Source organism: Gimesia benthica, from assembly GCF_009720525.1.
GTDB classification, from domain to species: Bacteria; Planctomycetota; Planctomycetia; order Planctomycetales; family Planctomycetaceae; genus Gimesia; species Gimesia benthica.
Window position 1 is genome coordinate 1,820,515 of sequence record NZ_CP043930.1, and the last position, 57,671, is coordinate 1,878,185.

The window sequence follows — 57,671 nt, forward strand, 5'->3', positions numbered from 1 at the left end:
TGTCGGCATTAAAGAGATTTCTGTACCGTTCCCGATTGAGGGTTTCGTAGATTGTCCCGGACTGCTCCGCCTTTATTGCGACCGCATCCTGGCAAGAAACGATGTCTCACGCCTGGCTGATCCTCGCGTGAGAACACTTGTCGAGGCATCCTGGGGAATGTATTCTGAACTTGCGCCCAATATCCACAATCACATCCAACATGAAATAAAACAGCAAGATGGACCAGACAATTGAGCCGCAGTCTGAAGAGTTGGCACTCAGCCAAAAGCTGAAAGATACGATTCTATCACCCATGAAACAGACATTTGTGGGTAAGGATGAAATCATTGATCTGCTCGGCATCTGCCTGGTAGCACGTGAGAACCTCTTTTTGCTGGGCCCCCCGGAACTGCCAAAAGTGCGCTGGTGCAGGATTTGTCTCGACGGATTGAAGGCAATATCTTTGACTATCTCCTCACTCGATTTACCGAACCCAACGAGATTTTCGGACCTTTTGATATTCGCAAACTCCGTGAAGGTGAACTGATCACGAATACTGAGGGGATGTTGCCGGAGGCCACTTTTGTATTCCTGGATGAGCTGCTCAATGCCAATAGCGCAATTCTGAACAGCCTGTTGATGGTACTCAATGAACGTATCTTCCGAAGGGGACGTGAGACGAGGGCACTGCCGACCCTGATGGTAGTCGGAGCCAGTAATCACCTGCCCGAGGATAGTGCACTGGGCGCGTTGTTTGACCGCTTTCTGGTCCGTGTGCGTTGTGATAATGTCGAACCTGATCAGTTGTCACAGGTATTGACGGCTGGCTGGAAAATGGACGTAAAGCGTGAACAGACACAGGGCACCATGTCTATTGATGAGATTCGCAGCTTGCAAAACACCCTCGCGCAGGCAGACTTCAGTCAGGTCCAGTCTGATTATGTCGCGTTGATTCATCGCATGCGAAAAGCAGGAATTGATGTCTCGGACCGCCGCGCTGTTAAACTGCAGCGTCTGCTGGCTGCCAGTGCGATTCTGTCCGGAAGACTCAAAGTTAACCGTACTGATTTCTGGATTCTCCGTTCCATCTGGCACACGGAAGAGCAGATTGAAATCCTGGCCTCGCTGGTAAATGATGCCCTTGAGAAGGCAGATGAAACGGAAAAACAGTCAGGACATCCCCGTTCACGTTCCACAGACGTTCCCGACCCCGAATTACTGGTTCGTGATATCGAGCAACTGGAACAACGCTGTGATGACGAAAGTCTCACAGAGATCGAACGAGCTCAGTTACAGGATCAGGTTACCCTACTTGCGTCGCGTTGTCAGTGGGTAGAATCGGATCAACAGAAAACGTTTCTTACTGAAAAAATCGATAAACTGCGTGAACGACTGCATTCGCTCTCAGATTAAGTCGGCGATTCGATCAAAATAGTTCATTCCGGACAGATCAATGACAACACAGTGGGTACTGCGCCTCCCTGCAGAGCAATCGAAATCGCTGAGCTCACTCCGCCTGGAGAAACAGATTCAGGCTAGCACCCTGGACCAGGAAATCTGGCTCCGTGGTTCAATGCTGGATGAGAATCTCACACGAACACTGCGATCAATTCCCGACAGTGAACTTTTTGATCTGCAAAAAGACGCGCAACTCATTCCCGCCGGTCGCCATGTCCCCCTGGGCTATCTGCCAGACACGGAATGGCTGCCACTTCCGGAATGGTTAACCGTACAACTGCAGGCTCCCGCCCTGGCTGGAAAGACAGACGACCGTATCTCGTTTGAGCTGGTGCGCAGTCAACAGAATCTGAAGGCGAACGTATTGCTGACAACGCTTGTCAATTTAAAAAAACTCGTTGATTGCGATTCCCAGATCCGTTTGAAACCATTGCAATACGCGGTCGACAGTCAGCAACGGACCATTATTCGGGGTGCTCCCCTGCCCTCAATTGAAGGATCTTTTTTCTGTGAACAAAAGGGGATCGCTGTCGCAGCGGGCTGGGTATGGTCTCCTCAGGTAGATGTAGATGTTCTACATTCACTGTTCAAGCTTAATCCGGGTGATGTTGTATTACTTCACGCGGATCAATCACGCGAGTTTATTGGCGCGGACCAGTTCACTCCATTAACACGCTCCTCTGTCAGATTGACACTTCAGCGGTTTGATAACACTTCGTCCTCTGATCCAGTATGAGAGGGAATAATTATCTTCATGAGTGACCTCAGCAAAGATATTCGCAAATACCTGATCCCTTCCCGGGACGCATTCTGGAAGTGGACTGATGCAGGAGAAGTGATTGCCTGGCAGGATGGAAGTACAATCCTGTTTCGACAGGAACTGGAGGAAATTCTTTCGCACCTTGCTCCGCAGGGACTGCCTCCATTAGACCTGTTATTAATTCTGTTGGCGGGGATGCGAGATCCGATTCATGACCTGGAACGGCTTGAAGCACAGGTCAAAGATTTCGCCTCGCTTTCCCCTGTCGTTTCCAAAACGGAAGCTCTCTCATCCACACAGGGAATCCTGGAATCAGGTCTGAAAAAAGTTCAGCAATTGCCTGGTGAACTACGTTCCCGGGCACAGGGTAAAGCACTGGTTGCAGAATGCGTATTTGATTTCTCAAGCCAAAGGACGTCTCCTGAACTGGCACGAGCTATCGTCGAAGAAGTCTCCTCAGGACTGGAGGAGATAATCTTTGACCCGATATTTGAGAGCATTCAAGGCAAACTCTCCCAGCGATTGACGCTCAAGGAAGTCAGTCATTTCCTCAATGGACTGGAACAGCTTGATGCAGAAAAATTAAGGCTGCGCGAGACTACCGGGCTGGATGAATTGCCTCTCCCAGATGCTCTGGACATCCCCTTTGCGGATCAGGTTCGACAACTCATCGCGGAATTGAAAGAAGATCGGGAACACAGTGGCCTGGCCAGGCTGGCTCAGAACCTCTTGGCGGCAGTATCCATTCCGCGACCAGTTGCAGAGCCGGAAGACCTGGCACATGGTGGTGTTTCTGATATCTGTAATCGTGGTCCACTTGATCGCTTACTGCTCAGTGAACTTGCCAATGATGACTTAACTTTAACTGTGCGCATCGCAGTGAATGAAGCCCTCTATCTGCGCAGGGAAGCATCACCGCATCCACCGCAACGGTGCAGGACTTTACTCATCGACTGCGGAATTCGTACCTGGGGCATTCCGCGTGTCTATCTGGCTGCAGTCGCGATGGCCCTGGCTGCTTCTACCGATCAACAGACTGAATTCAGAGCGTTTCGGGCATTTCAAAAACAACTCGAAACTGTAGATCTGGCATCTCGCGAAGGTCTTGAAGAGCTCCTGCAGGCCCTGGACAGTCATCTGCATCCGGCGTTTGCTTTACCTGATTTTCTCAAACAGCTCGAAGAAGTAGAATCCGATCCGGAACCGGTGCTCTTAATCACTGAGGACGTCTGGCATGACCCGGAATTCCAGACTGCGCTACGGACAGTCGATCTGGATATTCTGCACATCGCCACTGTCAAACGCGATGGTCACTTCCAGTTGATCGAGAAAAGCTTACGGGGTAATAAAATCGTATGTAATCTGGAACTGGATCTGGAAAGCCTGTTTGATACAGCTTCTACAACGATTGCCCCCCTCGTAAGACAGGAGGGTTTTGAAGGTTTACCGGCCATTTTTGCCACTCATCCTTTTCCTTTGAATCTCGCGTACTCATTCCAGCAGAACAAACAGGTCACCTGGTGGGTTCCCGGTTATGGACAGATTGGTGTTACAGATTCCGGTCTTCTGTTGTACTGGCCCAAATCACATACGGGAGCTCAGTTGCTGGCATTCGGAATTCCCCAGTTAAAAGGCAGGAATATCTGCTGGAAAACAGGGATTCCTGATCAGGGAAGAATATCGCTGCTCACAGGCGACCTTCAGAATTCAGAACTTCAACTGGTACACATAGACCTGGAACAGAAAAGTGTCACACATACTCCCATTGAGCTGAAGCAGATGGAATTCACCGCGATCTGCGCCCATCATGGCTTCCTGTTTCTGATCAATGAAACATTCAACACCATTATCGCCATCGATCCTGCTACGGGCGAACGCGTTGGTTCCTCACATTATTCTTCTGACTTGATTCTGGCCTGTGACCGTTTTTTCCACACACTGGATCGGAGCCAGTGGCTCGCACTCTCCTTTGATATATCTCGGGGACAGCCCGTGATGACCGAATTCAGCCTGGGAACAGTCAATCCCAACGATGTCGTCACCATTTTCGAACGTGACCCTGATATTGGACCAGTCTGTATCCTGTGGAAGGGAGGTAAAATCTATTTTCCCGCCAGAGAAGAACTGAAAACCATTCCGGTCATGGATTCTGTAAAAGTTGAATCAATCTCAAGCGAGGATATCTCCACCGATGGACAAATTGTTGCGATCAAACTGGACAATACTTTCAGCTGGGACAGATGTGTCCTCAATCTATATAGCATGCAGGCTGAATTGAAACCTGCGCGGCCAGACATTCAGAAATGGATAGATCAGCCGGCCCACTGGAAAAATTCCGGCCGAAACATCCGCAAAAAGTTTATGGGAATCCTGGTGACGGAATCAGGTGAGCTGGTTTTGAAGACGACAAAACAGTCAACATTACGAATTTTGTATCAACCGGAATTGAAGTATATCATGCTGCAGGGTTCCCGAATCTCATCCAGTGATCAACGACGACTGAAAACCTTTAAACAGGTCAAACATAACCGGGATCTGGGATGTCATTTATCTGTCGCTACCTGGGATGATGGTTCACAGGCTTTCCTGGATTCTCGAGGCATGCTGCATCTCAAAAGTGCAGACATCAATATTCCTGAAGTATCTCTCTGTCTGGTAGAGGGTAAAACGTCAGGCTGGTGCAATGATGGACGTTTCTGGGGCGATGCATATTTCTGTGGTGAAAACGAGTGTATCAGTCCCCAACCGATCTTTGATACAGCGATCAAGAAATTCGGGGAGCACCTGACATGAAAACGGCTACCGTCCAGTTACAATATCATCCAAAACCTGTTAGAGACACGACAGCCTGGTTTCTGCCGGGTAACCGTCCCGAAGTATGGATCGATGAGATCAGCCAATGGGAAGTCGCCCAGATGTCGCTCAAGCTGTATTTGATTCCTGAGTCGAATCAGAGCCGGAGGCCATGTGGTCTGCTGGCCGTTTCGGATCAGCAGATTCGGTCACGACAGGGAGTACCCTATGGGCAGATCGCTTCACGTCTTTATCTACCGGTTGAAGCTTCGCTTCGACCAGTAGTTTCGCTACAGGAACTGGAAAACCTGCTGAGCCCCCCTTATACCTGGATCTGGCATCCGGCAGCGGGCCTCGTCGCTTGTGAGCAGCAGGATGAATTAACGGTTGCGGATTTTTTTCAGCCCTGTATTTCCCGGGATTCCGACTGGGATTGTGCAGTTCCTGGAATAGCAATCTCATCTCAGCTGCATACCATCTCCCTGATTCAGTTTCCCAGTCTGGATACGTTATTTGAAGAGGAAGAAAAAGAGATTGGTTCGGACCAGGATTCCCTGAAGAAGCTCCCTAGAAATCCAGATGAATCTGTATTCAACAATCTTCCGAATCCACTCAAGCTTCCGCATGCTCTGTTTGCCAAGGCGATCCTTTCATTTACGAGCAAGGTACCTACCCGCAATCAGGGTGCGCCTAACTGGATTAATCATCTGGAAAACTGGGCTGGAAAACAGCTGTTCTCTGCGTTCAGGCCGGATCAGTCTAAACGCAATAGAGAGATTAAACGCCTGCTAAATCTGCTGGGTAATAATCCGGATGAAGGTCTTAAATATGCACTACCTATGGGCGGCGATCCCGGTCACCGGGGTGTTGCCCCGCCCGGAGACACCCTCTCCAGGCGTGACATGAATGTCGATTTCACCAGTATGGGATCGGGAGGAGCCGCTGATTTCTGGGATATTCCTTATGAAACTCAACTGGAATTAATGAACCGCTATCGGGAATTAGCAACCCGGGAAGTCCAACTTGGACGATACAGACGGGCAGCTTATATCTATGCCCACTTGCTGGGGGATTATAGTGCTGCCGCACAAACACTCAAATCTGGTCGCCAGTGGCGCGAGGCTGCTGTTCTTTACAAAGACAAGCTTAACCAACCTCGCTCTGCCGCCGAATGTCTCGTTGAAGGTGGTCTCTGGGCTGAAGCAATCGCCGAGTATGAGGAACTCAAAGAATTTGAAACCGTAGGCGATTTGCATCGAAAATTAGACCAGGAAGAGGAAGCGATTGAAGCATATCGCCGGGCAGCAAATCAACTGCATCAGCAGCAACTCCCGACTCAGGCTGCTCGTATTTTAGAAGATAAAATCAAAGCCACTGATGAGGCAATCGCAGAACTGGAATCGGGCTGGCCCCATTCATCGCAGGCTAGACTCTGCCTCGATCATTTATTTGAAATTTATTCCAGACATGGCTTACATCAGGAGGCTCAAGAGAAAATCAATGAACTATCGGAAACCAATCTGCCCCTCAGTGGTCGACTCCCGCTGATTGAATTTCTGGCGCAAACGCGTTCCACGTATCCTGATCGAGTTGTGACTGGACATGCTGAAGAAAAAGCGAGAATCCTGATCTCACGAAGCCTGAATCATGCCGACCTGACTCAACGAAAGGCTCTGGTTACGGAACTTGGTAAACTGGTTCCCTCAGATAAACTCCTGCAGCGGGATACCGGGCGATATCTTCAACAGAAAAATACCGCACGTAAACCTGTTAAACGTAAAAGCCCCAAAAAATCAATCCAGTTGGTTAGAACGATTGAACTTTCCAGTGACGTTGAATGGCAGACTGCAATTACCATTGGTGAAACAATCTACGCAGCAGGAGTCAATCCTCAGACCTCTCGACTGGTTCTGGAACGCTGTTTGTGGGACGCTTCTCACGTCCCCTCCCGCCTGAGTTGGTCACTGAATCCAGGTAAAACTCACGATTTCCCCATCCTCTTGATTCCTAAAACCACTTCACCGGAACATCAACTTTATGTAAGAGTCCTCACAGCCCGCGATCAGTTTCAATCCCAGGTTTTATCTGAGTCGGACCACTTTCCCTGCAGATTGACTGTGGGTGATTTCAACGGATTGCCGCATATTATACTGGGGGCAACTGCGGGTTCACTCGATGGAATCTCCTGGAACCTGGCCATTCAAAGAGATCTCCTGCTGACGAGTACTTATAATAGAGAAAATCATCTGATCTCCAGTCATTCAATCCCGCTTCCCCGGGACCTTGAGCTTGAGGAAGGCGCAATTCAATTTCCGATCCCCTGTCTTGAACGACGAAACAAGCTGTATATCGGGGTAGGCCCATATCTGGGAATTGTTGATCCTCAGGGGGCAGAATTTGATAATTATCATCGACGAATACGCTCGATGACCGCGTCTTATCCAAATGCTCAAATTCGAATCGCGCTGGCATTTGACCAGGGAGGAACCGTAATCTGGGACGGATTTGGCTCAGATACGACATTCAACTTCGGAGAAGGACTGGATAATCCCTGTACTGCGTTTCAACGAAATGGAAACCTGATCGTTGCAGGCAGTAATGCTCTGGAGATCTACCAAACTCAGCAAAGACAATTGCAGCTCATTAACGATGTAACTCTTAATAATACGGATCCCATTGCCGTTCTCCCGGGAAATCACAATCAGGAATTTGCACTTCTACATCAATCAGGCCTGCTTGCTATTTACCAGGCTGATTAATTATCTGAAGCGGACCTTCTATCGAAAACTTATGAGACAACGGCTTCCTGCTCCTCTGATCGTTTCTGGTCATCCACGGCTTTATGGTGTTCCCAGTTCCCGGCAGCACCGCGCCGACGCTCATCCAGGTTTTTCAAGACGCTGGCCTTGCCATACAACAACACCCGATCGTTGACCTCCAGTCGCGTATCGCCGCGCGGTGCACCGATATAAGTTTCATCTTCTTTTTCAATTCCAAGTACGAGTACACCTTCATCATTGAGCTTCAACTCGTTTAAACTCGACTCGGCCAGCCAGTCGTTCGCGTTCACATTCAACTCGACCACGACGTAATCTCCGGTCAGATGTAGGAGCCCGGCATAGTCTCGAATTTCCAGATCAGTCCAACGCTGTAGAGCACTCTGAATGAATTCAGACATGCGACGATCGACCCAGTCGCTATAGGACAATAACCAAAGTAATGACAACCCGGCAGCCAGCAGGGCAATTCTGAGCCATAAGCCACCGCTGGATTCAGCACCAACAAAGGAGACGATCAATGAAGAAATTGCTGTAACGATTCCCGCGTTTCCCAAAATCATTAATGTCATAATGATTTTTCGGCGAACCGGGTGTCGCATTACTTTTTCAGTTTCACTGCTCGTAAAACCGGTACTGGTAAATGCAGATCTGGCCTGGAAGCGAGCCAACTGGTTTGAGAGCCCGGTCAGTGATAACGCAACCGTTGCCACTCTGACAACGATGATTGAAACCACCACGATTACGATCAGTGAAACAATGGCAAACATAATTCCTCATCAAATTAGCGAAATTGAAGCTGCTGATTGAGTATGTGAAGTTATTTACGGGCGATGACCCAGATTGCGTGAACGAGCCCGGGAATGTAGCCACATAATGTGAGAACGATATTCAACCAAAAATGCATTCCCAACCCGACCTGCAATAATACGCCGACCGGCGGCAGAAGAACTGCGAGTACAATTCGGAGAATATCCGCAACGACTGATTGATTAGGTGCAACCTGGTGTTCGACATGAGTAGACATTGATTTGATCCTTTCTAAATGGGGCCTGAAAATCAGGTTATCTATTTCAGGATCTAATATGCACTTCTCATACCAAAACAGATCAAAGGGTCTCTACCTGTTGCACAGCAGGGACTTACAACAAATGGAGAATCTCGGCGTGGAAGATCAGCGAACAAGATGCCAGCTCAGCGATCAATGAGGGAGAGAGTTTACTCGTAAAACTGACAAGTGAGATCAGAGTTCTGATCGCCATTTCGTCAATTCGCTGGTGAGACGTTCAATTTCTAATTCCAAGGCAGGAATTGCATCGGGAACCCCCTGCAAATCTCCTTGAAGTCCCATCTCTTCGATCACCTTCGCAGCCCCTACTGCCGAATCTGCGTTGAAGTTGGCGCAGAGCCCTTTGAGACTATGTGCTGCGCGCGCAACTTCATCTGCATCTCCTGACTGATTCTGCTTAGAAATCTCTTGAACCAAGCCAGGTGCATCCTCAAAAAAATATCCGACCATCGAGTTGAGCAAATCGGAATCATTCCCCACACGGTCTAGTGCAGCCTTCATATCCATTACAGGCTGAGTTGAAACTATACCTGCGGAGTCAGCTAGAGTCTGTTCCGATGTCTTGCCTGCTGGATCAGCGGAGGAACTTGATTCTTCTCTGGTAATCGCCGAGTTTAAATTAGACTGGCGCGGGTATTTTGATGCCAGACGTTCCAGCAGCCTGATGAGCTTGGGGGCATCGATTGGCTTCGAGATATAATTATCCATCCCCGCAGAGATGCACTTATCACGATCACCCCGCATGGCATAAGCAGTCATTGCGATAATGGGGATATGCTCATCGGCATCCTCTTCATATTCGCGAATCATTCTTGTCGCCTGCAGACCATCCATGGTTGGCATCTGCACATCCATTAATACGACGTCGAAGGTATCATTGCGCACCCATTCCACAGCCTCGCGACCGTTATTGGCGATGACACACTGGTGCCCCCTCTTCTTCAGTATTGCTGTAATTACTTTCTGATTTGCAGGTGTATCTTCCGCTACCAGGATTCGCAGTGACTGTTTGGTCTCGTTAATCTGCACAACACCATTTCTCTCGAGCTGTGGTCCTTTTAATGCGGTCATAATGGCATCGAGTAAATCAGACTGGGAAATTGGTTTCTCCAGAAATGCCGAGATATCGAGCCCCTGACACCGCTCTCCGAAAATCTGATGATCTGCTGATGAAAGCATCAAAATGGTGGCCGTATCAAGCAGCCCCTCTTCTCGGGCTTGCTCAAGAAGCATAAAGCCATCGGTTTCAGGCATCAGCGCATCAACGATTACCAGAGGATACTCTGTCTCAGTTTCCTGGATTGAGTTGAGATGCTGTAATGCTTCTTTCGCGGATTCTACTGGCGTGGGAGACATTGACCAGTTCGACAACATTTCCTCTAAAATCACACGATTCGTCTGGTTGTCGTCTACCACCAGTACGGGAAGATCTTTTAACTCAGACACTCGCGACTTCTCTCCTGGGAAATCTATTTCTTCCGGATCAGCAACCGGGAATACAACCTGAAATGAAAACCGGCTACCTTGTCCAAGATCACTTTTCAAATTCATCTGGCCTTTCATGAGGCTGATTAGTTCGTGACAAATTGCCAGTCCCAAGCCAGTTCCTGAATAATGCCTGGTTGTAGAAGCATCCGCTTGAGCAAATGGAGCAAAGATCCGCTCCTGATCTTCCGGTGCAATACCGATGCCGGTATCCGACACACTGAATTCCAGAAGTACTTGTTTTTCAGTATGTTTGCCGATGATCGGTTCAATAGCAGATCGACCATCTGCAGGAGAATAGACTGATTCTTCGATAAACTTGACATTAACAACGACTTCACCCTGTTCGGTAAATTTTATCGCGTTACCTGCCAGGTTGGTTAAAATCTGTCTCAACCTGACCGGATCTCCAATGACGCGCCCCGGCACACGCCGATCAATACGACAGATTACTTCCAGCCCTTTTTCACAGGCGCGGAGAGAGAGCGTTTTGATTGCCTCATCAATAAGTTCTCTCAAATTGAAGGCAACGGGCTCCAGCTCAAAGCGCCCCGCCTCAAGTCGTGAGAAATCCAGAATGTCATTTACCAGAAGCAACAGTGAATCGGCGGAGTCTTTTGCTGTCTGCAGGTAGTCCCGTTTCAACGGAGTTAAGTCTTCCTGAAGAGTCAGTTCAAGCATTCCCAGAATCGCGTTCATGGGTGTCCTCAGCTCGTGACTGACGTTTGCCAGAAACTCACTTTGTGTGCGGGTTGCCTGCTCTGCTTCATCGCGTGCTTTGCTGAGCTCCTCTTCGCGACGTCGGCGTGCAGTAATATCTCGCTCAATGGTCGAAGTTCCTACAATCTGGTTATCCATCCCACGGATTGGTGAAACGGAAATGGAAACATCGATGATCGAACCATCTTTTCTCACCCGCCGTGTCTGAAATTGATCGAGGCGACGTCCCGTCTTCATTGCTTCCAGAATCTCTGATTCCTCACGAGCCATCCCTGGTGGCAGTAAGACCGATACCGTCTCGCCGATAACTTCATCCGCTATCCAGCCATAGATTTCTTCAGCACCTTTATTCCAGGAAGTGATTGTGCCATCGGGCGCCTTGCCGATGATGGCGTCCCCTGAAGACTCCACAATCGCGGCCAGTCGAGTTCGTTCTTCCTGCCATTGCACACGTTCAATAACATGGCGGATCAGGTTTCCCACCCCACGTGCCAGTGCCAGCAGATTTAGATCAGGTGTTGTCAGCCGCGTATTAAAGAATTCTACGACTGCGATAACCTCGCCATCGAGTTTCACGGGAAATCCAAATGCAGAGCGAACCCCCAGTGACGAAAAGTCGCGGGGAGACTGGAGTGATTGATCATGCTCAATATCTGTAATCCAGACCGGTTCGCCGCGTTGCCAGACTTGTCCGGGCAAATCCTCACCACGGGAAATACTGAGTTGCTGGGAAGCCTCATCCAGTGCTCTAAAATTATCTCGATTGGAAAAATGCCAGATCCGCGAAGAGACCAGACGGGTTCCATTTTGATTCATGAGGAATGCATGCCCGACAGGCCAGCCGGAAATTTCGCCGAGATTAGCGACACAGATTCTTAAAGCATCTTCCAGAGCATCAATGGTCGATGAAGCAAAACTGGCCTGTTGGAGAAGCGCAGCCTCAAGCTTTTCCCGTGCAATTAACTGTTCCGCTTCTTTGCGATCCGAAACATCACGAACGAAAGCATTAAATATCGTCTCCTCTTTCCAGTCGACTTTGGTAACCATCAGTTCCACAGGAAACTCGTGACCATTCCGCCTGAGAGCGGTTAGCTCCAGCTTCTGGTTGATGACTCGCCCCTTACCTGTCGATTTAAAAAGTCTCATACCGTCGAGGTGTTGCAGACGATACTGCTCCGGAATGATCAGATCAACCAGAGGATTCCCAACTGCTTCATCGTAAGACCAGCCAAAGATCTCTTCCGCACGTCGATTCCAGTCTACTACCAGCCCTTCCATATCCATCGTAATGACAGCATCCAAAGCAGAATCAATAATCTTCTGCAATTGTTCATCAGAAGCCCAGAGTGCTGAATTGGGGATATTCTCATTCGGCGAGGAAGGAACCATGCGTAGCTTATACTTTCATAGCATTTTTCGATTGATTCAAAACGATAAACCAGGGAAGTGGACTTCAAATGAAGTTATCAAATTCCAGACTCTTATTCTACTAAATTGGTGAGGTGAAATTGAAATGGATCATCTTCAGACATTTATCAGTCGAGAAGCCTGCTCAGATTCTAAAAGATGAAAGTGCGACTTGAAGACTTTGAAGTCTTATGCTGAAATTTCAAGGGGAGTCAGCAGGCTCAGTCTCCTCTATGTCAGTTGCATTTTCACTTGCTGGCTCGCCCTGAGTCTCCTGATCAATCAACTCTTTGCTTTTACTTGTCGCCTTATTCACAAGCTTTTCTCCCTGCTCTACTGCAGATTCTGTATCCTGCTTAATTTTTTCCTTGTGAATCGTGACGCTGGCTTTCTCCCCGCTATCGTTAAATGAAATCCAGCCCCCAAAGGCCATCGCAACTACAGCTACGATGATCAAAATAATTACAGTTGAATTTCGCACAGCTCTTCTCTCCTAGAGTCTTACTACAATCGGGAACTACTATAGCGCACGAACCGACGACACATTCGTAAACATGCCGTCGGTTGAGTGCTCCAGCAGATTATTAATCGACTGTTTTAAATACCTGTTCAGGAATTAGTCAGTAGGAACCCGTCGACCGGTCAACAGACTGAAAATCGCCAGCACGAGGAAGATGAAGAAGCAGATTTTAGCTGCACCATAGGCCATGCCACCAACCAGTCCAAACCCAAACAGTCCCGCAATCAGTGCAATAATCAGAAACATCAATGCCCAACTTAACATGTTGATACCCTTTCAGAATCCAGGCCAATTTTCGAAATCAGAATTTTGCTTCTAATCCGGTTGGGCTCTCCGCTTGATCTGCCGGTGCCAACCGACCAGGTAAAATTCCTGGCTCAGATAATTTACTTTTCACATTTTCAATCGCGTTATTGCGACAAATGTCGAATCAGCAAGTGCTATGCCAGAGTTGGTCCACAAAAATGATTATCAACATAAATCCTTAAAAAGCAGTCGGTTAACCGCCTGCAATTTTAGACTGTCTGTAAAAATAGACTATGTGGAGAGCGAGAAAGCGGTCGATAATCGATCTGTTCAATGAATATCGTGATTGGTCAGCGACCACCGCCTTAGAAAGGGGAGTAATCAGGCGGCTTGAGAAGTTAACAGCCTTCTCAGAGCCTGACCCAGGTCTCATTGAGGTCAATCTGCTTATGGCAGGAGTCAACTGCCATTCTCATCAATGCTGACTGTCTTCTCGAGGGAAATTCCAAATTGCGCAATACGATCACGAATTTTGCCTCGCGTGATCCCCAGGATCTCTGCAGCGCGGGTCTGATTTCCCCCTGTTTCATTTAGAACACGGGTTAAGAGATAACGCTCCATCGTTTCCAGAGTCTCGCTGTACAAGTCTTTGGTTTGCGCTGCAAGCCTCTGATCGACAAATAGTTGAAGATCTGAGAGCGGCAATGCCGGATCTTCGTCCAGAGGATCTTCTGACTGGAAGACTTCGGGAGTTGATTTAAATTGACTGGAAACGTCATCAGGAAGAAAAGAAGGAACGATTACCGGGCTGGTACTGTTCAATAGAGATTGACGGACTACACTCTGCAATTCACGCACATTCCCTGGCCAGCGATATTGTAACAACTGATCCAGGGCTTCAGAGGAAATTCCCTCGATCTCGGTACGCCCCATTTCGTAACATGCTTCGTTGAGATAGTGCTCAACCAGCAGAGCGATGTCGTTTCCTCGTTCCCGGAGGGGAGGTAGCGAGATAGTCATTCCATTCAGACGATAAAAGAGGTCTTCTCGAAACGTGCCGTCTTTCACCATCTGTTCCAGGTTTCGATTAGTAGCAGCAATAATACGTACGTCTGTTTCAATTGTCTTATTGCCACCTACGCGTTCGAACTTCTGTTCCTGCAACAGCCGCAGTACTTTCCCCTGAGTGAGCTGTGACATGTCCCCCACTTCATCCAAAAAGATTGTACCGCCATTGCATTGCTCAAATTTACCGATTCGCTGTCGGTCAGCGCCTGTAAAAGCTCCTTTTTCATAGCCAAAAAGTTCGCTTTCCAGCAGAGTCTCTGTCAGTGCTGCACAGTTTACCGCCATAAAGCATTCTTCAGAGCGAGGGCTATGCTGGTAAATGGCTCTGGCGACGAGCTCTTTCCCGGTTCCACTTTCACCACGAATCAGTACATTAACATTTTCCGAGGCGACACGTCCGATAGACTTGAAGACTTCCAGCATCTGTGGACTGCGACCGACAAACTGATCTCCGCTACTCCGTTTCTTTCCTCCCACAGGCAGGGCCACAGGAATATTCATCAATCGCCTGTTCTCGATAGCTTTCGAAACCAGATCGTTCAGTTTGGGAAGATCCAATGGCTTAGCCAGATAGTCAAACGCTCCCAGCTGCATTGCTTCAATTGCAACATTGCTTTCACTGGAAGAGGTAATGAAGAGCACTGGCAGCCTGCGATCCAATTCACGAATTTCTCGAAACACATCCAGTCCGGACACGACCGGCAGCATGATATCGAGCAAAACCACCTCTGGTGAACCAGTCTTGATTGCCTCAAGCGCTTCCTGAGCAGTACCTGCCTGGATGATATCAACGTTAATTTTACTCAGAGAACTTCTTACCATCTCACGGATAGTACGATCATCATCAACCACTAGTGCTTCTGGCATCTTTTATTATTCCATTGTCAGCAAGAATGATGGGGATCGATTTGAACAAAATACGGATGGACTCAGTATTTATTAAATCCAGTCGGTCCTAGCCCTGCTTTTCTAACGACTAAAGTGTTGTCTGGCCCGTATTTCAGCGAATGAATTCCCAACTCTCGAGACCAGAAAGCCTCACCGGAGATCTATTTCGGCTGAAATTTAAAACCATTATAGCACTCTTTTGTCCGAATCAAATAGTTGGGCTCGTACTTGAGTAGTAGGAATTTCCTTTCAGTCCTGTCCTGCAGCATGAGGTGGGCCTAGAGCAAGACAATCCAATTTGAGATCTGTCTAATACTAAACTTTAGTGGATTGACTCACGACTTAGTCTTGTTAGACTGGAAATAGAGAAGATTTGTCCAAAAGACACATCAGAAGCAGGCCTATGACAGCCCTGCAGCGCATAACATTACTGCGCTGCAGGGCTTTTTTTATCGCTCGACCGGGTCCATCTCAAATCTGGCTGTTCTTCAAGCAGTCCGGTTTGCCAGCAGTCGATAGAACAGAATTTAGATAGTTTAGCGCAGGCAAACGGAACACATCAGGAATTATTTTTAAATCCTGATATCTCTAAAATACAGCGAGAATCCTTTATGGAATCCAAACATACTCATGTGCCACCCAATGATTTGACCAGATTTGGCACGCCATCTGCTTTCCGACTACAGGTAGAGTCAGGAAAGGAGACACAAATGTTTCGCAGTACTAATGAACTTAATGGATATCACGTGCTGGCCACAGATGGCGAGTGCGGTACCGTTAAAGATTTTCTTTTTGATGATGAGTCTAATATCGTTCGTTATCTGATAGTCGACACGGGAAACTGGCTGCCGGGGCGAAAAGTCCTGGTTTCTCCAGTAGCCATTGATCAGCCAAATCTTGATACACGTGAATTACCGACAGTCTTATCCAGGGAGAATATCGAGACTTCTCCGTCACTGGAGGACAGCCTTCCCGTGTCCCGGCAAAAGGAAGTAGCACTCTCATCTCACTTCAACTGGCCTATGTATTGGGGACATTCCGATTCGAGTCTGGATCATCACTCATCTCAAACGCAGGTAGTGGAGTTGGACGGAAATCCTCACCTACGTAGCGTAAAAGAGGTTATTGGTTATCACATTCAGTGTATGGAAGGAACGTTAGGCCATATAGATGACCTGATTGTAGATACCGAAAGCTGGTCCATGCGGTATCTGGTGATCGATACTCAAAACTGGTTACCTGGCAAAAAAGTAATAATCGCATTCGACTGGATCACGCATTTTACGTGGGAAGATAAAAAAGCTCACGTCGATCTGACTGAAGAACAGGTAAGAGACGCGCCGGTTTATGATCCGCGACTACCTGTCAACCGCGCTTATGAAGTTCAGCTTTATGACTTTTATGGAAGACCCACATACTGGTGATTCTAACTGCGTCTGAATGCTTGTAACCAACTTTTGCTTAACCCCTGTGTGCCCGAGCGGCTACCGCTGCGCGCACAGAAACTGAGGCATCTACTTTTAGAAGGATAAATCTCATGAAACGTTCAATTTTTAAATTCGGATTAAGTATATTGGCTCTAATGTTGATGTCTTTCTCAACTTTCACCCTCACGGGGTGTGAACAAAAAGAAAAAGTTCTGGATGTGGAAACCCCATCCGGCGAGCTCGAAATCGAGCGAGATAAAAGTGATGGCTCGGTTGGTGTCGAGCTCAATAAAAAAGAATAGGATGAATACTCGTTCTTGATCGGCGAAGTATGCATTTCGCCAGACATTTCCATAACCAGAAATTGGAGGATAGTTTGATGAAAAGCGACATTATTCAAGGAAAATGGAAACAGATCAAAGGTCAGGCCAAACAGAAATGGGGGGAACTGACTGATGATGATTTGGACCAGATCGATGGAAAACGAGATGAACTGGTCGGCAAAATCCAGGAGCACTACGGCATCGCAAAAGATGAAGCCGAAGAGCAGGTAAACCAATTTGAATCGTCATGTCACTGCTGATGCATGGCGGGCCAATTCAGGAACAGCAGTGATCCTGTCGGGGTACACTTTCCATCTGGTTGATATTAAATACAGACCATGTCCTGAAAGCTGTTCTCCGACAGCAGGGCCTATTTATCTGAATTCCTTTCAGAGATTTCGAGCACTCCGAGATCAGCTCTGTACCAGGTTAATCCAGGGAGAAATATCATGAAGCCCGTCACCGTGATCACTGGAGCGATCGCCATCAGTATCGGATCAGTTTTATTGACCGGAAGTGGCCACGCTCAGAATAAACCCAATATTTCAAAAGAGAATCATTCGGACTTTCAAGAAAAGATCAGTAAACCACCTGCTAAAGACTGCACATTCCTCAGAGCGGCAGCAGTTTTGACCAAACGGGTTACGAATCTGAAACAACAGAATGTAGGAGAGATCAATGATTTCGTTCTTGATTCAAATAACGGCAAAATCCGTTACGCTGCGGTAACCTATGGTGGTTTTCCAGGGTTTGGAAATAAAATGTTTGCTGTCCCCTTCGAGGCTTTGACTGTATTGCCAAATAACAATCACGAACATGACCATCGATTTCTACTGAAAGTGGATCAGGAACAACTTGACGGAGCAACAGGATTTGAGCAGGATCACTGGCCAGATTTTGCTGACCAGGAATTACTCAATAAACCTGATCGTCGCTACAACGTCCGCCAGGATCCGGATGCCCCACCATCAAATGCAGTCATCCGGGCCAACCAACTTTTAAACTTAAAAGTTCTGAACATAGAAGATGATCAAATTGGTAAAGTGGAAGAGATCATTCTAGATACGGCTCATCGCAAAGCACGTTATATCATTGTCTCTCTAAATCATCATACCACCAATGGAAACAAGCTTTTTGCTGTTCCTTTTCAGGCATTCCAGGTGAAGTCCGACTTGATGAATGACAATCAGCAGAACCTGGTATTGAAGATGTCTAATCACCAGATCACAAAGATCCAGGGATTTGACCGGGATCACTGGCCGGATTTTACAGATCCAGTTTACCGGAAATCACTCATCGAACAGTTTCTGTTTGTTAAAAAACACAAAGACCAGGGTGTGAAAGTGGGCATTGATAGCTGAATCAAGCCCACAACTGAACCAGTCAATCTGGTTTAGAACCTGACGCTGCAGCCGTCTATTTGTCGACTGCAGCGTTTTTTACTGTCACATTTCCAAACCAATATCTTAAAATATATTTTACCGAAATTGACGCTAAACCGATCTGCCAGTTAATGAAATATGGACTGGGCAGGCTAATCAACCTGAGGAGTTCTTCCAACTTATGAGAGCACGTCTGGCAAATTTATGGGATTCCTTTCGCAGCAGTTTCTGGTTTGTCCCTTCAATTATGTCATTATTTGCAATTGCACTTGCAATGGGGACATGTCAACTGGATGAGCTGATCGCCAGCTCCAACAGGGAACTGAGTTGGTTTTCAACCACAGCAGAAGCAGCTCGGTCTACTCTTTCCTCAGTGGCAGGTGCCACGATTGCACTGGCCGGCGTAGTCTTTTCTATCACGGTTTTAACTCTGTCGATTGCTTCCTCACAGTTCGGCTCAAGACTCGTGCGTAACGTCATGAGCGACAGCATTGCAGACCTTGTCATCGGTCAGTACGTGGGAACGAGCCTGTACTGCATGCTTGTGCTTCAGACCGTTCGCGAAGGTAAAAATGGTACGGATGTATTCACTCCACAGCTGGGTACGGCAGTTGGATTGATTCTGGGATTAATCTGTATGGGGATGTTAATCCTGTTTATTCACCATGTCGCAACAGCCATGCAGGCCCCCACAATCATCACTGCGGTGGCACGCGACCTGGACCTCGCCGTAGATCGACTGTTTCCGGAACGGATCGGTGAACGTCCCGATGAAGAAGAATCCAGACTCAGCATTGAGGACCTTCGTGCAGAGTTAAGCGATAACAACATTACGGTCGCATCTCAAGCAGAAGGTTATATTGAGGGAATTGATGGCGAAAGCCTGGTTTCCCTGGCATGTGAAGCTAAAGGCGTCGTTGAGCTTCTATGCAAACCGGGAGACTTCGTGACTCGGGAAAAACTGCTGGCTCGGATCTGGTTGCCACGGGACACCGAAAAGACGGAGGACATGACGACATCTTATATCAATTCGGTGAATCGCGTCATTATTGTCGGCCCTCGACGAACCCCGCGTCAGGATGTCGGATACGCCGCTCGCGAACTGGTTGAGATAGCACTGCGAGCCCTGTCACCAGGCATTAATGATCCTTTCACAGCGATGAGCTGTGTCGATAGACTTGGAGGGGCATTGGGACGTCTAGTTGAACGGTCGGTACCGGTGCGGATTCGTCGCGATGGTGAATCAGTCGCGAGGGTTCTGATCACTGAGGCAGATGGTTTTCCGGATGTATTGATTCAGTCATTTGGACAAATTCGTGAATATGGTGCCAGCAGCACTGCCGTCTCTCTGACCATACTGAAAGCACTGACTGAAATCGCCAATCATGCCAGTCGTCCTGACGATATTCATGCCATCCGTGGTGAAGCTGAAGCTCTCCAGACCGCGTACGTCGACCAGCATATTGTAAAACAAGATCTTGAAACCTTCCGTTCAAAGTATCGGCAGTTATCGGAAATCCTGGACCAGCAATCATGAAACTTGAAGATGCCAGCACTCTTTGACTTAAGCATTTAAAAGGAAACAACACTATGGGAATCTTTGAACTGCTCATATTGCTGATTGTAGCTGCCATTTGTGGTGGTATAGGACAATCTCTGGCAGGTTATTCTCGCGGGGGTTGCCTGACATCGATTGCACTCGGTTTCATCGGCGCATTACTGGGAAGCTGGATGTCCAGAGGGCTGGGACTACCGGAATTACTGACAGTTCAATTTGGCGATCAACCGTTTCCGATTCTATGGTCAATTATCGGGGCCTCGCTTTTTGTAGCCGTGCTCAGCCTGATCTCATTTCGAGGCAAATGAGAATCCAGAAAACAACTTACTTAAGATCGATGGCATCTTCTGCATGGATGACAGCCTGCGCCATTTCAATCAAGCGGATTCGTTTGCGCGATGCCATTTTCTGCAACCTTTTGAAGGCTTCTCCTTCATCCAGACCTGCAGATTTCATCAGAATTCCCTTAGCCTGTTCGATAGTTTTCCGATCTACCAGGGCCGTACGTAAATCATGATTTTCTTTACGGAGTTCCGCAAATTCCTGAGCGCGGCGGTGAACCAGAAGTATGGCTGGTGCCAGATCAACAGTCCGAATTGGCTCAACCAGCCAGGCCATGATATGATCCAGTGCCGCAGTCTCTACCAGTTCCAGATCACTTTTGGGAGTTACGATGATTCCGGGTACCGGAGTTTCTGAGGCGATGAGTGTCAATGCTCGGATTCCATCCAGATCCGGCATCTTGACCCCGCTTATCACCAGATCGGGTCGGTTAGATTCACTACATTTTATCAGTGCCTCGCCTGTTACAACAGCATCCATTACGGTATGGCCGAGCGTTGAAACGGCGTTATTGATCGTTGTCAGAGTATTTTGATTACTGTGTGCAATGAGAATCCGAAGAGATTCCATGATCATTACTGTGAATCCTGCTTTTATGGCCCGCTATACAGTAAGTTCATTCAGACTATGATTGGTAATAAAGCATATTAGAGCAAAACATCTAATTAGAAGCCATACCCGACGAATTAAATTTAAGATTTGCCACTGAGACTGACTGAAATCTGACCTGATTTTACTCTCAATATTGATCATTTTTATGAAACGGCATTTCAGTTGCACTGGATTTATTATGACTTCGATTCCTCTTGACGGAACGAATAATTGACGGAACGAATAACTAGTCTCAACCTGTAGAAGAGAATGATATACTGCAGTCAGTGGCTCAAGCTGAAATGGATGGAAAGACAGTCCAGAAATGAAAAAAAAAGTTTTACTTATCGTCATCGATGCCCTGGCAACACGTGTTGTCCAGCCCGCACTGGAACAGGGATGGCTTCCGAATCTGTCAAAATTGATAGATCAGGGAGTTTTTCGCTCGGAATGCACTTCCATTTTCCCCTCGATCACGCCCGCAGCCACTTGCACGATAGCCACAGGAGCATACCCGTTCGAACATGGAATCTCCGGCGCCTACTGGTATGACCGCACCAAGGATGAAGTTGCCTTCTTTGGATCCGACCTGACAGCAATCATGAATGAGGGGATGGGAGAGTATCTCAACGATTTTCAGATCAAACTGAATATGGAACGCCTCCTGGTCCCCACGATCTTTGAGCAGATAGAACAGCATGGCACTTTGTCCGATGCAGTCATCAATTATATGTGGTATCGAGGTACCGTTACGCACGAAACCACAACACCACTACTGCTAAATCTGGCACCGGGCGTAGAACTGGCTGAAAGTATGCAGGGTCCCCATACAATGTTTTTGGGTGATTTTGTCTCAACTCCCCTCTACGGTTCCCTGCCCTCAGCGCGCGGTGGACTCTCCTATCGATTTGGATTTCATGACGATACCACGGCTGACTACCTGCTCGCTCTGAGCCAGCAGAAGTGTTTCTCGGATTTCACTTTGGCCTATTTCCCCAATAATGATTTTGTCAGTCATGAGAAAGGGCCAACTTACGCAGTCGACATTCTCCAGGCGGTTGATGAAACTCTGGGCTCCCTGATTGAATCTGAGGGAGGAATCACGCGTTTTCTGGAAGAATTTGCCATCTTAATCACAGGCGATCATTCACAAAGTGATCTGGATGCTGACTCAGGAGTTGACCTGAATGAAGTTCTACAGGAGTTCCAACTTGTCACAGCAGGAAAACCCTGGAGCAACTCAGAAGAATTAATGGTCTGTCCCAACATGCGATCTGCGCAGATTTATTTGCAGTCTGGAATCTGGGAGCATCGACGTGATGTTATTCAATGTCTGTTGAAGTGTCCTGATATCGATCAAATCATCTGGTGTGATGACGACCATGGACTTAATGGAAGTAAGCAACCTGGCTTCCATGTCGTCACCAGTGACCGAGGGCAGTTGGTATTCAAGCCTGCGGTTGAGAAGAAACGAGATGGAGTAGACTGCTACGGGACTCCCTGGCTCTGGGAAGGCAATCTGGAAGCCGTTGATGCTCAGGTCGATTCGGACGGTTTGATCACATTTGAAACTTACCCGAATGCCTTTGAGCGAATCGCAACCTGCTTTTCTCAGCAGACGGGAAACATATGGATTACTGCCCGACTCGGGAAGGAGTTTTGTCTGCCAGATCTGAAATGTAATCCCTCTGGGTCGCATGGATCGTTACACTGCCTGGATTCAACAGCTCCGTTGATAGCCGCCGGTTTACCCCCTGATTTTGAATTACCGGAGCACCTTCGGTTAACTGATATTACTCCCATCTGTCTACAATTACTGGGAGTCGAGTCATTTAGAAAGCCGGGGGCAAGCGCGATCTTAGAACCATACCCCCGGCAAGATTAAAATTGTTTAATGGGCCCATGTTTAGGATAGCCCTCAGAGCGAAGAATCATTCTTACCAGGGCTTAAGCTTCCAGCCGAGAATAAAGCCGACCCCAAAGCACCACAGAGCTGCAGTACCGGGTTTCTGGCGGGCGTAAGCCGAAACATATTCAATGAAATCGTCGGAGGGATTTAATGGCTCACCTTGCCTGGGTAACTCACCGCCTACCGGAGAACGATTCTGATTATAGTCTGTAGCATTTTGAGTTTTGGTGGCGTTCATATTCATAATGTGTATCCTTAACTAAAGCGTAATACAGTCTTCTGCATCACCTGGTTGATGTCTGATGATAACACTGCTTCTCGGAGAGAATTTTCTTGATCCATTGCGTATTGCTGCGTAGCTCGTCTCGAGTCCGTTTGAAATGTCCCAGACTGTGAGCCAGGCCTTTTCGGGCCAGGTAGAACAGTAATCCAGCCCCTGCCAGCGACAACAGAGCCATGGTCAGACAACTGCCCGCCAGGCTGAGACTGGTCATTTCACTGAGCCACCAGGAAAAGCCAAACAACATAACGGGAAAGGCGCCAACGATCAGGCCTAAACCGAGACAGAGCAAGATTAGAGGGTAAAGAGATTTGCGCAGAGCATCGCGGGAATCAACGGCCAGCAGTTCAAGCTGTAGCTCACTCAGCGAAATCATATCTGCTATCAGATCGCCGAATCCGCCTTTGATATCTGGTTGCTGATGATTCATACTGTTACGAATCATCGCTTCACCAGCCAGCCTAGGAGGAATCCTGCCGCAATTCCTACATTCAGCGAAAGCGCTGGATGTTTTGAAATCTGTCGCCGGATAGCTGAGTCTGAGCGATTAAAGGTCGTATCATGCTCAACCGGCTGACCGGAACTCGACATTGTCGACGAACCACTGCTCTCGAGATGTCTAGGCAATCTGGAATCATAGAGTTGATATTTTAACATTAGTCTCTCCCCCAATTTATTCTCTGTCTCCCATTATTTTGCTGAAGTGCTCGCCTGCCCCGTTGGAACTGCTTTCCGATCTGGCAAAGGAACTTGCTGGCTCTTGCGATGCAATACCATTAGCAAAATGGTGCATTAACTGTGCGGTAGCTGCTTTTATGATCAATCGGGTTACAAACGAAGCGACTGTCTGCAGCCCCCCTCCTGAAGCATGCTTTCTGGGCTGATGCTCGACAACCAGTCTATTCTTGCGGGCCAGTTTCTCAATCGTTTCAGCATCAGGACTCTGGATCTCGAGTCTTTTGGGCACAAGCAGGTATCCAATTAACGCTGCCCCTCCCAGACTCATCCAGGGATAGTTCCTGATATAATATTGCCAGTCCGAAAGGGTCGCAGCACTCTGCTTGATTTGATGCACATCACCATCCAGCTCGTTACGCAACCGCTTCATGGAGTGGCTGATCTCTTCTGCACTGCGACCTGGCCCCCCTTGATTCATCACTCCCTCCCTCAGTTTAAGCTTATAGTCCGTCATCGGTAATATCGCACCTCAGGATCTGAAACGACTTTTCAGAGAGCCCGGAAAGATCTCGGACACGGAATCTTTGACCTGATTGCCAACCCGTTCAGCAAGACCAGGTTCATGGTGCAGATACCTGGTTGATTCTCTAAACAGAGAGCCTAGTAACAGCCCTGCCCCAATACCTGCACCCAGACCAATCAAAACTGATTTTACAGGCTGCTCTTTTACATACTGACACATTCCAGGAGCAGACTCCTGTTCTATAGCGTCAGTTACGGATTTTGCTCTCTGCTGCGAGCGTATTTCAAGATCACCAAATTGATGAATCATCCTTGCCTCCTGATGTCAATAAAGAGGTTTGACTGAGCTTAATAACCGAATTTCTTAACGACGCCACGCCAGACTCACAATAACGCCTGCGATCAGCCCGGTTCCAAAAGCTACTGCAACCGATTCGACTGGATTCTTTCGTAGCGTCTGTTCCGCCTGCTGGTACCCTTTGTGCATAGAGTCATTCAAGTGCTCGTATTGTGCGCGAGCCGCTTCGGAAGCATGTTGAAACTGTTCTCTGGTCTTGTTGACCGTTTTCTCGAAATTTTCCCCCAGTTTTTCGGTAGCTTGAGCAGCTGATTTGGACATGTCGTCCACGATACAATCCAGCTCCTGACGGATTTCAGTAGAAGCCTGTCCGGTTTTCTGTTGAATTTTTCCTACCAGCTGGTCAGTCTCACCTTCGACTCCATCCAGATCATGAGGGCTGAGCTGATTCCAGTGTTTTTCAATCCGACCTCTCAACTCATTCCAATGACCACGTATTTCTTCTCGAGTAACCATATCTCACTCCTTAGATTTGAAATCATATTCTGCTGAACTGTTTTCCAGAAACAGTCTCACAAGTAAGTGATACGCAACTGGTGTGCCAGAGACGAATTGATAGTGAAAACGTCTACAGCCGCATATAGCTATTTACAGGCAAGGCTTGCATTTGCAGCAGACGCCTGATGGAAACCCTGCTGCGCCCCAGTACTGGAATAAAAACAAGTCTTCAGATTATTTCCTGCAAATTGGTCGCCTGCGAGCCAGACTGTCTCTCAATCGATCACCCCCCGTAAGGTATCTCCAGTCAATCAGTTGCTTTGATCCGGTTTGAAATCCGTTATGTCTGATCTAGAACGACTTTCGAAAACAGTAGCTATACACTGACGTTCATTCCGATATGCAGTTTAAGGTTCAGGCCAATACAGGCTCCTAATTACTCAGACCATAAAATGGCTGGTGGAATCCAAGATCAGAAACCAATGGAGTCATCCTGGACTTTTCTGCTGGACCTCTTTGTTTTGAAGCAGGAATCCCGCGGCGTTCCAGGACCGAGATTTGAATTTCTCGCAAAGTTCTAAATGTCATCCGTCAAACAGCTTGAATCGTTCGTAAGAGATACGGATCGCCTCTCGTCTGCTCATTGCCCCAGGGGCCTGTGGAATTGTTGTAATCCCTCTCTTCGAACCTGAGACGCGACTTGTTGTTTCGGGAAGCATTCGACTAGAATCAGGCCTGAGATTAAACAGTTACTATTCGGGAGGACAGTTATTTGTTAGAAGAGCAGGAAGATCCCCAGGATTTTCTGGAACGGCTGAGAGAAAATCCAGAGGGTGTTTTAGCGGACGAATATGACCGCTACCGCGATCGGTTATGGCGAATTGTCAATTTTCGTCTCGATCATCGTCTGCTCGGGCGTGTTGATGCGGATGATATTCTGCAGGAAGCCTACCTGGATGCTGCTACCCGGATTGAACATTATCTTAACGATCCGGCCACTACGTTTTTCATCTGGCTGCGGACCATCGTCGGTCAGACATTGATCGACGTACATCGTCGGCATCTTGGTGCACAAAAGCGTGATGCCCGCCGCGAGGTGAAACAAAAACGAAGGGTCTTTTCGGCTTCGACCTCGTTTCAGATCGCAGATGTTCTCCTGGGAGATTTAACTTCCCCCAGTCAGGCAGCCCTCAAAGAAGAGCTGGCCCGACAATTACATGAAGCCCTGGAAAGTATGAACGAAATCGACCGGGAGATTCTGGTCCTGAGACATTTTGAAGAACTGTCCAACCTGGAGGCTTCCGAGGTACTCGAAATCGAACCCAAAACAGCCAGCATGAGATATTTCAGAGCATTAACCAGATTGCGCTCCATTCTGGTACAAATTCCCGGTATTATTGAATGACCAGACTATCTTTGTCTGCCTCATCGTAGATGGTAATCGACAGGACATTCGGCAATGCTATCCCCCGAATCAGATCGCTCGCTTAAGAACCTGACGCCTCCCGAACCAGCAGACCTGGAACAGCTGGCGGAAGAGTTTATTGCACGAATCCGCATGGGTGAGCATCCTTCCGTGGAGGAATACCGTCAGCGATACCCCGAGCTCTCTGCTGAAATTGAAGAGTTCTTTCCCGCGATCGCAGCACTGGAAGGGGGTAAATATGCAGAGCCCGCTCCCAGCAAAGTCTCGTTGGGCGCTTCGGTTCCTGAGCAACTGGGGGATTTTCAAATTGTCCGGGAAATTGGTCGTGGAGGCATGGGCGTTGTCTATGAGGCCATCCAGCGATCATTGAATCGACGGGTTGCCTTAAAATTACTCCCGCGACATCTACTGCTTGATGAAAAACAACTTAAACGCTTTCAACGTGAAGCCGAACTGACAGCTTCTCTGCACCATACCAACATTGTTCCCGTCTATGGTGTCGGTGAGAATGGCGGCTTTCATTATTACGTCATGCAGTTGATCGAAGGTATCGGCCTGGATCAACTGACTCAGAAAATTGTCGCCACCGCTGCCAGTACAGGTCTTAAAACGAACAAGTCTCCAGGTGCGACGATCTCGCTTAGTGGCGAGGAAACAGTCATCTGTTCTTCCAGTGACAGCGGTTCGACCGACATCACACTTAAAACGGAAAACAATGTCGCCGACCTCGAATTTGAACAATATGTTGATACTCCTTACAAAATCGCTGCTCTGGGAATTCAGGCTGCAAACGCACTACAATATGCACATGACCGTGGAATCCTGCACCGGGATATTAAGCCTGGTAATCTGCTTCTGGACCATGACGGCCTGCTTTGTATCACAGACTTCGGTCTGGCGCGGGTCGCAGAACAGAATGACCTGAGTAAATCTACAGACATCGCCGGCACGCTGGGCTATATGGCCCCCGAAATGTTTCGCGGAGACACCTGCCGCCAGAGTGATATTTATGGTCTGGGAATCACACTTTACGAACTGCTGACCCGGCGATTTGCGATTGAACGCACCAGTCGCCATGAGATGATCGAAAAGATCACGCAAGGCTCAATCACTTCCCTGCGCCGTATCGATCCAAGCATCCCCCGCGATCTGGAAACAATTATTCTCAAAGCCATCGCTCCCGATACAAAACATCGTTATCAGAGAGCGAGTGAGCTGGCAGAGGATCTTAATCTCTTCCTGGAAAACCGTCCCATTCGCGCCAGACGAGTCCATCTGCTGGAACACCTCTGGCGCTGGAGCTGTCGGAATCCAGCAATTGCCAGTCTCTCGGGAATCGCATTCAGTTTACTGCTCCTGCTGGGTGTGACCCTGGCGATCGGATTTGAACGGGAACGACGCGAAAGAAAAAAAGCAGAAGCTTCAGCGCAACTGGCCACGGCCACCCTCGACCGTGTCTTCGACCGCTTTGTACCGAGTCGGATTCATTCCTCGGAAACGACCAGTACTCCAGCTGATTACTCTGAACCGGTGCTCTCGCGTGAATCCGCAGATCTTCTCGCTGGTATGATTCCATTTTATGAGGAGCTGGCAAAGTCGACTGGATCGCAACAGGAATTTCGACTCAAAGCTGCCAACGCGCAGCATAAAGTCGGCGATATCCATCGGCGGCTGGGAGATTTCCAGGCTGCTCTGGCTGCCTATCAGAGATCACTGGAACTATACCAGCAGGATTTTAGTGAAGCTAAAACATTGACGATCGCGACTCTGTATAACGAAATTGGTCGAATCCATAGCCATCTGGACCAGCTTCCCGAATCCAAAACGTCTCACGAAACTGCTCGCAAATTACTGGAGACAGCGATCGCACAAAACCAGGATCAGTCAGACCTGCGTTTTGAACTGGCGCGTACGTACTTTTTAAATGCCCGCCAATTCCGTCCCGAAGCCATCCAAAGTGGTAACTATCGGAGTCCCAAGCGTCGTCTCAATCCTGACCAGAACCCGAATGCAGCTCAATTGCAGCAGGCCATCGACATTTTGGAACAGTTGATTGCCTCAGACCAGACCCGTCCGGAATATCGCTATCTGCTGGCACTCTGTCTACAGGAACAGATTTCAGACCAGATTCCACAATCAGAATCAGACAGTCTCAAGCAGGCACGCGTATACAGCATTCTGGAAAAACTGGTTAAAGAGCACCCCAACATCTCCGACTATCGGCATGCCCTGGTGAAATCTTATGAACGAATCGAACTTCGCAATGCCCGTGCGAGTGATATCAGCGAAACAGTAATTACACGTTTAAAGAACGCTATTCAACATGCGACTCAACTGGTCACTGATTCTCCAACAATTCCCGAATATAAAATATCACTGATTCATTCGCACAACAAACTGGCACATGCGATGGATATTCTCACGAGAAATCATTCACCGGAAATTGATACTCGTCAGTCTCATGATACAGCAGAACTGTCTCTGCGAACGGCACTGCGGTTACAAAAAGAACTGGCAGAACAGTTTCCTGAATCAGCCGAGCACAATCAGTGGCTGGCTAAATTTGAACTCGAACTGGCGATGATCGTCGGCAAGAAAGGAAACACCGAAGAAGCAATCACACTCTATAAGCATGCACTCCAGATTCTGGAACCTGCCTGGAAAAAACAGTCTGGACCTCCCAAACAGCTGGCTGGGATCATCGACGCCACTGAGGAACTGGCACTGCTCTACCATCAGACAGGCTCGGATGTCGACAGTTGGCTGATGTGGAATAAGTTCGATGAATATGAGAAAGAATTCGAGCAGCAGTTTCCCAATTTGAATCTGGAAAATTTTCGGGGGAATCATCCTGAGCCTAATCGTGGCGGCCCCGGGCCAGGCAGACCCGGCCACGGCCCACCTCATGAACGTCGCCCTCCTCGGCCAGGTGGCCCCGGTCAAAACAATGGCCGACGTCCGCCTCGTTAGAACTTTGCTAACCTGACGAATCCTTTGACTTACCCCAGAAGCGGGACCATTTACCCCACATAGTGGGCCGTCGACTCAAGCGACGCCGCACGCTTTTCCCATTGAGAAAACGTACCAGATCAATGCTTAACTCATCTGCTGACTGATACCGCTGTCCTACAGGGGAGACACAGTTCAAGATGATGTTTTCATAATCCGTTGGAATATCTTTAACCAGTTCACAGGGTCTTGCGGGTTCCGAATGCATGATCCGTTCAATCAACTCACTGCTGCTTCGGGCACTAAAAGCCGGTATGCCTGTCACTAATTCGTAAAGAGTCATTCCCAGAGAGTACAAATCACTCTGTTCGTTGACTACGCCATTTAAGCGATCAGGAGACTGATTACGTAAGGTCAGAGTCTGTTGTTGCTTCAATGCCCCTTCCGCAAACTGAGGGAGGGCGAACCCGGTCAACCAGCAGTCCCAGTCCGCATTCACCAGAACATTCTCCGGGCGAAAATCATTGTGCAATACCCCATGATTGTGAGCGTAGCGTAATGCATTAGATAACTGAAGTGCGATCAATGCCGATACCCGCCAACGATCACTCTCTAATGCATGCGTCACAGCCTGTATCTGTTGTCTGTTTTGCTGTGATTCATCCCGGTCCCCCGTTAAAGACGAAGCAGCCCCAGAGAAACAGGCGATTACCTGATTGAGACCAACTCCCTGTACCTGCTGCAGCACAGCGTACGAATACCCCTGGTCTTCTCCAGTACTGTAGATGGATATAATGTTTTTGTGCTGCAAGCGAAATGTCAGATGGGCTTCCCGTTTGAACCGGTCCCGCCAGCGTGGCGTCAATTCCGATTTCCAGGGCATCAACTTCACAGCCACCGGTCGTCGTTGTGCTCCCTGCACTGCCTCGAAAAACAGGGCGGTGCGACTGCGACTCATTTCGCGAATCAACTGACAATTTCCCAGCTGCCTCAGCTTCAGACAATCAGCAGACTGCTGTTTGAGACAGTCGATTTCCTGATTCCCCTTCCACTCTTCCATCGCAATCAGAACAGGAAAACTCTCTCGGATTTCTGTAGCATATTCTGGATAGCTATCGGCATAGTCATCAATGGAGGGATTCAACCAGCGACGATATTCATCCACAAATTGAGTCGCCAGTTCCTCAAGCGTACAGTATCCCGAGTCAGTCCCAGCAGTGCCGTTTCTTTGCGTTAATAGCTCAGTATTCATGATGAACCTTCATGAGCGTCTGGAGTCGCTTTTTAGCCTCGATTCAAATCGACCCATATTACGAGGATTCAAAGAATGAGACTGTGGGACACAGATTGAGCCATAACTAAGACATTGAAATGGCGTATCTGCTTTCTGGCAGGTCACTTATGACATACAAGTGGGGAGGAAACAAGATCATAAGTGGGCCCGTAAAGCTTATAACGCTCTGAGAGGAAGCAGAACTACTGAAAAACAGAGATTTCTCGCAGCCTCGTCGTTCGCCTGTACCAGCGGAGGAAAGCCTATTCCAGTTCCAGCTCCTGATAGCGAGCGTCCTTTCCGAGGACTGTCCCCCAGACCCGATCTGAAGCCTGATGACGCGAGGGACCGAAATTGATGATCGGCCCAATCCCCAGATCCAGATTCTTGATCTGCTCCAGAGCGTCAATCAGATTCTCCGTCGTGACGGCCTTTCCTGACGCCTGCAGTTTTTTCAGACCTTCAACCAGACATTCAGCGGCCAGATACCCCTCCAGAGATACGAATCCTGGTTTGGAAAGCGGGTAATATTTTTTCAGAGAATCGCGATAGCGTAAGACCCCGGTTGCACTCGAAAGATAGTAGGGTACAACTTGAGTGACGATTACGCCCTCCGCGTATTTAGCCCCCATTTCTTTGAACTGCTGGGCCAGCAGTTCACTTCCGACGAATGAGACAGCTGCCGTCTGGATCTTCAGCTTGCGATCTTTGATCTGCTGAACCATCAGTGCGGCTGGCTTGAATGTCGCTACTATAATCAGGGCCTCAACCCGGTTCTGATTCTGGACGATCTGCTCGACCGCATCGGTGATCTGAGTTGTATTCCGGTCATAGCCTACGCGAAGAATATTTTCCGGCTGGATCTTATATTTCTCCAGTGCCTTGGCTACACCGGCGAAGCCATCATCGCCGAATGAATCGTTCTGTGCAAAGACTGCGATCTTATCAGGAGCAATTCGCTGCTTCTCAACAAAGTAATGCACCATAGCCGCTGTTTCATCGGCATAACTGGCTCGCAGATTAAATACATAACGATCAGGTGGATCGCGGCGGAGGGCCTGTGCACCGGTAAATGGAGCGAAGAACAGATGCTGATGCTCATTCGCATACGGGACCGATGCTTTCGCTGTAGGAGTCCCCACATTTCCAATTACCGCGAAAATCTGATCCTCTTCAAACAGGTGCTGCATGTTTGCGAGGGCCTGATCGGGTTCATACCCGTCGTCCTTGACCACGAGTTCAATCTGACGCCCCCCAATGCCTCCTTCATCATTGACTCGCTTGAAACAGGCTTGCATCCCCATGACCATGTTATTGCCCAGTTCCTTGTTGGCTCCGGTCATAGCCGTCGAGGTTCCCAGTAGGATTTTCTCTGCTGTAACTCCCTGTCCGGAAGGTCCAGCATTCACCTGGGGTGCGACCGATTTTCCCGCTTCCTGATTTTGATTTCCGTTCCAGAAATACCAGGGAACCAGTGTCAAAAGTAAAAAGGTCACCAGGAACACGACACCATTAAATACGTTTTTCCGCCAGCCACCAGACACCCGGGGTTTTGCATGTGCCCGGTCCAGTTCTTTCTGACTGAGCACTGTGGTATCGCCGTACTTTTCGGAATTAGCCGTTATCGCCTTCAGATCGACCAGCATCTCCTGAGCGGACTGATAGCGATCTTCCGGTTTCTTTGCCATGGATTTCTGCACGATGGCGGCACATTTATCCGGAATCTGTGCATTCACGTTTCGAGGATCCAGCAGATCGGCATGACAGTGAGCATACATAATCTGTACGATGCTGCCCGCGTCTTCGTAGGGATGATCGCCCGTCAGTAGAGTGTAGTATGTTGCGCCCAGGGAATAGATATCGCTGCGTAAATCAACGGGTTTAGACTCACACTGTTCAGGGCTCATGAAGTAAGGCGTCCCGATGAGTTGCCCGTCTTGAGTCAGCTGAAGTGACTGCTGAACGACCCGTTTTGCCAGACCAAAGTCAGCGACCTTGATCGTGCCATGTCGGGACTGCAAGAGGTTCCCGGGTTTGATGTCCCGGTGTACCAGCCCCGAAGTATGAGCGACCATCAAGCCTTCACAGGCATCAGCAATAATGCGTGTTGCCTGAAGGGGTGAATAGGGGCCGATAGTCTCCAGATGATCGTCGGTGCTGCCACCGGTCATCAGTTCCATGACGATATAATGGACATCCCCTTCCTGCCCGATATCGTGAATCGAGACAATATGAGGATGCGTCAAACGGCCGGCAGCCCGGGCTTCCGCCAGAAACCGTTCCAGCATATTTTTATCGGAGGCTAATTCAGCCGGCAGTAGCTTGATGGCGACTTCGCGGCCGATGGTATCATCGTAAGCACGATAGACGACCCCCATACCGCCCTGGCCCAGGAGACCGGTAATTTCATATTTCCCCAGTTTCCTGCCAATCCAGGCAGCAGCTTTCTCTGCGGAAGGGCCTCCCATCTGCTGCGCAGATTTGCTGGCAGCACTGTCGACACCGATGACGGTCTTGTCGATTTCCTTGATATCAATGAGGGGAAACTGATCGACAGTCTCTTCTTCATCTACATTGACCGGAGGAAATTCGTCCACAGTTTCTTCACCATCCAGGGGATCTTTAAAACCTTCGTCCGACACGGTTCTAATTTCCTGAGACCATAAGCCTCAATCATTTGGTTACGGCTAAAAGTAACCCCACGGGGTGCCCGCCACCCGACATATTCTTTTGATCAGATCAGGATCATCGAATATCAAGGAGGTATTGATAGATATACAGAATCATCGTTCATAAAAAAAATTTACGCAATCGATTTTTTTTATTCTCAGATGATTATTCACGAAAACTCAGTAGCCCGAAGGAATGTGCAGTCTCAGCACTTCTTTTCTACCCTCAATAACGGCAGAATGTTTGAGATGCTATCTGTTTTTCACTGAGTTTTTGTGAATTAAATCGTATTTCCAGGCTCCGCCAATGTGTAAATTGGGGGCTGGTATAATCCGTGTAACCCCTGTGATCGCAAGACTCTTTGAACCAGAGTGATGCTAGTGCGGGAATCAGACCACACACGATTACCTGCTGGAGACGCGCAGACGGACGGTTTTCAGGTCGAGTAAGGCACTGTTGATTTTACCCTGACTCTGAACCGTCAAGCGGGTCTTTCCGGCAGGCAGTGTAATGGTGCCAATTCTGCTATTCTGATAGACATCCCAGGTTCCCGTGGAGGGCACAGTCCAGAACAGCTGTTCTTCCCCTGTTTCCAAAAGCAGACGATTACCGGCTGGCCCGGGGGGGCAGGCAAATTCCAGATAGACGTCATACGGACCTGCTTGAGGGACATCCAGAGTCCAGACTGCCCGGTCATTCTCACTCTGCCAGTATCCGAGATTCTTATACTTGCTCTCAAACTTGAGAGTAGAACCATAGATTTCTGCCAGCTGAGGGGTCAAAAAGTAGTCGCCGCGCAATGCTTCCGCGACTACGACAGCCGGTTCGTTACCCGGAAATGTTTTTCTGGGTAATTTTGTTGAATTCAAATATGCGATCACATCCGCCAGATTCTGAGGCGTCATATCCTTTTCCAGCCCTTCGGGCATCAGTGACTTACCGGTACTGATCAACTCTTCCAGATCGGTGCGGAGCAGCGTCTTCGTCTTGCCATCACTTTGCACCAGCGAAATACTCTCGCCACTTTCAGACGCCAGTAAGCCGTTAAATGTCAGTCCGTCTTCAGTTACGGCCAGATAACTGATGTATTTATTCTCCACAGCACGATTCGGATCCAGAATCGCCGTCAGCAGTGCCTGAGGCGATTTGTCTGTCAAGGCTGTCAGATCAGGACCGATTGGTTTGCCCTCATTGTTGAGCTGGTGACAGACAGCACAGCGTTTCACAAATACTTGATGCCCTGCTTCAGTATTTCCAGTCAGTGCGACCACCTCAGCGTGCTCTTTGACGACCCTGGCACGATTAGAATCAAGTGAAGCAGCCAGCAGCTTCTCAGACTGTTGTCGGACTTGCTGATCCTTGTTATTCAACAACAGCTGTCGACTCGAAGCATCGATGTCCGCTGCAGAGATTGTTTTGTCTTTCAATCCTTCCAGAACAGACTGCACTCCTGCCTTGTGACTTAGCAGGGAGCTCAACACTTCAGAGCGTAAACCCGGGCCATAGTTTTTCCAACGTGCCAGCATAAGTTCTGTGGTCTGCGGATTGCCTCGTTGCGAGAGCGCTGCCACAGCGGCACTCTGTATGATCCGTGGATTTCGAGGAGATAGCATCTCAGACAACAGTAACAGATCTTCATCCCGCTGCGCAAAACCATGTCCAAGCAGTGGCAGAACCTGCCTGCGTAAGCTGACTGTTGCTGTTTCATCAGCGGCGATCGTCCGTGCTGCTTGAAACAGTGGCTTGAGTTCTTCCAGTATTTTCTGCAGTCGAGGGCTGGCTTTCCCGACATATTGGGGCAGGCTCTGATTTTTACGAGCGAGGGACTGCAACAACGTTGACAGCACCTCGAACTGCCAGGCCTGCCAACGTTGTTTTTTCTCTGACTGTGCGACTCGCTCGTAGATATTTGCAAGCACATCCTGCTGATCTCCAGAGATCGCCATCAGTACCAGGGAATTCAGAATCTGTAACGGTGGCTGCTTTCCCTGCAATTCTTCAAACAGAGAGGCGGTAAAGGAATCCAGATGTGGTCCTACGGAACTCAAGATCGCTGTCCGCAGAAAAATATCCTGATCGTGTGCCATAGCCAGACGGGCCAGGGCCGATCCCGCCTTGGGAGAATTCCATTCTCCGAGTGTGTATGCCAACTGCATCTGAACCTGCGGATCAGCATCCCCGACCAATGCCAGCAGACGATCACCCAGTTCAGGTGACTCATTCAGAAATGGCTCGCTCAGTCGAATCGCATGGCGGCGGACTCCAGGATGTTTGTCAGCCAAAGTCAGCAGGAGAACATCTTCGGTGATCGCGTCCAGTCCATCGAGCGTACAAAGTGCATGCAGACGAGCAGCCGGCGATTTTCCCTGCTTAACCATCTGCTTCAGATCAGGGACAACAGACTTGTCGCTGCGTGTCACAATCAACTGCTGAACCATATCACGCAGTGTCCCATTCGGGCTTTCCAGTTGCTGAACCAGATCAGAGGGGGAAAGCTGATCGAGACGGGGTAACGTTCGTACGGATGCCTTATCTGGAACGATCCGGTAAATCCGCCCCTGTTCCTTACCGGCGCGCAGGTCCAGCTTTTCCTGCATCTCTTTAGGAATCCATTGTGGATGTTCAATGACATGCCGATACATGTCGGCGACCCAGAGTGCACCGTCTGGTCCTGTACGGGCCATTACGGGACGAAACCAGTTGTCGGTCGATGCCAGAAATTCGGAATCCTGTTCGCTCTGTGCCCGCTGGCTGGTAAAGGTCGTCCCTTTCGGTTTCACGATTTCGCGATGTACCAGGTTATGTACCGGTTCGCAGATAAAGGAGTTCCCCATGAATTCCGCCCCCAACAGATCATCACGATAAAAACAGAGACCGCAGGCAGAGGTGATCCGGTTGACCTTATTGAAGTCATTAAAACGAACCTGTGTGCGACTGACCGGGAAAATCGTTGCCGCCCCGGGACGAATTGAGACCTGCACTTTCGCATCAGGGGCAATCAGGTTTTTATTACGACGGAGATAATGATCTGCCAACGCATAATGAAATGCGGGGTTACTGTTATTGCTGCCAAACCAGTTCCCCCAGTCATCCCGCTCACGGCCGAACTGGGTCTGCCCCGACTGCGGATCCATCTGACCGGTATCAGGTTTGATTCGTAAATCCCGACGACCAAAGTTCAGTTTTTCTCCTGTCTTGACCGACAACAAATCCCCACCGGAATCACCATTGGCCAGATACACCCAGTTATCCAGGCCCCAGCGTAGACCATTTACCCGGTGCTGCTGGTTCCCCTCTGCAAACCCGGTCACCAGGGATTCGCGGTGATCAGCTTTGCCATCGCCATCGGTATCTTCCGCATAGAAAACTTCCGGAGCAGTTGTGATAATCGCTCCTTTTCGCCAGGCCATCACTCCCGTGGGATAACCCACGCCTTCTAGAAAGACAGTTGATCGGTCGTACTTACCATCTCCGTCCGCATCTTCCAGAAAACGAATTCGTCCATCGAACGTACCTGATTCATTCACCCCCAGCGGATAGTCAGCCATTTCTGCCACCCAGAGTTTTCCATCCGGCCCCCAGTCAAATGCGACAGGGTCCTTCACCAGTGGCTCCGACGCCACCAGTTCCACATGAAATCCGGGTTTGACCTGAATTGTCTTCAGAGCCGCGTCCGGGTCTTTAGGCTTAGGACCCTGCTCATCCAGTAATTCCTCAAAGGACTTGCCCGCCACCAGATGTTTCATTTTGGCGGTATCTTCGTTCTGCACCCAAAGATGCTTCGAATGGAACCAGGCTCCGTTATTGGTTCCCTTGCGCGAAATCATCGGTACTGGTCCCCCGTCGTCAGCCCGATCCTCATCAAAGACTTTCTTCCAGCCTGACTTAAGCGAAGCAAACAGGTAAAGCGCAGCGTGATTCTCGTTCGAAAACAGCATGTCTTCAAAGCCGTCTTCATTGATATCGACAAAACGCAGTCCCGCATCGCGGCCCTGTTTGTCGACGATCGACGCAGAATCAGGAAGAGACCAGGGTAATTTCTTCCAACAGGTATCTTTCTGAGACCATGTGTAGATCGCATTCTGTTTGGGATTGGAAACGAGCAGTTCACACTGACCATCATGATTCAGATCCCGCAACCGGAGCCCCTGATCCTGGCCTGCTTTTAGTGTGAACAATGCGTCCTGCCCCTCAGGTAAACCAGCCAGTAACTCTGAAGCAGGCTGCCACGTTTTGCCATCAAACTTCCAGGCAGCGGAGACTTCAGGTGTCAGGGTCAGCAGGATTACCTGCTCGTTTAGAACTCCGAACCGTCCCCGAATCGCCTGATTTCCCTTGGCATCAGGAGCAGCCACGAGTCGAGTGGGAAATCCGGTTTCACTCCAGGTCTGCTGCCCGGGATTCCAGATACGGGTTTTCTGAACCTGCTCATTGCCGATAACCACATCCATGAATCCATCTGCATTCAGATCCAGCAGACGCACGCCATTGTCGGCTCCCTGCTGATTTCGCAGCGGCTGCCCCGCCAACAGATGCCGATTCATTCGCTCCAATACTTCCTGGAAAGAAAGAAACTGCACCGCCGATCCATGCTTCTGAACGGCATGATCAATCAGTTTGATGATCTGCTCATTGCTGATCCAGCCGTGTGGATGGAATACAAGATTAAACGTCCCTTCTTTGACCACGGTGGCATCAAGCACGGCAGTCCAGTCGCGAACCGTCAGCGGATTGAAGGGCTTTTGACGATGCTGGGCTGACCAGTCACTGGGAGTCACACAGGAAAACTCCCAGCAGAGCCTCGAGATGGGATAAGGATAGGGGTAATTGAAAATCGTATTCACGAACCCTCGATCTGTGGGAACGTATTTTTCGATTCTTCCCTGCCCGTTTGGATCGGTAACGAGTTCCTTTGGCAGGTCCGGATCCTGATCCGTAAATACCTGAAAGACAGAAGTATCGATCTGCAGAAAGTTCCCCTCGGGAGTAGTCTGATTGAAGATTTCAGTAAAGAAGCGCGGGCTGACTGTGTTGAGTGAATCACAGCACGGCATACGGTACGCCACTGGTTGACTGTTGGGAATCTGGCTCAAGAGATCGATGCACCGTTCAACGGTCCCTTTGGCCTTCTCAAAATCTCGATCTTTCAACAACGGACAGGGATGATCGTAAGTATGCACATCAATACTCACCCCTTCCTGAATCCACTTCTGCAGGTGGGGATCTTTTGGATCGACACGGCAGGTCATGATGCTGACCCCGGCCCGACCGTTGATCTCTTTCAGTCGCTCCAGGATCGGTCGCAGGTAGGTTTCGTACTTCTGGATATCGCGCATGTCGTCGATCGCCAGCACGCAGACAGCCTTGACTTCTTTATCCCCATACCACTGAGGGGTCGTCAGTTTGGGAAAATTGAGTGACACATAGTAGGGATCGTCCTGATCCAGATAGACCAGTCGATTGCCGGTTTGTGTCGCCTGTTTATCAGCCGACCGAGCGATGCGACAATCGATCAGCAGACCAGCCAAAACCAGGAGCAGTGACCAAACCAGCGAACCACGAATACGAGAAGCAGCGAGAGGACGAACAGCAGAGGGCATCTTGAAATCTCCATTTTCAGCAGGGGTCGAGCGTAGAACGGTCTACCTGATTCGTCTTCCACAGGCAGACCGCTCTTCAATTCCAGTCTGCTGGCTCTGTACTGTCGAGTCAAGCCTGAGGAACATACTTTGTATACAATCCAACAAAGAGGCAATACATCGCAATCAGTCCCATAACCTGAAATGTGTGACACATTCTCGTCATTCTGCAGGTGAACCTTCTAGTGCCGCCCACCACTTTTGTATACAATACTCCCCATTGAGCACATACATCGCCCACCAGACCGAAATGGAAATGAGCCATGAGCCAGATAGAACTGACATCGAACCCGTCAGCCAGCATCGCTGATCAACTGCGAATGGAAATCATTACCGGACGCATCGAAGAGGGCGCCGCCTTGCGTGAAGTGAGTTTGGCAGAGCGTTTTGAAGTGAGTCGGGCTCCGATTCGCGAGGCCCTGAAGCAGTTGGCTCATGAAGGCATGGTGGAGTCCAAACCCAACTGTGGAATGCGGGTGGCACCTTCCTCATCCAAATCCATGCAGGAACTTGTCATTCCACTCAGACAGACCGTGGAAACCTTCGCTCTCCGATCGATCTTTGATGATCTGAAAAATGATGATTTTGCGGAGTGGGAAGCCCTGCTCACCGAGATGAAAGCCGCTTGTGAAAACCAGGACTTCCTGCAACTGACCGAACTGGACATCAAATTCCATCAGTCGATTGTCGCCCGCTCCCCGGAACAAGGCCTGATGACCATCTGGCTGACGCTCGTCTCCCGCCTGCGGAGACACTTTCTGGAAGGCTTTCAAAAGCCAAATGACCCCATGAAGGTCTATTACGAACACCTGGCGATTGTCTCCATGTTTCGTTCCGGCAAACTGGAACCATCCATCCAGGCGCTGATTTCAAATATCGACTGAGTTCTCAAGATGGCGATTAATAAAAAACGCTCCCGCGGTCCGGAACGTTTCACAGACCACGGGAGCACCTCACTGAAGCTGACCAGGAACCACTTACAGTGCAGACATCCGTGCGTAGGCGTGGTCTAATGCATTCCGCAGAGTCCAGGCCTGCTGCGAAGCACAATGCATGCTTTTCGAGGAAGTTAACGCCTGGTGCATCTGATGACTGACATCAGACGGCATTCCATCCACTTCCTGCAACATCGACTGCATTGTCTTCCGATACAGTTTCGCTGACTGCTGGTAGTGACCGCAGTTGTATAAGTGAGCCCCCTGAGCAACGGTCTCGCGAATCTGGTGACAGGCTTCACGAGCTGTCACTTTCTTACCTTCTGGCGGCAGAATCACAGCGTCAATCACATGAATCACACCGTTAGAGGCATCGATATCTGTCTTGAGGATTTTAGCCTGATTCACTTTCGCGACACCACTACTGGCACTAATCTTCACCTTCTGCCCCTGCAGCGTTTTCGCTTCGCCTGCGGTCAGGGCTTTGTCTGAATACACACGACCAGCAATGACGTGGTATTTGAGAATATCAGCCAGTTTCTTCTTATTTTCCGGCTTCAATAATGATTCAATCGTGCCTTCCGGAAGTTTAGCGAATGCCTCATCTGTTGGAGCAAACACTGTGAAAGGCCCTTTCTCTGCCAAAACCCCTGCTAAACCAGCTTTAGTAGCAGCTGTCAGCAGTGTGTTAAACTTACCAGCGGCCGAAGCAGTCTCCACGAGATTCTTGTCTGCGGGCAAGATTACCTGATCGATCACATGGATGATCCCGTTGGAACATTTAATATCAGCCTTGATGACAGTTGCCCCGTCGACCATGACTGAACCATCTTTAGTCATGATGTCGACTCGCTGACCATTTAAAGTTTCAGCTCCGGTTAACTTCACAACCTTGGCTGCAGGCACTTCACCCGAGACTACATGGTAGGTCAAAATGTCAACCAGCTTGGATTTATTTTCCGGCTTGAGGAGAGTCTCAACTGTTCCTGGTGGTAGCTTGCTGAAAGCTTCATCAGTCGGAGCGAAGACGGTAAATGGCCCCTTACCTTCGAGCGCTTTAACGAGATCTGCCTCAGTGAGGGCTGTCGCCAGCGTTTTAAATGAACCAGCTTCGACAGCGGTTTCAACGATGTTTTTCTGCTCTGCGGCATGCGTGAAATTGGCCGAAATCATAACAGTGAAGGCGGTGGCCAGCGCCGCATACTGCTTAACGAAGAGATTCATCAGAACGACTCCTTAATTGTCTGGAGATTGTCAACTCGGTTACCTGAGAATTCGGAGAGGATGAGTGGCCACTACAGTTCCCGAACTACCTGTACCTTAGGTTGAGCAAACTCTTTGACAAGCGGCGACGCAGGCAATTTTTTTGAAATAGCCTGCTCGAGGCGCAGACTGTCCCCGCAGCTGATTTCAGAAACTGTTCCTCAACAGCAAGTTGATAAATCAGACCATCAAGTCGACTAAGGTCTGTTAAACCAGCCGACATTTTGACTTACTTGATCGAGTTCAAATACGCCAGCAGGTCTGCCATCTGTTGCTGATCGATCTGCTTCTCCAGGCCTTCAGGCATAAATGAAAGCTTCGAGCTGATCAGTTCATCGATGTCGATCCGCAGAACAGTATCGCTGGTGCCATCTGCCCGGGCGATCGTAATGCTGTTCGCATTCTCTGCCTTGATCAGACCGGTAATCGTCCGCCCCTGTGTGGTGACCAGCAGGTAAGTCACATACTGTGGCTTTACTTCCCGGTTGGGATCCAGAATATTCAGTAGAACGGCTTCGGTCCCGCGGTCCTTGATCGCCTTGAGGTCTGCTCCCAGCTGCACGCCGACATTCTCCAGACGATGACAGGCAGCACAGTTTTTCTTGAAGACCAGCTTGCCGTTGGCAGGATCACCTTTGAGTTTGAGTGAAGACTGATACTGCTTGATCACATCCGAGCGGCCGGTCAGACGCTGATTCTGAAAGAGGTCGGTCGCCCGCTTTTTGATCGCTTTATCCTGACTGCTCTTTAAGAGCTGAACGCGTTCGGGACTGATATCACCGGAGTTGATTTCACCTGCTTTGACCGCATCCAGTAAGGCGACCTGCCACGGCTGGCGGGAGAACAGTGTTTCGACTGCACTCATGCGTAATTGCGGGCTCAGACCAGGCCAGGCTTCTACCAGAAGTTCCGGCACCCGCTCATCATTCACCAGCCCTAACGTGGTGATTGCTTTCTGGCGAATCGGGAGCGGCTGCTGGACTGACAGCAGCTCCTCGAAAACCGGTAACGTTTCATCAGGGCTTCCAATACTCAAAGTGGGAATGGCCTCAACGCGTGTCTTTACAGGCAGTTTCGAGTTGGTCGCCTGCTCAATGGTCGACTTCATCATCCCCGATAACAGTTGAGCCGTATATTCGCTTTTTGACTTTGCCAACACCTGCTTGGTCGAAGCCGACGCCCTGGAGAGCAGATTGCGAAAGAACTGTTGAGCCAGTTCCTGATCGGTATCGGGCAGTGCTTCGAGTGCCACCATCAGATGCTTCACGTTCGACGAATCCGACTGGGCGCCAATCTGCACAGCCAGATCATTAAGAAATGCCTGACCGTTTTTATTATTGAGCGTGACAGGGCTCTTCGCCAGTATTGAAAATACTTCTCCAGCCCCTCGGTTCAGCGAACTATGCACAGCCATCCGCATCCACTTGTTATCAATTTCACGAGCAAGCAGACCCGCCAACGCCTGATTGCGGGCTCTGGTGTGGATGGCTCCAAGCGAGAATGCAGCCTGGTAGCGCACATCCAGTGAGACATGACCAGCCAGGGAGACCATAGCCTGTTGAATCAAGTGATCCTCAGCAAGCTGTTCCGCGATCCGCAGGCACTGAATGCTCACCTGGGGATCATTATCATGCATCCTCTGCAATAAAGTTTTCGCATCGAGAGACTTTAAGCCCTGTAATGACCAGAGTGCAGTCGCGCGGGTTACCGGCTTCCTGGAAGCTGCCGCCAGTTGTTTCAGATCAGGAACAACCGACGTGTCCTGACGCTCGTAGATCAGTCGCTGCGCGGTATCACGCGTCCAGCCGTTATCGCTTTCGAGCAATGCCACGAGTTCCTTTGATGACAGCTTCGTCAAATCAGATAGAGCGGGGCGCTCGAAGTTCTTCGGCACGATCCGATAGATACGTCCCTTGTCCTGTCCACCGATGGGATCAATATGCTTGAGGATCTCTTCCGGAATGAAGGGGGCCCCTTCGATCAGCTCACGATACATGTCCAGTACATATAAGGCGCCGTCCGGGCCATTTTCAAACTGCACTGGTCGAAACCAGACATCGGTTGAGGCCAGGAATTCAGCATCCTGGTCGGCACGCGGAGCCACCAGCGACAGACCATCGGGTTTAGGCGCAGCTCGATAGACGAGATTATTAGCAGGTTCACCGACAAACAAATTTCCCTGGTACTCCAAGGGCCAGGCATCGCCCCGATAGGCGGTAATCCCGGTCGCCGCGGTGAAAAAGCCCGAGGGCTTTCCGCCTTCAGAATCTCCGCGCTCGCTGGCCGCCCGGAGTCGGGTCCGCAAAATTCGCCAGGGCTCGATCTGGCTGATGCGCATCAGCTTGGTAAACTTTCCGCCGGGAGCAATATTCACTGGAGCCGGTGGTGGCGCCAGATAGGGGTTGCGTGCGATATAACGGTCATCGTACATCAGCACCTGCATCGGCACACTGTTGGCACAGACAAAGGCCCGGTTCCAGATCCCCAGGCTCATCCCATGCTGTCCACCGCCTGTTGTGAGTTCAATCTTACGCGTTGCAGGATCGAGGATCACGCCCCGCCCTTTGGTATTAAATTGTTTCTCTGGCTCTTCCGCAGCCACGGTAACCATTCCGCCATCGATGCCCGTGGAGAAGTAAATACGGTTATCCATTCCCCAGCGGAAGGAGTTGATCATCCCCTCATCCCCTTTGTCCCGCCCAAAGCCTTCCATGACGACTTCCCGCACGTCGGCCTTCCCGTCGCCATTCGTATCTTTGCAGTAATAGACATAAGGTGGTGCGCCCACAAATACGCCCCCCTGGTAACAGAAGACTGCGGTCGGCAAAGTGACATCTGTCAGAAACGGAGAACTTTTATCGAAGACGCCATCACCGTCAGTATCTTCGAGCAGTTTGACAGAGCTGTAACCTTCTTTGTGAGCGTCGTTGTATTCGGGCATTTCCACCACGTATGCCCGTCCCCGGGCATCAAAACACATGGCAACCGGATCACGCAGCAACGGCTCAGCGGCCACCAGCTCGATTTTGAAATCAGGATGAATCTTAAATGACTTCAACGCATCCTTTGGAGCCCGGGGAGGAATCCGTTTCATCTCTGCCGCATAGTCGACCGTCTTGGGAGAAGCACTTTTATCTGCTGAATTTGCAGTTAGAGTCAGACTGCTGACAAACCCAACAAGCACACACAGGAACAAAATCAGCGAAAAGTTCCGAGAAAGATGGGGAGAGACGCGGAGGGAGGGCATAATCAGATCCTGTTTAAACCACCGAGGCGGGACAATATATTAACTTATTTAATTTATTCACTGTCGCTCATTATAGAGCGACCTACCGGGAAGATTGAAGGAAGGAATTGCGGAACTCCGCGAAAAACTGGAAATCAGAGCGCAAATCCGCTTGTGGAGGAGAATTCTCTGCTACTGCATCAGTCGTTTCAGCTCTGCCTGCAGTTGCTTGACCACTTTTTCGTTTTCCGGCTGATCGATCACATTTTTGAACTCGTAGGGATCGTTCTGCACATCATACAGTTCGTCCATCCCTTTCAGTTCATTGAACTGAATCAACTTCCAGCGAGGGGTGCGTACCGCCTTGTACCCCATGCGGTCCAGTCGGGGAAAGACCGTGTCACTGTTATACTCGACCAGAATGGATTTGCGCCAGTCAGTTGGGTGCTCTCCCTTGAGCAGAGGTACCAGGCTGCGTCCGTCATATTTCTGATCTGACTTTACGTGTGCCAGATCTACCATCGTGGGAGCCAGGTCAACACTCACAGCAAACTCATCCACCAGCGTTCCGGCTTTGACCAGGGGAGGAAAACGGACCAGCAGCGGCACGCGGATTCCTTCTTCGTAAGGCAGCCGACGCTCCACACTCAAGCCATGTTCGCCGTACCAGTATCCGTGATCACTGGTGAAGACAAACACGGTCTGATCAAGACGCCCCTGTTTTTCCAGTAAATCCAGCAACATGCCCACACCCTCATCGATGCCGGCCAGCATCCGCAGACGATCGCGGATGACATCATCACTAGTCCCCGTCTTCTGACTGAGAGGGGGCAGTCCGGAAATCTTTCTCTGTAACGCCGTCTTTCCTTCCAGGTCGTCCAGCACATTTAAACGACGGGGAATCGCGGCATCGCTGTAAAGGTTTTCGTGCCGTTTCGCCGGCATAAACTTCGCGGCGGAAGGATCGGTAATACTTCCATCGTCTCGCTGTGTCAGCTCAGGATGAAGTGCTTTCTGGGCGATGTACAGGCAGAATGGCTTGTCCTGATTCTGCTCAAGAAATTCATTCGCCTTCTGATTCAGTACATCCGTTGTGTGTCCGTCAAGCTGTTTCCGCTCTCCATTGATATTCAAAACCGGATCGAACGATGTCCCCTGCCCTTTCATGCTCACCCAGTAATCAAAGCCGGGGCGGGCCGTGTCATCATTACCCATGTGCCACTTACCCACATAAGCTGTCTGGTAGCCCGCCTTCTGCAGTGTCTGGGGAAATGTTTTGAGCGTATGGCTGTGTTCGCTCCGATTGATATTATCCAGAATGCCATGATTGTGAGTATACCGCCCCGTTAACAGGCAGGCTCGGACCGGCGAACAGAGGGGCGTCGAACAGAACGCGTTGCGAAAGCGGGCACCTTCCCGGGCGATTCGGTCAATGTGAGGTGTCCTGACAAACGGATGCCCCATGCACCCCAGTTCGTCCCACCGCAGATCGTCCACCAGCACGACAACAATATTCGGGTGTTGAGGAACATCGGCCGCACAAAGCGGATGCTGGGAAACTGATAGAAAAAGGCACAGACAGACCAGGGTCTGTAACACCACGCTCCTGGGAAAACATCTCACGAATACTGCTCCTGGCTGATGATCTGAGGGTTTCGGGTCTGAGCACGCTGACCAGTCTGGATGAGATTCTACTGTACCAGACTGCGCGGTTGAATCAAGCAATGGCGGGGACTACCTGGAAAGGCAAGACTTACTCTTCCTGTTCCCTGGCCCTCAAATGGCTGACGCGCGGTAGTGCTTACATGCTGAAAATTTTCAAAATATCGAATGAGATTCACTGACCTCAAGCGGTTAAATATCTATGCCGGAGTGTTAGCTCTCTGCGACCCCGTCCGCAACCTGTCACTGGTCTCGTTGAGACCCTACAAGCGGTACAGATCAAACTGACGGAATTCAGCTCGAATAGCACCGGGAAGTACAGTTACCTTTTGTACCGTTCTCGAATATGAATTCTTCGGGAGTTGAGCCAAAAAAAGCCGGTTAGCATTAGTCTTGGCTAATGCGAGTTGTATAAAATATGAGGTATCAAGCCAGATGAATCACATCGCCATATCTCTGGTTTTCTGTCATCTCTGAAACAAATCAAGGAACGACTCTGGGAGTTTTGTATGTCAGGAGAACAAGTCCGTAACCGCGCAGGTTTTGCGTGGTATGGTAAGCTGAGTGCAAGTTGTCTTGTGGTATTGGCAGTACTGGTGGTTACCAGCCTGCCCGATTCGGAAGCTGCCCCGCGTAGAAAACCCGTCAGAAAGAAACCGCCAGAGAAAAAAGAAGAACCGCTGCCGCCGCGTTTCATGGTCAAGTCAAAACCCGTCGATCCCGTGAAACAGGCTTCCGCCCTGCGTTCAGCTGAGGAAATCGACCGTCTGGTAGAAGCCAACTATAAGAAATACAACGTCAAACCCAATCCGATGACTGACGACGCTCAGTTTCTGCGTCGCATCTATCTGGACATTACGGGCACCATTCCCACCTATCGGGAAACCAAGTACTTCCTCGCATCGCGACATCCTGACAAACGTCAGCGGCTGATTGACCGTCTGCTGGACAGCGATGGCTACGCCAGCCACTATTACAATTACTGGGCTGACGTCCTGCGATATACCGACCGTCTGAACAATAACGTTGACGGTGCTCCCTACCGGCAGTGGATCAAACAGTCTCTGGCCGAAAATAAGCCCTGGGACAAAATGGTTTCCGAAATGATCACCGCCGAAGGTTTGATCTGGGAAAATCCCGCCACCGGCTACATGCAGCGTGATTCCGGTATGCCCCTGGACAACATGAATAACACCGTTCGGATTTTCCTGGGAACCCGCATCGGCTGTGCTCAGTGCCACGATCACCCCTTCGATCGCTGGAAGCAGAAAGAATTCTACGAAATGGCCGCCTTCACCTTTGGAACGTCTACGCGTGCCAGCGGGAATGATAAACGCTACTACATGGAAGGCGACCCGAATCGTCGTCTCCGTCAAGAATATCAGGACCTTGATCAGGATGAAAAGGATCGCCGCCGCAATCAGGGACGATTCAACCGTATGATCCGGGTCAATATGATGGTCGTTAACGACCAGGCCAATCGCAAGATTCGCCTGCCACACGACTATGCCTACAGCGACGCCAAACCAAAATCGGTCGTTGAGCCAAAAACGATCTTCGGTGAAGCCGTTGTTGTGAAACCGGGAGAAACTCCCCGCGAAGCCTTCGCCCGCTGGATGGTTTCTAAGAACAATCCTCGTTTCGCCAAGACCATTGCCAACCGGCTCTGGAAACAGACCTTTGGACGCGGACAGATCGAACCCGTCGATGACATGATGGACGATACCGTCGCAGAGAACCCCGAACTGATGAAGCATCTCGAAGCTGAGATGAAACGACTCAACTTCGACATGAAAGAGTACCTGCGAATTCTGTACAATACCAAAACCTATCAGCGGCAGGCCTCCACGGAAGATGTACCCCTCAGCGAGTACTATCACTTCCCCGGCCCGGTACTGCGTCGTATGACTGCAGAACAGGCGTGGGATTCCTTCCTGACCCTGGCTGTCGTCAAACCGGAAGAATACCGCGAACTGCCTGCGGAAATGGAAACGGAAATCATTTCTGTCGATCTGAATAAGGCTTCCGCCCGGGAAGTCCTCGATGCAGATGAACAGAAACGGGAAGAGATTGACCGCACCCGTTACAAACGGGAAAAGAAGTACAAGTACAAAGGTCAGTTGCTGGCACGGGCCTCGGAGCTGCCGTCCCCCGTTTCTCCCAGCCACTTCCTGCGTACGTTCGGTCAGTCGGATCGCGAACTGATTTCAGCCTCCTCCGATAGCGGTTCGGTACCACAGGTCCTGTTCATGTTCAATGGTCCGGTGACCCACATGATGCTCGAAAAAGGCTCGACGATTTACAACAACGTGATTGAGTCGAAATCGCTCAAGGAAGGGATCGAAGTCGTCTTCATGACGATTCTGAATCGTTACCCCGACAGCGATGAACTCAAACTCGCGATGGAGGAAATCGAAACCAACGGCGCCGCCGGTTACGGAAACGTGATCTGGGCACTCGTGAATACTCGAGAGTTCCTGTTCATTCAATAAAACTTCAGCCGCGCCAGCACAGCCTGGCGCGGCTTTGGCTCAATATAAAATCAACTTTTAAATACATCAAAGGCATACACATGCGAGACTTACTCTCAAAACTGGATGGACAGGGACGTCGGCAGTTTCTTGAATACGCAGCCAAATCCGCGCTGGGAGTCAGCGTGCTTCCGATGTTTAATAACATCGTAAACGCAGCTCCCGCCAAGAAAAAAGGTGACAAAACTCAGGGTAAAGGTGGCAAAGCCAAACGCCTGATCTATCTCTACATGGCTGGCGCCATGACGCACCTGGATACTTTCGACTTGAAACCGGGCCACAAGAATCAGGGAGAAACCAAGGGAATCAAAACCAACGTAGCCGGTGCCCAGATTTCCGAACACCTGCCGACCCTGGCAGAAAATTTCGACAAGATGGCCGTCATCAATTCCATGTACACAGAAACCGGTGCCCATGGCCCCGGGGAATACCTGATGCGGACCAGCTACAAGGAAATCGCTTCGACCCGGCACCCCAGCATGGGTCCCTGGATTCAGAAATTCAATGGACGTCAAAACAAGAACCTGCCGGATACCGTGCTCATCAGTTCGCCCGCTCGGCACCCCAGCGCCGGTTTCTTCGATCCTTCTTTCAGCCCGCTGCCGATTGGCGATCCCAACCGGGGGCTGGAAAATACCGACGCTCCTTCGTATCTCTCGGATAACTCCTTCGAAAAACGCATGAACCTGATCAACAAATTCGATCAGAAGTTTCAGAAGAAGTTCAAGAACGAGAGCGTAGTCGCCTACACCGACTTCTATTCGCAGGCAACAAACCTGCTGTCCAGCGATGAGCTGAAAGCATTCGACCTGAATGAAGAAAAAGCCGAAGACCGGGACCGCTATGGTCGCAACTCCTTTGGACAGGGTTGTATGCTGGCCCGTCGTCTCGTGGAAAACAATGTCCGCTGCGTCGAAGTCACCTTCGGTGGCTGGGACATGCACCGCGACATCTATGATGATAACATCCTGCCCAACAAGACAGGTATCCTTGATAAAGCACTCGGAAATCTGCTTCAGGATCTCTCCGACCGTGGCCTGCTCGACGAGACCCTCGTTGTGCTCACCACCGAATTCGGTCGAACCCCGGTAATCAACCAGAATGCCGGCCGTGACCATCACCCCGGTGTCTTCTCAGCAGCTCTGATGGGTGGCGGCATCAAGGGTGGTCAGTTCTACGGTAAATCGGATAAAGGTGGACAAAGTGTCGAAACGGACGGCGTACTTCCGGCTGACTTCAATGCCACCATCGCCACTGCCCTGGGACTTCCCATCGACAAGGAAATCTTCTCCCCCAACGGTCGCCCCTTCAAGGTGGCCCACGATGGCGATCCGGTACTGAAACTGCTCTAAAACAGGGCATTCCAACTGAAACCAGAAAACGGCTTCCTCTCGGGAAGCCGTTTTTTTTGCCTTGTAAAGAACATTCAGAAATCTGCTGAATTTGAAGAATAATTGTAGACTCCCTGATTTTTCCTGCCTATGATCGAATACAGACTGTCTGGCTAAACGCGTTACCAAATCCTACCTGAATGACCAGCCAGACCAGTGTTATCAGTTAACTTGCCGACAGTTTGCCCCGTGAGTCCCCCCCGTGATCCTCATTGTTGCAGCCTGAGAAAGACTGAAAATGATAAGAGCCGCCGCCAGCTGTTGTCTACTTCCGCTTCGTATCTGCCTGGTGCTGATCGTCTGCACGACAACCGCGCTTCAGGCCGAAGACTGGCTGCAGCTGAAAGGGACTCCCACCCACTCTGGCAATGTCGCTGATCGTAAAATTGAAACGCCTCTCTCTCTCACAGCCGCGATCCCTCTGACCGATGCCCTGTTTACCTCGCCGGTCGTCAGCCATAATAAAGTCTTCGTGATCGATGGCTCGGGCGTTGTCTTCGCCATTGATGCAAAAACCAACAACGTCGTCTGGAAATTCGCGACCCGCGGCGGCGCAGGCAACTGCAATAATGTCGCTTCCCCTGCCGTCATTGATGACTATCTCCACGTCGGTACCACCGCTGGTTACTATTATGTATTGAATGTGAATGACGGTACCGTCGTCAAAGAAATCGACTGCCAGGAACCGATTTTCTCTGCCCCCGCTGTGAAAGGTGATCGCGTTTACTTCGCCACGCTTGGTGCGCAGGTCTATGCTGTCAAACCGGCAGGTGACGTCATCTGGACCTGGGACTTCGTCAAAGAAGTTGTCGACTTTGACGGCAACCGCTGGAGCGGCGCCGACTGGCTTAAACATCGTAAAGACCGCGTCACCTGGCGCGATCACTTTGTCTGCTCTCGCGATATTTGTCTTACAGGAAACAGTATTGTCGTTCCCGCCGGTGGTCGCACCGTTTTCCTTGAAGACACAGGGACCGCACCCCGTCTGCAGGTGGTTGGCGAAATCCCCAAGTATGCTGGATCGGAGTACCCCGCGACCTTTGGGCAAAGTGCCGATGAAGCTGGAAACGTCTTCGTGCAATGGCATCGACGCGATAACGCGGGTCGTGTTGAAGTCATGCGACTGAAAGAGGACAAAATCGAAGCCGACTACGTCAAAGGAACTCAGACCTCGATTCGGGATCCCGGTCTGCTGAGCTTTGCCTCCGTCAGTATTCGGGGAAATGATGTCTATCGTGTCCGCCCCGAAGCGGGACTGGGCCTGTGCCGCCACAAACTCGATGACGAATCTACTGAAGTTCTCTGCGAAGCGCCCTCGGTCGCCTCTCCGGTCCTGACTGAGAAATATGCAATCTACGGTGGCCTGGATGGAAAACTTTATGTTGTCCCTCTTGCCGGTGGAGACGCTGTCACCTTCAGCACCGCTTTCGACGCACCGATAACCGCTTCGGTAGCGGTCGCCGATCAGAAAATCTACGTCCCCTGTGAAGATGGATATCTCTACGTTCTGCAGGCCGATGGCAAGACACCAACCGAACAGACTCCCCCGCCCGATCAGGACCTGCTGGTCTGGAAAATCCGCAGCCCCCTCACCGGCCCGCTGGCAGATCCCCAGTTTAACTGGTACACCAATTACGGCGATTTCGGCGGCACCAACGCCAACGAACAGGGCTTGAAGCCCCCCTTGAGAATGCGCTGGGCCCGTCGCCTGGAAGGAACCGTCAAACATCTGCCCGTCTGTGGCGGAGGTCGTCTTTATACCCACACCGCCGAAGGCCAGATCATTGCTTACGAACAGGACACCGGGCGTCTGCTCTGGAGACGTTATTGGCCCGACGTTTATCTCTCCTTTACCTCCCCACTCTATATCAATGAGAAACTGCTGATTCCGCAGGCTGGCATCAAAAAATCCCGCATGCGTTGTCTTGATGCCGCTACCGGAGAGATGCTCTGGGAAGCCCCCTTTACCGGATCTCCTAGTTGGAGCCGCCAGTTTCCCCCCGTGGTACACGGTAACATCGCCATCTATGCCTCCGGCTCTGGAGAGTATGCCCCCCAGGGAACCGAGAAAGCCTTCACCTTCGGCGGCAAACCGGTCGAAACTACCGACGGTCGCGAAGTTATGAGCTGGATCTACTCCAATGACAACCCCTACTACCCCAAAGATCACCGTCCCCGCATCTGGGCCTGGGATCTGGATACCGGTAAAGTCATCTGGGAAAAAGATTTCTCCGACTACGGACGCGGCGGCAACGACTGTGGCATCGCCATCCTGGACGGTAAACTTTATTACTCGACCTTCTTCGGTTATGCCAGCAGTCAACGCAGACGCCGTGGTTTGCCAGTTGAAAACAATGGCATCACCGCCTGCCTGGATCCCAAAACAGGCGAAGTGATCTGGCTGACCAATAAGTATTATGTCACTTCGAAATGCACGCTGAGTGCTCGTGACGGCCGGGTTTATATCGGAGGCTATAATCGCGCAAATGAAAACACCCAGGACCGTTTCGTATGGTGTCTGGATGCCAAAGATGGCTCTCTGGTCTGGCAGTCTGATGCTGTCACCTCTGCACTCAACGTGGTGACCGTCGGCAAGGATTACATTTTCTCCAACGCCCTCCGCGGCAAAGGAAATGTCTTCGACCATAAAACAGGCAAAGTTGTCAGCAGCATCGGCCATAACTATGCCTGCTGCCGGTTTACCCTCTCCGAACCTTATGTACTCGGAGCCAATATGGACATGATTGACCTGTCTGATGACGGCAAGCTGGTCTCGACGGGCCCCGCCATCGATTCGCGGGAGTGCCTGGGTGCCGTTGTTTCCAACGGACGGATATTTTACACGTCGCAGGCCAGTGGATTCATCGTCTCCCAGACCTACGGCGAAGCGTCCCGCAAACTGCCCGCAATCTGGGAACGCCCCTGAAATGAGAGTTTCAGACGGGGATCGAAGTGAAGAATTGATGAAGGAGTGTTTTTGAGACAAGCAGAAAAAAGGGCCGTTCATTTGCACTCCGATTGACCAAAATTTAAAATTACCGCATACGTCAGTCGTGACGTATCGCCTGCATTGGCAGGGACACATTTTTTTCTCAAGCATTGAAATACGAGGAGAAATACATGAAGAGACTGCTTTCACTTACAGTCGCATTGATGCTCGTTGCAGCTGGTTCTGTCAGCACTGCAGCAGAAGTTAAATCCGGAATCGAAGTTGGCAGCCGCGTCGGCGCCTACACAGTTAACGACTGCACCGGCCCCAATGCTGGAAAGTCTCTGTGCTATCGCTGCCAGTACGGCGGACGTCCTGTCGTTAACATCTTCGCTCGTGAAATGGACGGCAACGTTCAGGAACTGATCGCAAAAATCGACGAAAAAGTCGGCCAGAATCGCGACAAGAAAATGGCTGCCTTCGTTGTGCATCTGACCGACGATGCCGACAAATCCAGCTCTGAGCTGAAGAAAATTGCTGACAGCAAGAAGATCAAAAACACACCGCTGACCAACTTCGAAGGTCAGGCCGGTCCTTCTTCTTACAAGATTTCCAAAGACGCCGACATCACCGTACTGATGTGGGTTAACAGCAAAGTCAAAGTCAATCACGCTTTCAAAAAGGGTGATCTGTCTAAAGACAAAATCGACACTCTCGTCAACGAAACTTCCAAGATCCTGAAATAAGGCTCCGGAAGAACCGTTTATTGAATGAGCTGACCCCGCTTACCCTTCCGGGTGAGCGGGGTTTATAATTCCTGCCATCTCCTGCCCGGAACGAATCCTCACATTTGCTAAAGGGGTCTCCATGTTTCTCTGTGCCAGGTCCGTTCGCTTTACCCTGCCTCTTATTCTTACACTCTTGAGTTTCGCCCCCCGATCAACACTCGCCGGCAGTTCCAGCAGCCTGCTCGACATTTCGACCGACGGCAAACTGCTTGCCTGCTCGAACCGAGACAGCGGAACGGTATCGATCATCGACCTGGACAAAAACAAAAAAGTACATGAAATCAAAGTCGGCCGGCACCCTGAAGGCGTCACCTTTCTGGGTGACACACACAAGTTGGCGACCGCCGTCTACGATGATGACGTCGTCATCTTCCTTGATGCGGATACCGGCAAACAACTCGGACAGACAGAAGTCTTTGATGAACCCTACGGCATCGTCTCTACCTCTAAAGGTGACAAGGTCTACGTGACCCTGGATTATCCGGGCCGCATCGTAGAGATCAATACGAAAACCCAAAACGTCAGCAACGAGTTTTCAGTAGGCCAGCACGTGAAAGGCCTGGCGATTTCCAACGATGACCAGAGCCTGTTTTCCACCGAGTACTACACCGCACTGGTCCGTCAGACTGACGCAAAAACCGGTAAGACCATCGATGAATGGGAAGGTGGCAGCACAGACAATCTCGCTCGTCAGATCACCCTGCACCCCCGACGGGCCAAAGCATATCTGCCACACATTCGCTCTAGAATTACCGTTGCCCACGGTGCCGGCTCGATCTTTCCCATCGTCACCATCGTCGACACTAAACCCGCTGATGGCTCACGCCGCAAGAAGATTCCCATGGACTCCTTCCAGGGAGCCCGGGTAACTTCCAACCCCTGGGATACCGCGATTACCCCTGACGGCAAAACCTTCTTCGTTGTCTTCGCAGGCACCGACGACATGTTCGTCTGCAATGTCATCGACGACGACTACCGCGAACTGACATTCCGGGCCCGACTGAATCTGGGACATAATCCCCGCGGGGTCCGCGTCGCTCCCGATGGGAAAACCTTCTACGTTTACAATGCACTCGATTTTAACATCGTCGCTTATGACACAGATACCCTGCAGAGAAGAGCGACGATCACCGTTACCGAGAATCCACACAGCGAAGAAGTGCTCCTCGGCAAACGTCTGTTCTATACTGCGCTACAGCCCATGTCGAGCCGCCTCTGGATCTCCTGTGCCAGCTGTCATCCCGATGGGCAACCTGACGGCAAAACCTGGCACAATCCTGAAGGCCTGCGGAACACTCAGTCTCTGGCCGGCATGGCCTGGACTCATCCAATTCACTGGTCTGCCGACCGGGATGAAGTCCAGGATTTCGAGCACACCATCCGCGGCCCTCTGATGCAGGGACGGGGCCTGGTCACCGGTAGAATCAATGATTCACTCAAAGCTCCCAATAAAGGACTTTCCCAGGCACTGGATGCCATGGCCGCCTATTCCAACACACACGAATTCACCCTCAGCCCTCATGCCAAACAGGGACTCAGCCCGGCTGCCCAACGGGGACGTGAGCTCTTCTTTTCGAAACAGACGAAGTGCGCCACCTGTCATTCCGGGCCCTTCTATTCCGATTCGAATCCCACCGATAAAATCATCCGGCACAACGTGGGCACCGCCGTTGATAACCCCGGCGAGCTGATGGGGCCCGAATATGACACCCCTACTCTGCTGGGCGTCTATCGCACCGCCCCCTATCTGTCCCATGGAAAAGCACAGACCCTCGAAGAAGTCCTGACCGTCTATAACCATGACGACCAGCACGGCGTTACCAGCCAGCTCTCCAAACAGGAACGGGCTGACCTCATCGAATTTCTGAAAGCCCTCCCTTATGAAGACCCTGTCCCGCAGGCAGAAGCCGCCGGACTGGTGAAAGTCAACAAATAAACGATCCACGATACTAAATTACACACCACGAAAGATCTGACGCATGTCATTCAAACCGCTTGTATTCGCGCTCTCACTCTCCCTCCTCTCCGCCTGCAGCCAGGAGACGCCGACCGCCGATTCCACACCGGAGGAGACACCTGCTGCTGAAACCGCTGTCGAGAAAACGGAATCTCCAGACCCTGCCATCCCTGGAGCCCAGTCGTTCGCAGAGAACGGAGTGACCGCGGAAATCGCCAACTGGGAACAGGTACAGGAATTCGTTCAGAAACAAAAAGGAAAAGTCGTCGTCGTTGACCTCTGGTCCACCTGGTGCGAGCCCTGTATCAAGGAATTTCCTCACCTCGTCGAACTGCAGAAAAAATACCCGGAAAAGGTCGTCTGTGTTTCGTACAACATGAATTACGACGGAAGTAAGGACTCCCCCCCGAATCCAATAAAGAGGAGCTGATGGAGTTCTACACCAAACACAATGCGGAGATCATCAACATCATCTCCAGCACTCCTGACATGGATCTGTATGAGAAAATTGATCTCGCCTCAATCCCCGCAGCCTACGTTTATGGCCCCGATGGGAAGCTGGCCAAACGCTTCGATAATGAAAAACAGGAATACGGGAAAGAGGGGTTCACTTACGACAAACACATCATTCCCTACATCGATGAAATGCTCAAACAGCCCGCAGAGTCAAAAGAGTAAACGGGCACTCTCAACTCACCGATTCCGTCGTTGAGGATGTCACTCCGGAAGTGCATTCCTCAGCGACAGAAGTCTCCACTTCTAATGGAGGCAATCCGCGCTGTTCCGCCAGTGCGTTGAACTGTGCGATCAATTTAAGCCCCACGGGAATCCCCATCTGCTGACGCTCTTCCCGCTTCAATGCCTCTGGCTCACCGGGATACAAGACCTTCTCCCCAGCTGTCAGTGGTTTCAAAGCTCCCCAGCGTTGAATGATCTCGGCGATGCGATCCTGGAATCCGGTCACGTCCGTGAACCGGCTGATGTCAATCGCTCCCACCAGGCCACCCAGTAATCGTCGCTGCGAAAGATCCCCATACATTTTCGGGATATCCGGCCCAATCGGTGCACCGCCCAAAAGCGCACAGAGCACATCGATCAACAGCCCCAGGCCGGAACCTTTAAACCCGCCAAAGGGAAACAGAGCAGCAACCTCGTTCGGATCGGTCGTCCCCTCCCCCTTGGCATCCAGGGCCCAGCCGCTCGGAATCGAAACCCCTTCCGTCGCAGCATTGGCCACCGTATTCCAGGGCGTAATACTCGTCGCCATATCCAGGCACAGCGACTGCGCATTTTTTCCGGGTGCCGTAATGCAGACCGGATTTGTTCCACAGAAGGGCTCCGCGGAACCGTGAGGCGTGACCATTGGATCGACGTGCGTAAACACAAACCCGATCATCCCCTCCCGGGCAATCCGCAAACCATAATAGGCCAGCGCACCGCAATGCGAAGAATTACAGATCGAAACCCAGCCGGCACCGGAGCCGCGCGCCAGCTCAACCGCATGGTCAGCAGCTTTCACCATCGCCAGTTGGCCCAGTCCATGATCGCCGTCAACCCGGCCTACGGCCTCGCCCAGTGGCTCCCACTGCATCGTCGGGCGAGCCTTAATGCTTTGCTGCCTGATCCGCTCCAGGTAGTGCGGCAGCCTGGCCACACCATGCGAATCGATGCCGCGCAGATTCGATTCCACCAGTGAGTCTGCTACCAGCTCCGCTTCTTCCGGATGCAGATCCGCCTCGGTCAGCAGTTGCAGACAGAACTGCTTCAACCGAATCGCATCGACCAACGCACTCTCAACTTCAATCTGTGGCAAAACACACCTCGTCTATCACTTTGTGCCCCGCATCAAACGGGACACGAAACGTTCTCAGGCAAACAGGTCGTACATCACCTCGCCATGAATGTCCGTCAGCCGGAAGTCCCGCCCGGCAAATTTGTACGTCAGTCGTTTATGATCCAGGCCCAGCAGATGCAGCATCGTGGCGTGCAGATCATGCACGTGAATCTTGTCCTTCACGGCGTAATAACCATAGTCGTCCGTGGCACCGTACTG

At 50.3% G+C, this 57,671-nt stretch carries 42 protein-coding genes and 1 pseudogene (2 of these 43 only partly in view); 23 read left to right on the forward strand and 20 right to left on the reverse strand.

Annotated elements, in window-relative coordinates:
• The 6 genes and pseudogenes from F1728_RS06930 to F1728_RS06950 all read left to right on the forward strand — a co-directional run.
• On the forward strand, positions 1-235 hold the final stretch of the coding sequence (locus F1728_RS06930) for a hypothetical protein (RefSeq protein ID WP_228030536.1). 425 nt of this gene lie to the left of the window's left edge; only the last 235 of its 660 coding nucleotides appear in the window; the start codon falls outside the window, past its left edge; it ends in the stop codon at positions 233-235.
• A gap of 58 nt (positions 236-293) precedes the next feature.
• A pseudogene (locus F1728_RS31555) lies at positions 294-817 on the forward strand (AAA family ATPase); the annotation flags it as partial.
• 123 nt (positions 818-940) lie between these two features.
• Positions 941-1,393 (forward strand): hypothetical protein, encoded by a 453-nt coding sequence (locus F1728_RS31560; RefSeq protein ID WP_228030805.1) that lies wholly within the window; start codon positions 941-943, stop codon positions 1,391-1,393.
• Between the two features lie 40 nt (positions 1,394-1,433).
• Positions 1,434-2,174, forward strand: coding sequence for a hypothetical protein (locus tag F1728_RS06940; RefSeq protein ID WP_155363494.1), 741 nt, complete (start codon positions 1,434-1,436; stop codon positions 2,172-2,174).
• 18 nt (positions 2,175-2,192) lie between these two features.
• Positions 2,193-4,991, forward strand: a complete 2,799-nt coding sequence (locus F1728_RS06945; RefSeq protein WP_155363495.1) for a hypothetical protein — start codon at positions 2,193-2,195, stop codon at positions 4,989-4,991.
• Positions 4,988-7,750 carry a hypothetical protein gene (locus F1728_RS06950; RefSeq protein WP_155363496.1) on the forward strand — a complete coding sequence of 921 codons (2,763 nt, stop codon included), beginning with the start codon at positions 4,988-4,990 and terminating at the stop codon, positions 7,748-7,750. Before F1728_RS06945 ends, F1728_RS06950 begins: the two co-directional genes overlap by 4 nt.
• A gap of 29 nt (positions 7,751-7,779) precedes the next feature.
• Here F1728_RS06950 and F1728_RS06955 read toward each other — a convergent pair whose 3' ends face one another.
• The 6 genes from F1728_RS06955 to F1728_RS06980 all read right to left on the reverse strand — a co-directional run bounded on the left by F1728_RS06955 (position 7,780) and on the right by F1728_RS06980 (position 15,150).
• Positions 7,780-8,538, reverse strand: coding sequence for a TrkA C-terminal domain-containing protein (locus F1728_RS06955; protein WP_155363497.1), 759 nt, complete (start codon positions 8,536-8,538; stop codon positions 7,780-7,782).
• A gap of 50 nt (positions 8,539-8,588) precedes the next feature.
• Positions 8,589-8,795: a YqaE/Pmp3 family membrane protein gene (locus F1728_RS06960; protein WP_145038211.1), complete on the reverse strand. Its 207-nt coding sequence runs from the start codon at positions 8,793-8,795 to the stop codon at positions 8,589-8,591.
• Between the two features lie 216 nt (positions 8,796-9,011).
• Positions 9,012-12,431 (reverse strand): PAS domain S-box protein, encoded by a 3,420-nt coding sequence (locus F1728_RS06965; protein WP_155363498.1) that lies wholly within the window; start codon positions 12,429-12,431, stop codon positions 9,012-9,014.
• A gap of 220 nt (positions 12,432-12,651) precedes the next feature.
• A complete protein-coding gene (locus tag F1728_RS06970; RefSeq protein ID WP_155363499.1) occupies positions 12,652-12,930 on the reverse strand; it encodes a hypothetical protein in 279 nt (92 codons plus the stop codon).
• A gap of 135 nt (positions 12,931-13,065) precedes the next feature.
• Positions 13,066-13,233 (reverse strand): DUF1328 domain-containing protein, encoded by a 168-nt coding sequence (locus tag F1728_RS06975; RefSeq protein ID WP_145181643.1) that lies wholly within the window; start codon positions 13,231-13,233, stop codon positions 13,066-13,068.
• A gap of 441 nt (positions 13,234-13,674) precedes the next feature.
• Entirely contained in the window at positions 13,675-15,150 is a 1,476-nt protein-coding gene (locus tag F1728_RS06980; protein WP_155363500.1) for a sigma-54-dependent transcriptional regulator, read from the reverse strand.
• 731 nt (positions 15,151-15,881) lie between these two features.
• Here F1728_RS06980 and F1728_RS06985 point away from each other — a divergent pair.
• The 6 genes from F1728_RS06985 (at position 15,882) to F1728_RS07010 (ending at position 20,169) form a co-directional block, all read left to right on the forward strand.
• On the forward strand, positions 15,882-16,595 hold the full coding sequence (locus tag F1728_RS06985) for a PRC-barrel domain-containing protein (protein WP_194242718.1): 714 nt from the start codon (positions 15,882-15,884) through the stop codon (positions 16,593-16,595).
• A gap of 113 nt (positions 16,596-16,708) precedes the next feature.
• Entirely contained in the window at positions 16,709-16,900 is a 192-nt protein-coding gene (locus F1728_RS06990; RefSeq protein WP_155363502.1) for a hypothetical protein, read from the forward strand.
• 77 nt (positions 16,901-16,977) lie between these two features.
• A complete protein-coding gene (locus F1728_RS06995; protein ID WP_194242719.1) occupies positions 16,978-17,181 on the forward strand; it encodes a CsbD family protein in 204 nt (67 codons plus the stop codon).
• A 189-nt stretch (positions 17,182-17,370) separates the two neighbouring features.
• Positions 17,371-18,282 carry a PRC-barrel domain-containing protein gene (locus F1728_RS07000; protein ID WP_155363504.1) on the forward strand — a complete coding sequence of 304 codons (912 nt, stop codon included), beginning with the start codon at positions 17,371-17,373 and terminating at the stop codon, positions 18,280-18,282.
• A gap of 202 nt (positions 18,283-18,484) precedes the next feature.
• Complete coding sequence (locus F1728_RS07005) at positions 18,485-19,840, forward strand: DUF2254 domain-containing protein (RefSeq protein WP_155363505.1); 1,356 nt, start codon at positions 18,485-18,487, stop codon at positions 19,838-19,840.
• A 53-nt stretch (positions 19,841-19,893) separates the two neighbouring features.
• Complete coding sequence (locus F1728_RS07010) at positions 19,894-20,169, forward strand: GlsB/YeaQ/YmgE family stress response membrane protein (RefSeq protein ID WP_155363506.1); 276 nt, start codon at positions 19,894-19,896, stop codon at positions 20,167-20,169.
• A gap of 16 nt (positions 20,170-20,185) precedes the next feature.
• On the opposite strand, the gene F1728_RS07015 is transcribed toward F1728_RS07010, so the two are convergent.
• On the reverse strand, positions 20,186-20,779 hold the full coding sequence (locus F1728_RS07015) for an ANTAR domain-containing response regulator (RefSeq protein WP_155363507.1): 594 nt from the start codon (positions 20,777-20,779) through the stop codon (positions 20,186-20,188).
• 340 nt (positions 20,780-21,119) lie between these two features.
• Between F1728_RS07015 and F1728_RS07020 the strand changes: the two genes are divergently transcribed.
• Complete coding sequence (locus F1728_RS07020) at positions 21,120-22,679, forward strand: alkaline phosphatase family protein (RefSeq protein ID WP_155363508.1); 1,560 nt, start codon at positions 21,120-21,122, stop codon at positions 22,677-22,679.
• Positions 22,680-22,731: 52 nt separating this feature from the next.
• Here F1728_RS07020 and F1728_RS07025 read toward each other — a convergent pair whose 3' ends face one another.
• The 5 genes from F1728_RS07025 to F1728_RS07045 form a co-directional block, all read right to left on the reverse strand.
• Positions 22,732-22,947, reverse strand: a complete 216-nt coding sequence (locus F1728_RS07025) for a hypothetical protein (protein ID WP_155363509.1) — start codon at positions 22,945-22,947, stop codon at positions 22,732-22,734.
• Between the two features lie 40 nt (positions 22,948-22,987).
• Complete coding sequence (locus tag F1728_RS07030) at positions 22,988-23,428, reverse strand: phage holin family protein (protein ID WP_155363510.1); 441 nt, start codon at positions 23,426-23,428, stop codon at positions 22,988-22,990.
• A gap of 228 nt (positions 23,429-23,656) precedes the next feature.
• Positions 23,657-24,139 carry a hypothetical protein gene (locus tag F1728_RS07035; RefSeq protein ID WP_155363511.1) on the reverse strand — a complete coding sequence of 161 codons (483 nt, stop codon included), beginning with the start codon at positions 24,137-24,139 and terminating at the stop codon, positions 23,657-23,659.
• 51 nt (positions 24,140-24,190) lie between these two features.
• Positions 24,191-24,493 carry a hypothetical protein gene (locus tag F1728_RS07040; RefSeq protein ID WP_155363512.1) on the reverse strand — a complete coding sequence of 101 codons (303 nt, stop codon included), beginning with the start codon at positions 24,491-24,493 and terminating at the stop codon, positions 24,191-24,193.
• Positions 24,494-24,547: 54 nt separating this feature from the next.
• Positions 24,548-24,997, reverse strand: coding sequence for a CsbD family protein (locus F1728_RS07045; protein WP_155363513.1), 450 nt, complete (start codon positions 24,995-24,997; stop codon positions 24,548-24,550).
• 754 nt (positions 24,998-25,751) lie between these two features.
• On the opposite strand from F1728_RS07045, the gene F1728_RS07050 reads away from it, so the two are divergent.
• On the forward strand, positions 25,752-26,384 hold the full coding sequence (locus F1728_RS07050) for a sigma-70 family RNA polymerase sigma factor (protein ID WP_155363514.1): 633 nt from the start codon (positions 25,752-25,754) through the stop codon (positions 26,382-26,384).
• A 54-nt stretch (positions 26,385-26,438) separates the two neighbouring features.
• Positions 26,439-29,375 carry a serine/threonine-protein kinase gene (locus F1728_RS07055; protein ID WP_155363515.1) on the forward strand — a complete coding sequence of 979 codons (2,937 nt, stop codon included), beginning with the start codon at positions 26,439-26,441 and terminating at the stop codon, positions 29,373-29,375.
• A gap of 7 nt (positions 29,376-29,382) precedes the next feature.
• Here F1728_RS07055 and F1728_RS07060 read toward each other — a convergent pair whose 3' ends face one another.
• The 3 genes from F1728_RS07060 to F1728_RS07070 all read right to left on the reverse strand — a co-directional run bounded on the left by F1728_RS07060 (position 29,383) and on the right by F1728_RS07070 (position 38,897).
• Positions 29,383-30,606, reverse strand: a complete 1,224-nt coding sequence (locus F1728_RS07060) for a serine/threonine protein kinase (protein ID WP_155363516.1) — start codon at positions 30,604-30,606, stop codon at positions 29,383-29,385.
• Positions 30,607-30,890: 284 nt separating this feature from the next.
• Complete coding sequence (locus tag F1728_RS07065) at positions 30,891-33,269, reverse strand: ABC transporter substrate-binding protein (RefSeq protein WP_155363517.1); 2,379 nt, start codon at positions 33,267-33,269, stop codon at positions 30,891-30,893.
• Between the two features lie 432 nt (positions 33,270-33,701).
• Positions 33,702-38,897, reverse strand: a complete 5,196-nt coding sequence (locus F1728_RS07070; RefSeq protein ID WP_155363518.1) for a PVC-type heme-binding CxxCH protein — start codon at positions 38,895-38,897, stop codon at positions 33,702-33,704.
• A 302-nt stretch (positions 38,898-39,199) separates the two neighbouring features.
• On the opposite strand from F1728_RS07070, the gene F1728_RS07075 reads away from it, so the two are divergent.
• Complete coding sequence (locus tag F1728_RS07075; RefSeq protein WP_155363519.1) at positions 39,200-39,820, forward strand: GntR family transcriptional regulator; 621 nt, start codon at positions 39,200-39,202, stop codon at positions 39,818-39,820.
• A gap of 93 nt (positions 39,821-39,913) precedes the next feature.
• On the opposite strand, the gene F1728_RS07080 is transcribed toward F1728_RS07075, so the two are convergent.
• The 3 genes from F1728_RS07080 to F1728_RS07090 form a co-directional block, all read right to left on the reverse strand.
• A complete protein-coding gene (locus tag F1728_RS07080; RefSeq protein WP_155363520.1) occupies positions 39,914-41,095 on the reverse strand; it encodes a fasciclin domain-containing protein in 1,182 nt (393 codons plus the stop codon).
• Between the two features lie 268 nt (positions 41,096-41,363).
• Entirely contained in the window at positions 41,364-44,381 is a 3,018-nt protein-coding gene (locus tag F1728_RS07085) for a PVC-type heme-binding CxxCH protein (RefSeq protein WP_155363521.1), read from the reverse strand.
• 171 nt (positions 44,382-44,552) lie between these two features.
• Positions 44,553-45,959: a sulfatase family protein gene (locus tag F1728_RS07090; RefSeq protein ID WP_194242721.1), complete on the reverse strand. Its 1,407-nt coding sequence runs from the start codon at positions 45,957-45,959 to the stop codon at positions 44,553-44,555.
• Between the two features lie 572 nt (positions 45,960-46,531).
• Between F1728_RS07090 and F1728_RS07095 the strand changes: the two genes are divergently transcribed.
• From F1728_RS07095 to F1728_RS07125, 7 genes are all read left to right on the forward strand, one after another.
• Positions 46,532-48,514, forward strand: coding sequence for a DUF1549 domain-containing protein (locus F1728_RS07095; protein ID WP_155363523.1), 1,983 nt, complete (start codon positions 46,532-46,534; stop codon positions 48,512-48,514).
• An 80-nt stretch (positions 48,515-48,594) separates the two neighbouring features.
• The gene (locus F1728_RS07100) at positions 48,595-49,905 is read left to right on the forward strand and encodes a DUF1501 domain-containing protein (RefSeq protein ID WP_145181597.1); all 1,311 of its coding nucleotides are present in this window, start codon (positions 48,595-48,597) and stop codon (positions 49,903-49,905) included.
• Between the two features lie 277 nt (positions 49,906-50,182).
• Positions 50,183-52,870 (forward strand): outer membrane protein assembly factor BamB family protein, encoded by a 2,688-nt coding sequence (locus F1728_RS07105; RefSeq protein ID WP_155363524.1) that lies wholly within the window; start codon positions 50,183-50,185, stop codon positions 52,868-52,870.
• A gap of 194 nt (positions 52,871-53,064) precedes the next feature.
• The gene (locus F1728_RS07110; RefSeq protein ID WP_228030537.1) at positions 53,065-53,619 is read left to right on the forward strand and encodes a hypothetical protein; all 555 of its coding nucleotides are present in this window, start codon (positions 53,065-53,067) and stop codon (positions 53,617-53,619) included.
• 121 nt (positions 53,620-53,740) lie between these two features.
• Positions 53,741-55,597, forward strand: a complete 1,857-nt coding sequence (locus F1728_RS07115; protein WP_155363525.1) for a beta-propeller fold lactonase family protein — start codon at positions 53,741-53,743, stop codon at positions 55,595-55,597.
• Positions 55,598-55,640: 43 nt separating this feature from the next.
• Complete coding sequence (locus F1728_RS07120; RefSeq protein WP_155363526.1) at positions 55,641-56,048, forward strand: TlpA family protein disulfide reductase; 408 nt, start codon at positions 55,641-55,643, stop codon at positions 56,046-56,048.
• Entirely contained in the window at positions 56,048-56,296 is a 249-nt protein-coding gene (locus F1728_RS07125; protein WP_155363527.1) for a hypothetical protein, read from the forward strand. The genes F1728_RS07120 and F1728_RS07125 overlap by 1 nt, the downstream gene beginning before the upstream one ends.
• A 10-nt stretch (positions 56,297-56,306) precedes the next feature.
• Here the strand turns inward: F1728_RS07125 and F1728_RS07130 are convergent, their stop codons facing one another.
• Complete coding sequence (locus tag F1728_RS07130; RefSeq protein ID WP_155363528.1) at positions 56,307-57,431, reverse strand: Ldh family oxidoreductase; 1,125 nt, start codon at positions 57,429-57,431, stop codon at positions 56,307-56,309.
• 54 nt (positions 57,432-57,485) lie between these two features.
• A protein-coding gene (locus tag F1728_RS07135) for a DUF1501 domain-containing protein (RefSeq protein ID WP_155363529.1) crosses the window boundary here: on the reverse strand, positions 57,486-57,671 show its 3' end. The gene runs 1,230 nt beyond the window's last position; 186 of the gene's 1,416 nt are visible here — the last part of the coding sequence; the start codon falls outside the window, past its right edge; it ends in the stop codon at positions 57,486-57,488.

What these genes read in the sequence shown, in the direction of transcription:
- F1728_RS31560 (WP_228030805.1), top strand. Translation starts at nt 941, where the DNA reads ATGCGAAAAGCAGGAATTGATGTCTCGGACCGCCGCGCTGTTAAACTG.
- F1728_RS06940 (WP_155363494.1), top strand. Translation starts at nt 1,434, where the DNA reads ATGACAACACAGTGGGTACTGCGCCTCCCTGCAGAGCAATCGAAATCG.
- F1728_RS06945 (WP_155363495.1), top strand. Translation starts at nt 2,193, where the DNA reads ATGAGTGACCTCAGCAAAGATATTCGCAAATACCTGATCCCTTCCCGG.
- F1728_RS06950 (WP_155363496.1), top strand. Translation starts at nt 4,988, where the DNA reads ATGAAAACGGCTACCGTCCAGTTACAATATCATCCAAAACCTGTTAGA.
- F1728_RS06955 (WP_155363497.1), bottom strand. Translation starts at nt 8,538, where the DNA reads ATGTTTGCCATTGTTTCACTGATCGTAATCGTGGTGGTTTCAATCATC.
- F1728_RS06960 (WP_145038211.1), bottom strand. Translation starts at nt 8,795, where the DNA reads ATGTCTACTCATGTCGAACACCAGGTTGCACCTAATCAATCAGTCGTT.
- F1728_RS06965 (WP_155363498.1), bottom strand. Translation starts at nt 12,431, where the DNA reads ATGGTTCCTTCCTCGCCGAATGAGAATATCCCCAATTCAGCACTCTGG.
- F1728_RS06975 (WP_145181643.1), bottom strand. Translation starts at nt 13,233, where the DNA reads ATGTTAAGTTGGGCATTGATGTTTCTGATTATTGCACTGATTGCGGGA.
- F1728_RS06980 (WP_155363500.1), bottom strand. Translation starts at nt 15,150, where the DNA reads ATGCCAGAAGCACTAGTGGTTGATGATGATCGTACTATCCGTGAGATG.
- F1728_RS06985 (WP_194242718.1), top strand. Translation starts at nt 15,882, where the DNA reads ATGTTTCGCAGTACTAATGAACTTAATGGATATCACGTGCTGGCCACA.
- F1728_RS06990 (WP_155363502.1), top strand. Translation starts at nt 16,709, where the DNA reads ATGAAACGTTCAATTTTTAAATTCGGATTAAGTATATTGGCTCTAATG.
- F1728_RS06995 (WP_194242719.1), top strand. Translation starts at nt 16,978, where the DNA reads ATGAAAAGCGACATTATTCAAGGAAAATGGAAACAGATCAAAGGTCAG.
- F1728_RS07000 (WP_155363504.1), top strand. Translation starts at nt 17,371, where the DNA reads ATGAAGCCCGTCACCGTGATCACTGGAGCGATCGCCATCAGTATCGGA.
- F1728_RS07005 (WP_155363505.1), top strand. Translation starts at nt 18,485, where the DNA reads ATGAGAGCACGTCTGGCAAATTTATGGGATTCCTTTCGCAGCAGTTTC.
- F1728_RS07010 (WP_155363506.1), top strand. Translation starts at nt 19,894, where the DNA reads ATGGGAATCTTTGAACTGCTCATATTGCTGATTGTAGCTGCCATTTGT.
- F1728_RS07015 (WP_155363507.1), bottom strand. Translation starts at nt 20,779, where the DNA reads ATGATCATGGAATCTCTTCGGATTCTCATTGCACACAGTAATCAAAAT.
- F1728_RS07020 (WP_155363508.1), top strand. Translation starts at nt 21,120, where the DNA reads ATGAAAAAAAAAGTTTTACTTATCGTCATCGATGCCCTGGCAACACGT.
- F1728_RS07025 (WP_155363509.1), bottom strand. Translation starts at nt 22,947, where the DNA reads ATGAATATGAACGCCACCAAAACTCAAAATGCTACAGACTATAATCAG.
- F1728_RS07030 (WP_155363510.1), bottom strand. Translation starts at nt 23,428, where the DNA reads ATGATTCGTAACAGTATGAATCATCAGCAACCAGATATCAAAGGCGGA.
- F1728_RS07035 (WP_155363511.1), bottom strand. Translation starts at nt 24,139, where the DNA reads ATGAATCAAGGGGGGCCAGGTCGCAGTGCAGAAGAGATCAGCCACTCC.
- F1728_RS07040 (WP_155363512.1), bottom strand. Translation starts at nt 24,493, where the DNA reads ATGATTCATCAATTTGGTGATCTTGAAATACGCTCGCAGCAGAGAGCA.
- F1728_RS07045 (WP_155363513.1), bottom strand. Translation starts at nt 24,997, where the DNA reads ATGGTTACTCGAGAAGAAATACGTGGTCATTGGAATGAGTTGAGAGGT.
- F1728_RS07055 (WP_155363515.1), top strand. Translation starts at nt 26,439, where the DNA reads ATGCTATCCCCCGAATCAGATCGCTCGCTTAAGAACCTGACGCCTCCC.
- F1728_RS07060 (WP_155363516.1), bottom strand. Translation starts at nt 30,606, where the DNA reads ATGAATACTGAGCTATTAACGCAAAGAAACGGCACTGCTGGGACTGAC.
- F1728_RS07070 (WP_155363518.1), bottom strand. Translation starts at nt 38,897, where the DNA reads ATGCCCTCTGCTGTTCGTCCTCTCGCTGCTTCTCGTATTCGTGGTTCG.
- F1728_RS07075 (WP_155363519.1), top strand. Translation starts at nt 39,200, where the DNA reads ATGAGCCAGATAGAACTGACATCGAACCCGTCAGCCAGCATCGCTGAT.
- F1728_RS07080 (WP_155363520.1), bottom strand. Translation starts at nt 41,095, where the DNA reads ATGAATCTCTTCGTTAAGCAGTATGCGGCGCTGGCCACCGCCTTCACT.
- F1728_RS07085 (WP_155363521.1), bottom strand. Translation starts at nt 44,381, where the DNA reads ATGCCCTCCCTCCGCGTCTCTCCCCATCTTTCTCGGAACTTTTCGCTG.
- F1728_RS07095 (WP_155363523.1), top strand. Translation starts at nt 46,532, where the DNA reads ATGTCAGGAGAACAAGTCCGTAACCGCGCAGGTTTTGCGTGGTATGGT.
- F1728_RS07100 (WP_145181597.1), top strand. Translation starts at nt 48,595, where the DNA reads ATGCGAGACTTACTCTCAAAACTGGATGGACAGGGACGTCGGCAGTTT.
- F1728_RS07105 (WP_155363524.1), top strand. Translation starts at nt 50,183, where the DNA reads ATGATAAGAGCCGCCGCCAGCTGTTGTCTACTTCCGCTTCGTATCTGC.
- F1728_RS07110 (WP_228030537.1), top strand. Translation starts at nt 53,065, where the DNA reads ATGAAGAGACTGCTTTCACTTACAGTCGCATTGATGCTCGTTGCAGCT.
- F1728_RS07115 (WP_155363525.1), top strand. Translation starts at nt 53,741, where the DNA reads ATGTTTCTCTGTGCCAGGTCCGTTCGCTTTACCCTGCCTCTTATTCTT.
- F1728_RS07120 (WP_155363526.1), top strand. Translation starts at nt 55,641, where the DNA reads ATGTCATTCAAACCGCTTGTATTCGCGCTCTCACTCTCCCTCCTCTCC.
- F1728_RS07125 (WP_155363527.1), top strand. Translation starts at nt 56,048, where the DNA reads ATGGAGTTCTACACCAAACACAATGCGGAGATCATCAACATCATCTCC.